This window comes from Leptolyngbya sp. GB1-A1, from assembly GCF_039962475.1.
In the GTDB taxonomy this organism is placed as follows: Bacteria; Cyanobacteriota; Cyanobacteriia; order Elainellales; family Elainellaceae; genus Leptolyngbya_A.
The window spans coordinates 1-52,430 of the sequence record NZ_JAMPLI010000034.1 but is presented as its reverse complement, the minus strand read 5'-3'; the positions used below and the strand labels follow the sequence as shown (position 1 = coordinate 52,430).

General features: G+C 51.1%; 49 protein-coding genes and 1 other RNA gene. 23 read left to right on the top strand and 27 right to left on the bottom strand.

The window, feature by feature from the left end; genetic code table 11:
- Positions 1 to 125 precede the first annotated feature (125 nt).
- The 6 genes from NDI45_RS22925 to NDI45_RS22900 form a co-directional block, all read right to left on the bottom strand.
- Positions 126 to 1,424, bottom strand: a complete 1,299-nt coding sequence (locus NDI45_RS22925; RefSeq protein WP_348248958.1) for an ABC transporter substrate-binding protein — start codon at positions 1,422 to 1,424, stop codon at positions 126 to 128.
- A gap of 307 nt (positions 1,425 to 1,731) precedes the next feature.
- Positions 1,732 to 2,034, bottom strand: a complete 303-nt coding sequence (locus NDI45_RS22920; protein ID WP_190792204.1) for a hypothetical protein — start codon at positions 2,032 to 2,034, stop codon at positions 1,732 to 1,734.
- Positions 2,035 to 2,063: 29 nt separating this feature from the next.
- Positions 2,064 to 2,450, bottom strand: a complete 387-nt coding sequence (locus tag NDI45_RS22915; RefSeq protein WP_348248956.1) for a hypothetical protein — start codon at positions 2,448 to 2,450, stop codon at positions 2,064 to 2,066.
- Between the two features lie 228 nt (positions 2,451 to 2,678).
- Entirely contained in the window at positions 2,679 to 3,644 is a 966-nt protein-coding gene (locus tag NDI45_RS22910; RefSeq protein ID WP_348248954.1) for a hypothetical protein, read from the bottom strand.
- A 152-nt stretch (positions 3,645 to 3,796) separates the two neighbouring features.
- Entirely contained in the window at positions 3,797 to 4,093 is a 297-nt protein-coding gene (locus tag NDI45_RS22905) for a Mo-dependent nitrogenase C-terminal domain-containing protein (RefSeq protein WP_348248952.1), read from the bottom strand.
- 51 nt (positions 4,094 to 4,144) lie between these two features.
- Complete coding sequence (locus NDI45_RS22900; RefSeq protein ID WP_348248950.1) at positions 4,145 to 4,393, bottom strand: hypothetical protein; 249 nt, start codon at positions 4,391 to 4,393, stop codon at positions 4,145 to 4,147.
- A gap of 410 nt (positions 4,394 to 4,803) precedes the next feature.
- Here NDI45_RS22900 and NDI45_RS22895 point away from each other — a divergent pair, with 410 nt between their 5' ends.
- Positions 4,804 to 5,001: a hypothetical protein gene (locus tag NDI45_RS22895; RefSeq protein ID WP_190794179.1), complete on the top strand. Its 198-nt coding sequence runs from the start codon at positions 4,804 to 4,806 to the stop codon at positions 4,999 to 5,001.
- A gap of 329 nt (positions 5,002 to 5,330) precedes the next feature.
- Here the strand turns inward: NDI45_RS22895 and NDI45_RS22890 are convergent, their stop codons facing one another.
- Positions 5,331 to 5,729: a response regulator gene (locus tag NDI45_RS22890; protein WP_348248948.1), complete on the bottom strand. Its 399-nt coding sequence runs from the start codon at positions 5,727 to 5,729 to the stop codon at positions 5,331 to 5,333.
- Between the two features lie 533 nt (positions 5,730 to 6,262).
- Here NDI45_RS22890 and NDI45_RS22885 point away from each other — a divergent pair.
- Positions 6,263 to 6,763: an orange carotenoid protein N-terminal domain-containing protein gene (locus tag NDI45_RS22885; protein WP_190794181.1), complete on the top strand. Its 501-nt coding sequence runs from the start codon at positions 6,263 to 6,265 to the stop codon at positions 6,761 to 6,763.
- A 353-nt stretch (positions 6,764 to 7,116) separates the two neighbouring features.
- Here the strand turns inward: NDI45_RS22885 and NDI45_RS22880 are convergent, their stop codons facing one another.
- Positions 7,117 to 8,829 carry a mechanosensitive ion channel gene (locus tag NDI45_RS22880; RefSeq protein ID WP_348248946.1) on the bottom strand — a complete coding sequence of 571 codons (1,713 nt, stop codon included), beginning with the start codon at positions 8,827 to 8,829 and terminating at the stop codon, positions 7,117 to 7,119.
- Positions 8,830 to 9,494: 665 nt separating this feature from the next.
- Between NDI45_RS22880 and NDI45_RS22875 the strand changes: the two genes are divergently transcribed.
- From NDI45_RS22875 to NDI45_RS22855, 5 genes are all read left to right on the top strand, one after another.
- On the top strand, positions 9,495 to 9,953 hold the full coding sequence (locus NDI45_RS22875) for an SRPBCC family protein (protein ID WP_348248944.1): 459 nt from the start codon (positions 9,495 to 9,497) through the stop codon (positions 9,951 to 9,953).
- A gap of 217 nt (positions 9,954 to 10,170) precedes the next feature.
- Positions 10,171 to 11,022 (top strand): hypothetical protein, encoded by an 852-nt coding sequence (locus NDI45_RS22870; protein ID WP_348248942.1) that lies wholly within the window; start codon positions 10,171 to 10,173, stop codon positions 11,020 to 11,022.
- Positions 11,023 to 11,097: 75 nt separating this feature from the next.
- On the top strand, positions 11,098 to 11,229 hold the full coding sequence (locus NDI45_RS22865; protein ID WP_277879036.1) for a hypothetical protein: 132 nt from the start codon (positions 11,098 to 11,100) through the stop codon (positions 11,227 to 11,229).
- On the top strand, positions 11,213 to 12,604 hold the full coding sequence (locus NDI45_RS22860) for a mechanosensitive ion channel family protein (RefSeq protein WP_190790397.1): 1,392 nt from the start codon (positions 11,213 to 11,215) through the stop codon (positions 12,602 to 12,604). Before NDI45_RS22865 ends, NDI45_RS22860 begins: the two co-directional genes overlap by 17 nt.
- Before the next feature lie 116 nt (positions 12,605 to 12,720).
- Entirely contained in the window at positions 12,721 to 13,530 is an 810-nt protein-coding gene (locus tag NDI45_RS22855; protein ID WP_190790398.1) for a glucose 1-dehydrogenase, read from the top strand.
- Here the strand turns inward: NDI45_RS22855 and NDI45_RS22850 are convergent.
- The 3 genes from NDI45_RS22850 to NDI45_RS22840 form a co-directional block, all read right to left on the bottom strand.
- On the bottom strand, positions 13,497 to 14,414 hold the full coding sequence (locus NDI45_RS22850) for an alpha/beta fold hydrolase (RefSeq protein ID WP_190790399.1): 918 nt from the start codon (positions 14,412 to 14,414) through the stop codon (positions 13,497 to 13,499). The two genes, NDI45_RS22855 and NDI45_RS22850, sit on opposite strands and share 34 nt — an antisense overlap.
- Before the next feature lie 261 nt (positions 14,415 to 14,675).
- Complete coding sequence (locus NDI45_RS22845; protein WP_348248939.1) at positions 14,676 to 15,029, bottom strand: helix-turn-helix domain-containing protein; 354 nt, start codon at positions 15,027 to 15,029, stop codon at positions 14,676 to 14,678.
- On the bottom strand, positions 15,019 to 15,804 hold the full coding sequence (locus NDI45_RS22840; RefSeq protein WP_190790401.1) for a MinD/ParA family protein: 786 nt from the start codon (positions 15,802 to 15,804) through the stop codon (positions 15,019 to 15,021). Before NDI45_RS22840 ends, NDI45_RS22845 begins: the two co-directional genes overlap by 11 nt.
- A 102-nt stretch (positions 15,805 to 15,906) precedes the next feature.
- On the opposite strand from NDI45_RS22840, the gene NDI45_RS22835 reads away from it, so the two are divergent.
- The 5 genes from NDI45_RS22835 to NDI45_RS22815 are packed head-to-tail and all read left to right on the top strand — an operon-like array spanning position 15,907 to position 21,124.
- A complete protein-coding gene (locus NDI45_RS22835; protein ID WP_190790413.1) occupies positions 15,907 to 16,419 on the top strand; it encodes a cyclic nucleotide-binding domain-containing protein in 513 nt (170 codons plus the stop codon).
- 34 nt (positions 16,420 to 16,453) lie between these two features.
- Positions 16,454 to 17,239, top strand: coding sequence for an amino acid racemase (locus tag NDI45_RS22830; RefSeq protein ID WP_348248936.1), 786 nt, complete (start codon positions 16,454 to 16,456; stop codon positions 17,237 to 17,239).
- Positions 17,240 to 17,269: 30 nt separating this feature from the next.
- Positions 17,270 to 18,253: an ABC transporter substrate-binding protein gene (locus NDI45_RS22825; RefSeq protein WP_348248934.1), complete on the top strand. Its 984-nt coding sequence runs from the start codon at positions 17,270 to 17,272 to the stop codon at positions 18,251 to 18,253.
- 7 nt (positions 18,254 to 18,260) lie between these two features.
- A complete protein-coding gene (locus tag NDI45_RS22820) occupies positions 18,261 to 19,634 on the top strand; it encodes a cation:dicarboxylase symporter family transporter (protein ID WP_348248932.1) in 1,374 nt (457 codons plus the stop codon).
- A gap of 11 nt (positions 19,635 to 19,645) precedes the next feature.
- On the top strand, positions 19,646 to 21,124 hold the full coding sequence (locus tag NDI45_RS22815) for a cache domain-containing protein (protein WP_348248930.1): 1,479 nt from the start codon (positions 19,646 to 19,648) through the stop codon (positions 21,122 to 21,124).
- Between the two features lie 60 nt (positions 21,125 to 21,184).
- Here the strand turns inward: NDI45_RS22815 and NDI45_RS22810 are convergent, their stop codons facing one another.
- A complete protein-coding gene (locus NDI45_RS22810; RefSeq protein ID WP_348248962.1) occupies positions 21,185 to 22,207 on the bottom strand; it encodes a spore photoproduct lyase family protein in 1,023 nt (340 codons plus the stop codon).
- A gap of 478 nt (positions 22,208 to 22,685) precedes the next feature.
- On the opposite strand from NDI45_RS22810, the gene NDI45_RS22805 reads away from it, so the two are divergent.
- A complete protein-coding gene (locus tag NDI45_RS22805) occupies positions 22,686 to 23,750 on the top strand; it encodes a spore photoproduct lyase family protein (RefSeq protein ID WP_190790415.1) in 1,065 nt (354 codons plus the stop codon).
- A 73-nt stretch (positions 23,751 to 23,823) separates the two neighbouring features.
- On the opposite strand, the gene ssrA is transcribed toward NDI45_RS22805, so the two are convergent.
- Positions 23,824 to 24,209: a transfer-messenger RNA gene (gene ssrA, locus NDI45_RS22800) on the bottom strand.
- A gap of 219 nt (positions 24,210 to 24,428) precedes the next feature.
- The gene (locus tag NDI45_RS22795) at positions 24,429 to 25,004 is read right to left on the bottom strand and encodes a L,D-transpeptidase (RefSeq protein ID WP_347277822.1); all 576 of its coding nucleotides are present in this window, start codon (positions 25,002 to 25,004) and stop codon (positions 24,429 to 24,431) included.
- A gap of 99 nt (positions 25,005 to 25,103) precedes the next feature.
- Between NDI45_RS22795 and NDI45_RS22790 the strand changes: the two genes are divergently transcribed.
- Positions 25,104 to 25,700, top strand: coding sequence for a hypothetical protein (locus NDI45_RS22790; protein WP_348248928.1), 597 nt, complete (start codon positions 25,104 to 25,106; stop codon positions 25,698 to 25,700).
- 85 nt (positions 25,701 to 25,785) lie between these two features.
- Here the strand turns inward: NDI45_RS22790 and NDI45_RS22785 are convergent, their stop codons facing one another.
- Positions 25,786 to 27,615 (bottom strand): protein kinase, encoded by a 1,830-nt coding sequence (locus NDI45_RS22785; RefSeq protein WP_190790406.1) that lies wholly within the window; start codon positions 27,613 to 27,615, stop codon positions 25,786 to 25,788.
- A gap of 416 nt (positions 27,616 to 28,031) precedes the next feature.
- Complete coding sequence (locus NDI45_RS22780) at positions 28,032 to 29,099, bottom strand: SGNH/GDSL hydrolase family protein (protein WP_348248926.1); 1,068 nt, start codon at positions 29,097 to 29,099, stop codon at positions 28,032 to 28,034.
- A 293-nt stretch (positions 29,100 to 29,392) separates the two neighbouring features.
- On the opposite strand from NDI45_RS22780, the gene NDI45_RS22775 reads away from it, so the two are divergent.
- Positions 29,393 to 30,754 (top strand): DUF3370 domain-containing protein, encoded by a 1,362-nt coding sequence (locus NDI45_RS22775; RefSeq protein WP_348248960.1) that lies wholly within the window; start codon positions 29,393 to 29,395, stop codon positions 30,752 to 30,754.
- A gap of 41 nt (positions 30,755 to 30,795) precedes the next feature.
- Here the strand turns inward: NDI45_RS22775 and NDI45_RS22770 are convergent, their stop codons facing one another.
- Positions 30,796 to 31,386: a hypothetical protein gene (locus tag NDI45_RS22770; RefSeq protein WP_348248924.1), complete on the bottom strand. Its 591-nt coding sequence runs from the start codon at positions 31,384 to 31,386 to the stop codon at positions 30,796 to 30,798.
- Positions 31,387 to 31,475: 89 nt separating this feature from the next.
- Between NDI45_RS22770 and NDI45_RS22765 the strand changes: the two genes are divergently transcribed.
- Positions 31,476 to 32,426, top strand: a complete 951-nt coding sequence (locus NDI45_RS22765) for an aldo/keto reductase family protein (protein ID WP_348248922.1) — start codon at positions 31,476 to 31,478, stop codon at positions 32,424 to 32,426.
- Between the two features lie 87 nt (positions 32,427 to 32,513).
- On the opposite strand, the gene NDI45_RS22760 is transcribed toward NDI45_RS22765, so the two are convergent.
- A complete protein-coding gene (locus tag NDI45_RS22760) occupies positions 32,514 to 34,307 on the bottom strand; it encodes an alpha/beta hydrolase (protein WP_348248920.1) in 1,794 nt (597 codons plus the stop codon).
- 268 nt (positions 34,308 to 34,575) lie between these two features.
- Positions 34,576 to 35,250, bottom strand: coding sequence for a cadmium resistance transporter (locus tag NDI45_RS22755; RefSeq protein ID WP_348248918.1), 675 nt, complete (start codon positions 35,248 to 35,250; stop codon positions 34,576 to 34,578).
- Positions 35,251 to 35,424: 174 nt separating this feature from the next.
- Here NDI45_RS22755 and NDI45_RS22750 point away from each other — a divergent pair, with 174 nt between their 5' ends.
- From NDI45_RS22750 to NDI45_RS22730, 5 genes are all read left to right on the top strand, one after another.
- Entirely contained in the window at positions 35,425 to 36,639 is a 1,215-nt protein-coding gene (locus NDI45_RS22750; protein ID WP_348248916.1) for a class I SAM-dependent rRNA methyltransferase, read from the top strand.
- A gap of 862 nt (positions 36,640 to 37,501) precedes the next feature.
- Positions 37,502 to 38,662 (top strand): Re/Si-specific NAD(P)(+) transhydrogenase subunit alpha, encoded by a 1,161-nt coding sequence (locus NDI45_RS22745; protein ID WP_348248914.1) that lies wholly within the window; start codon positions 37,502 to 37,504, stop codon positions 38,660 to 38,662.
- Between the two features lie 32 nt (positions 38,663 to 38,694).
- Entirely contained in the window at positions 38,695 to 38,988 is a 294-nt protein-coding gene (locus NDI45_RS22740; protein ID WP_190789878.1) for an NAD(P) transhydrogenase subunit alpha, read from the top strand.
- Positions 38,985 to 40,388: an NAD(P)(+) transhydrogenase (Re/Si-specific) subunit beta gene (locus NDI45_RS22735; RefSeq protein ID WP_190789879.1), complete on the top strand. Its 1,404-nt coding sequence runs from the start codon at positions 38,985 to 38,987 to the stop codon at positions 40,386 to 40,388. The genes NDI45_RS22740 and NDI45_RS22735 overlap by 4 nt, the downstream gene beginning before the upstream one ends.
- 429 nt (positions 40,389 to 40,817) lie before the next feature.
- Entirely contained in the window at positions 40,818 to 41,423 is a 606-nt protein-coding gene (locus NDI45_RS22730; RefSeq protein WP_190789880.1) for a pseudouridine synthase, read from the top strand.
- Here the strand turns inward: NDI45_RS22730 and NDI45_RS22725 are convergent.
- Positions 41,406 to 42,506 (bottom strand): EI24 domain-containing protein, encoded by a 1,101-nt coding sequence (locus tag NDI45_RS22725; protein ID WP_348248911.1) that lies wholly within the window; start codon positions 42,504 to 42,506, stop codon positions 41,406 to 41,408. The genes NDI45_RS22730 and NDI45_RS22725 overlap by 18 nt on opposite strands.
- Before the next feature lie 288 nt (positions 42,507 to 42,794).
- On the opposite strand from NDI45_RS22725, the gene trpS reads away from it, so the two are divergent.
- On the top strand, positions 42,795 to 43,805 hold the full coding sequence (trpS, locus tag NDI45_RS22720; RefSeq protein WP_190789882.1) for a tryptophan--tRNA ligase: 1,011 nt from the start codon (positions 42,795 to 42,797) through the stop codon (positions 43,803 to 43,805).
- Positions 43,806 to 44,122: 317 nt separating this feature from the next.
- Here the strand turns inward: trpS and NDI45_RS22715 are convergent, their stop codons facing one another.
- From NDI45_RS22715 to patD, 3 genes are all read right to left on the bottom strand, one after another.
- Positions 44,123 to 44,965 (bottom strand): cobyrinic acid a,c-diamide synthase, encoded by an 843-nt coding sequence (locus NDI45_RS22715; RefSeq protein WP_348248909.1) that lies wholly within the window; start codon positions 44,963 to 44,965, stop codon positions 44,123 to 44,125.
- 119 nt (positions 44,966 to 45,084) lie between these two features.
- Positions 45,085 to 45,705, bottom strand: a complete 621-nt coding sequence (pyrE, locus tag NDI45_RS22710; protein ID WP_190791156.1) for an orotate phosphoribosyltransferase — start codon at positions 45,703 to 45,705, stop codon at positions 45,085 to 45,087.
- A gap of 202 nt (positions 45,706 to 45,907) precedes the next feature.
- On the bottom strand, positions 45,908 to 46,273 hold the full coding sequence (patD, locus tag NDI45_RS22705) for a heterocyst frequency control protein PatD (RefSeq protein WP_190791155.1): 366 nt from the start codon (positions 46,271 to 46,273) through the stop codon (positions 45,908 to 45,910).
- Positions 46,274 to 46,792: 519 nt separating this feature from the next.
- Here patD and NDI45_RS22700 point away from each other — a divergent pair.
- Complete coding sequence (locus tag NDI45_RS22700; protein ID WP_348248907.1) at positions 46,793 to 49,063, top strand: bifunctional (p)ppGpp synthetase/guanosine-3',5'-bis(diphosphate) 3'-pyrophosphohydrolase; 2,271 nt, start codon at positions 46,793 to 46,795, stop codon at positions 49,061 to 49,063.
- A gap of 5 nt (positions 49,064 to 49,068) precedes the next feature.
- Here NDI45_RS22700 and NDI45_RS22695 read toward each other — a convergent pair whose 3' ends face one another.
- From NDI45_RS22695 to NDI45_RS22680, 4 genes are all read right to left on the bottom strand, one after another.
- Positions 49,069 to 49,953: an HpsJ family protein gene (locus NDI45_RS22695; RefSeq protein WP_348248905.1), complete on the bottom strand. Its 885-nt coding sequence runs from the start codon at positions 49,951 to 49,953 to the stop codon at positions 49,069 to 49,071.
- Between the two features lie 78 nt (positions 49,954 to 50,031).
- A complete protein-coding gene (locus NDI45_RS22690; protein ID WP_348248903.1) occupies positions 50,032 to 51,558 on the bottom strand; it encodes a family 10 glycosylhydrolase in 1,527 nt (508 codons plus the stop codon).
- 88 nt (positions 51,559 to 51,646) lie between these two features.
- Positions 51,647 to 52,033, bottom strand: a complete 387-nt coding sequence (locus NDI45_RS22685) for a hypothetical protein (RefSeq protein ID WP_348248901.1) — start codon at positions 52,031 to 52,033, stop codon at positions 51,647 to 51,649.
- A complete protein-coding gene (locus NDI45_RS22680; protein ID WP_348248899.1) occupies positions 52,027 to 52,305 on the bottom strand; it encodes a hypothetical protein in 279 nt (92 codons plus the stop codon). The genes NDI45_RS22685 and NDI45_RS22680 overlap by 7 nt, the downstream gene beginning before the upstream one ends.
- Positions 52,306 to 52,430: the final 125 nt, after the last annotated feature.

Below are 52,430 nucleotides of genomic sequence, written 5' to 3'. Positions count from 1 at the left end.
AAGCCAGGGTCAATTGGAGATTTTCCAGTGCAGGTGCGCGCATTCGGTTAGGGCATCTCTATCCTAAATTAAAGCATGCTAACTAGGCAAAGTTTATTTGGTGAACTACTAGGTCTTGAGCAATTCTAGGTCTTGAGCAATGTACGGGTTTCCTGAGCCGCTGCCTGGAGTGCAGCTTCAATCGACATCCGATCGGTGAGGGCAGCACTAAGATAACGCTGGAGAATATCGGAAGCCTGGGCATATTGGGCGATCGGCGGACGCAAAACTGCCTGTTCTACCACCTGCTGCATTGGCGAGAAATAGGGGTATTTTGCCAGCACTTCGGGATCAGCATAAACCGATCGGCGCGTGGGCAGATAGCCATTTTCGAGGGCAGCCATTTTTTGAGCAGCAGCACTGGCATAAAATTGAGCCACTCGCCAGGCAGCTTCAGGATGACGCGAGCTTTTTGCAACGCCAATTCCCCAGCCGCCGAGACAGGCTCCGCTCTGGAACCCTTCTGCATGAACCATCGGCATCACCGCAAACTTTCCTCTGACTAAAGAATCATCTGCGCTCGCCAGCGGATACACATAGGGCCAGTTTCGCAAGAATGCTACCTCCCCACTCTGAAATAGCCGCCGCGTTTCTTCTTCCTGGAAGGTTGTCACTCCGGGAGGCGCAATGCCAGATGCAATCGTGTCTTTCAAAAAGCGAAGTGCCTGGACTGCCTGAGGGCGATCAATTCCGACTTCCTGCGTTTTGGGATCGACCCAGAAGCCGCCAAACCCCGCCAGCACTTCGATAAACATAGCAGGAAGCCCTTCGTACTGTCGCCCCTGCCAGACGTAGCCCCACTTTGCCGCGCCAGACTGCTGAAGCTGTTTTGCCGTGCTGATCAGATCATTAAAGGTGGTGGGGGGCTGAATGCCTGCCTGTTCTAGCAGATCTTTGCGGTAGTAGATCATGCCGCCATCCGACCGAATGGGCAGTCGATACAGCCGCTCTTGATAGCGTCCGCCTGCCAGATCGCCCGGCATCAAGTCAGCAACATCTTCGGGAGTGAGGCGATCGGTTAAATCCAGTAGCCATCCGGCGGCAGCAAACTTGGGCAGCCAGACGATGTCCATCATCACCAAGTCATAGGGCGAATCTCCCAGCAAAAAGGATGAGGTGTAGAGGTCTTCGACCAGGTTTGAGGCGTTTGGTCCTTCAACAACATCAATTTTGATATCTGGATTTTCGGCTTCAAACGCTTTGACTAGGTGTTCTCCCTGCGCTGCATCGAGGGCAGAAGTCAACAAGCTGACGTGAACTGGTTCTTGAGTTCGGGCAGGGGGAGCTACCCAGATAATGAACAACGCAAACAAAATTGCCAGCCCAAACCAGATTACAGGTTTAGCAAGCCAGCGTGAACCTGTGCGGAAAAGGGTTTTGGGCATTGTGACTCCACCCGGATCAGCGCAAAAGGGTTTGTCTCATTAGACTGTAAACGTCTCAAGAGATATGTCTAGCTTACGCATCTGGTGGATTTAGGGAAAGAGGAGCAAGAGAAGTGACAGGAAAATTTAAGGGAACCTCTGGGAAGAAATTAAGCCAAACGGCTCGAAATTCCTCCTGTGAAGGGAGATTTAGGGAGATCTCAAGCCCTGGAAGACCAATCCGAAGTTCTTCTCAAACCTCCTTGTAATTGATTGATCGTTTTTATAAAAGCTTGTAATAATCTGTCGGATGAATCATTCTGCTCAGTTATTTTGCCAAATCTTGAAGCAGTGCCCCAGCAATTTGTCGCCATTCTGCATCCAGTTCTGAGGTGCATTCTGGCTGCCTTGCGCGATCGTACCAGTAGCGGGCGTTGCTCATATCTCCTTCTCTGCGATGCAGATAGGCATGTACCCAGGCACTCTCTGGATCAGTTCCATCGCCCAAAAACTCATGGGCCTGTTGCCAGCCGTTGCGCTTGTCGTACCAGAGTGCCTGCAATGCAAGGGGTAAATTGAATGGAGGACGATCAGCTACCTGAGTAGAGTGAAAAAATTCGTCGAATGTCATGGTTTGAACTGCTTGCGCTCCCCTGCTGGCTAACGTCGCGTCTGCGAAGAGCCGACCTTATTTTCGGGCTGTAACCGAGCCTGGAAATCGCTACAGTCCAGAGCACTTTCGGTCAAGACGGTTTCTGGACGAACCGCACAGCGCAGATAGGGATTGTTGGTAAAAAACTGGCACTGATAGCAAGGAATTTTTTGGGCAACTTTGACTTTGCGGTTGCCGCTATAAACCAGCTTGGGCAGTCCCAGAAAAACGGCAGTGGCGATCGACCAGAGGAGAACAAAGCTAATCGGAATAAAGAATAAAAGGCTATCCGGGGGCTGTGTTTGTTCTTGTTGAGGAACGTTTGAGGAGACAGCCTGCTGCGAAGCAATCAGCATAGCTTCAGTCTGGTCAGGTGCGATGTCATTGCCGTTCATTGCCGTTCACGATGGTTAGGTAACTGTTGTCTAGTAAGTAACTGTATTAAGTAACTGTTGTCAGGATCAGTTTTTCAGAATTGGCAGGCGGGGAATAGGTTTAAGGCACAGCGATCGCTTGTGAAACCTCTAATTGTTTCAGGAAGAACCTGACAAGTCCAAGCTCCTCCCGCTCGTTCGATCGCCGCAGCTTTTCAGATTCTGATACGGCAAATTTTCAGATTCCGATTAAGAGACGGTTTCCTCTGCTGCCGGAAGCTGGGCTATAGGCTTCATGTCAGAGCCGTAGAGCTCAACGAACCGCTTGTAGAGCCACATCGTATCCCGTTCAGAAGTTCGATTACTGGGATTCAGCAGACGGTTGAGATTGCGCTCAGCCAGCTTTTGCAGGTAAGGCAGATCTTCAAACAGTGTGAGACAAGCTGAGAAGTGCAAAATTGCTTGCAGAATCGGACGGGGCCACTTAAGGTCGCTGTAAATGTCGATCAGAAACTTATGGCGATTTTCGTCGATTGGCACAACGTTAAATAGAACCGTGATGCGCTTGCCGTTATAGGCTGGGATGCTCAGCTCAACGGTGTAGGGAGTCAGCAGCGTCAAATCTACTTCCACAATTGGCTGCCGCCAGATGCGGAGCGCGTTCATGGGCGAATCGAGCGTGGTTTGAAACTTCACTTTGCCGCCGATCGCCGTAGGCTCTACATCGCTTACCTGAATCACTCTCAAGTTACCCAAACTAAAGTTGTGAATGCTTTCCAAGTGTTTCAGGTTCAGCAGGTGGTAAATCTGGCAAACGTAGGGGAATGGCAGAATGTATCCCTGGCTGATCACATGATTCTCGCGCATCTCGTGCATTCTTGCTTGAGTGCGATGGGCAAAGCTTTCAAACGAATGGCTGAGCTGGGATGCAGCCTGGAGTGCCCTGGTTCCTCCATCTTCTTCTTGCTGGTTGGGCTTGAGATAAAGCCAGGTCAAAAAGAAGAATGAAGCCATGATCAGCTGCAAGACTTCACCGGGCGAGGGCGCACCGTGGGCGAAAGCAGCAATCCCACGATCGGCAATGCCAAAGAGCCAGGAAGGAATTCCAATCATCCAAATGCCGTTTTTAATTTGGGCAATGGACATGGGAATATCAACAGAAGACTGACGCTGAATTGCAGCTTGTTGAGTTTTAGGTTCGATCGAAGTAGACATGGTTAATTCCGGCAGAACGGTAAGTCAGGTGAAACGGGAATCCAATCGATAGGGCCTGAAAACAAGATCTGAAATCAAGCTGGGAACACAAACGAGAAAAGCGATTGGATTAGAGCGGAAACCATCAAAGTGACAGAAGGATTAAACAAACCTTAATGCAACTCTGCAGGGCTCGCAGCCGACTCTAAACAAACCATTGATCGAAACCGAAGTCCGACAAACTGCTCATACAGAGGATTGAGCTTACAAAGGGGCGGGATCACAAATAGAACGCGATCGCCGACCTTAACAGTGCGGGCAAAAGGACAGCTCGCCGGAATAACATGACAGATAACCTGTGCAACCTTCGGGTTTTGAATCTCCACCGAATCGAGCCATTTGCGGATGGGATTCAAGACGTTTAAGCGGGAGGATGTCAAATGAGAGAAGAACTGCACGAGGTTAAACATCTGTCCAAGTCCTGAACGAATAAAGAATGAATCGTTTCGATCGTTCGCGAATTAAGCCGTTTTCAAGCTATGTGAAACTGCGGTTGCTTGCCCTTCGGCACTAGAGATAAGCTGCCATCCTTCACGCAAGAGCTTCTGGTAAGTTGCCCAGCCTTTTGAGCCACCCGGAATCTCATAATCTGGCACTGCGCCTCGGAAGGTTTTGTACGACTGCCAGGGTTGACTCGGGGAAGTTCTAATGTGCAGAATCTTAGTTCCGTCGTGACCGAAGCTCGAAAGCCAGCACATTTGTCCAGTCATAAAGCAAACTCCTTGATTTTTTCCCAGCTTCGTTGTCGAAGAATGCGCGCTGGGCGCAGGTGATCACGCACTGAGCGGATAGAGAAGAACGCATCGAAGAGCTGAAATGACAGCTAACTTTTGGTTGCGAACCTTGATAGTTCCAGGATGCTGCGGGACACTCAGAAAATCCTCTTTCTAGAGTGTTAAATATTTCTTTACGTTCCTGCGTCAGTCGATAGAGAACCAGAGCAAAAGGAGATATAGCCCCGAAAACGCCTGTAAATATGAACCTTTCAAGTTTTCAAGCAGTCTATCTACGTAAATACCCCTTGAGTTCTAACGGCTTCCTAAAACTCAAGTCTTGTGGTAGAGGAAAATCAGCGTTGTTCCCAGTAGAAATAAAAATGTGAGTGGGAGAAATATAGGCAATGAAAGAGTTTCCGCGCTTCAACTGTGAGCAAACGGTTCGGTTTATTGGAGGAAAAGGAAAAGTAAAGTCCTACCGGCCCGCTTCAGGCTCCTGGCAGTATTTGGTCGAGATGGAGATGGGACCAGAGCCGGATATGGGAAGAATTGGCTATGAGACCACAATTATGCTGCTGGAGTCCGATCTAGTTCCTTTGTAGGTCGATTGATTGCCAAACTTATCAGCGATCGCATCAACCGCTGCATTCGCCCCTGCTTTCATCGTTGTATTAACGCAACGCATTACGTTAATGCATTAGCGAAATACATTAACGTAATGCATTAACACAATTATTAAAGTTGCTATGGTCATTGCAGTCTTCTTAGGCTGCATTTTTTTACATAGCTTTTTTACATAGCACACTTCCCAAAACAGAGTTTTAGCCCAGGATAGTGAGTCATTCGGTTAAGTGAACTCGGTAGGTATCACTGCCCTTAATCCAACCTATACACATCTTAACATTTCTTCAAGCGATTGGCAGGCATTGGCTCATGCCTTCGGTAATAGCGATCGAACTTGATTGATGAGTTCTGTAAAATCGACAGGTTTTCGGATAAACCCGTTAATTCCTAATTCTTGCTCCTCGGCTTCTGAAGGCTGATCAAATCCGGTAATCAGCAGAATTGGAATATAGGGCAACGCTTTATTCTGGCGAATCCGACGGCTGACTTCAAAGCCATTCATCCCAGGCATCATCATATCGAGCAGGATGAGGGCAGGAGGTTCTGCTTCTATTTTTTCCAGAGCGGCATAACCGTTATCCGCGACATCAACCTGATATCCTTCGGTTTCCAAAAACGTTTGGAGTAAGAAAGAATTATCAGAAATGTCATCCACGATGAGAATTTTGGGAACCCCAACATCGGAATGAACCAGCGGTGGATTCATAAAAGCGTAGGTGCTAACTATTAAAAATATCAAAGAGAATTTTAGCGGATTCTTGCACCACTTTAGTAGGTAGACTCGCTATTGATATACATTTCTTGCTCAACACGTTGCTTCTTATCCCTATGCAGCAAGAGAAGGTTCAGCTTAACAATTATTTCTTAACTGAAAATAAAGAAATAAAAATGAGTCACTTCTGATGCTTTAGCTGCTTGTTTGAGAGCAAGTTTCTCAACGAGTATTTCAAAGAACGAAAATAGAATATGAAAAAGCAGCCCCCGAAGGAACTGCCGCAGTTTCTGGTCTCTCTTCCTTTCCATTTGCATAGTAGATGATTGAAAGAAGAGCGATCGTCTGCCGTTAGACGGAGTTGTCTACGAAACTTTTGGCTTTTTGGTTTCTCTCAATTTCTACGGGAAAACTTCTCCCTGTAGCATAGCCTCTATCCCTGTTAGGATACTGATTTATATCTTGAGCGGGTTAGGTGAGCGAAAAGCGACTGGTAAAGTTTCAGTCGATGAGTTAATTAACGATTTATGACATATACCACGTCGAATTCTTCCACTGAGCTAGTACAAGCTTTTCAGAGCCTGGATGTTGATCAGCAGCTTGCACTCTTTTATTTCATTTATAAGGAAATGGGCGACTCTGTGACTCCGGCTGCCCCCGCTGCCAGCACCGTTTCTCCAGAGATTGCAGAAGGATTGTTCAATCAGGTTAAAGAACTCTCTCATGAAGAGCAGCTTCAGCTTCAGCGCGACTTAGTTATGCGGAAAAACAGCTTTATTGCGCGAGAATATGGGGCACTGAGCGACACGACAAAACTTCTGTTCTGGTACTACCTGTCTCAGGGAATGGATCAGGGAACGATTATTCCCATGCCTGCAAACTATGAGCTTTCTGAGCAAGCAAATCAACTCTTTGAGCAAATCAAGGGGCTTGATTTTGGTCAGCAAATTACCCTGTTCCGTGACATTGTTGCACCAATGGGCGTTGACCCGACCACGGCTGAACACAACGAAGAAACCGGACTGTAGAACCGTCTGATCATTGGCTTTCCAGGGTGGGCACTGCTCACCCTAACCAAGATTGAGGGATGAAAACAGCAAAACGGCAAATAGCCCCTAGATGCTTAGTTTTCTGCGGCAGCTTGCCAAATTAGGTTGGCTCCCGCTGCAGTAGCGGTCATTCCTCCCTCAAGCCTTGCTTGCGTTCAGTGCAAAAGTTCCTGTCTGCTCCACGATACGCATTGCCAACTCATACAATTTCCATAAATCCAATTTTTATATAAATCCAATTTCCACATTTCCATATAAATTCAATTTCTATAAATTCAAAAAAAAGGCGGCAGAGCCGCCCTAAGGTTTATCTATAAAACACGATCGAATTTCTATCGCGGGCTATTCTGCCGGAACGACGACACCCATTCGCGCAGTTGGTCGGCCGCCACATCTCGACCCCCTAAACCAAAGGCAAGGGCGATCGCCACGGCAATGGCTCCCACAATAAGACCAAATGCCAGATTCACAATGCTACTGGCAATACCCATTTGCTGAAGTGCCATCGCAGCGACCAGCGCAATAATGGCAATCCGGGCGGTTTGTGCCAGAACTCGGGCTTGGCGTCCGCCGGAACTGCTAATTAGATTAAACGCTAGATTTGCCAGGTACAGACCCACACCAAATACGGCGAGTCCAATCAGCACCCGTGCCGAGATTGCCAACAAACCGTAGACAACTGCTGTGAGAGACTCAAAGCCCAGCACTTCGGTTGCCGCAACTGCGCCCAGCAGCATTATGCCGACCAGCACCACAATCCCAGCAATTTCAGAAGGCGATCGAGCCCCAGACTGCACCACGGTTTTCGCGCCTGGCGCAGGCTTTCCGGGCGGAACCGTTCCCGGAGCAGTTCCAATGGTGGTGGAGGGCGGAGCAGGCGGCGGGGTGCGTCCGGTAGTTGCTGCAGACGGGGGGAATCCGAGAACTCTAAAGATATTGTTGAAGCCGATGCTGGTCAGAATACTGGCGACCAGATCTGCCACAAATCGCCCAATCACATAGAAGATTGCCAGAATCAGACCCGCCGTGAAAATCAGCGGCAGAGCAGTCAGGATTTGCTCGAGCATTTGCACTGCCGGGGCAGAAATAGCTTCGATTTGCAGCGCATTGAGGGCAGCGATCGCCGTCGGGATCAAAATCAGCACATACACGATCGTGCCGATCAATGCCGCCAGGGATAGCCCGCCCGCTGTCTGGGTCAAGCCGATTCTTGCGCCGATCTGGTTGGTTCCCACTGCGCTAAGCAGGTTCGTGACAATGCCGCGCACAACTCGCGCAATCAGCCAGCCGACCGCCGCAATCAATATCGCTGTCAAAATTCTGGGCAGCGCAGAGAGAATCTGATCGAGCAAATTCTGCACAGGCTGAAGCGGACCCTGAAGATTTAAAACATCCAGAACCAGGGGCAGGAAAAACAGCAGCACAAACCAGTACAGCGCGTTGCCGAGGGTTTCGTTCAGCAAAAACGGGCTGCCTGCATCAGTTCCGCCTGTTTGCGCCGCTAGCCGATCGTCTAGATTAAACCGCGATAATCCACGGGTAACAACCAGCTTGGTGATCGTTGCCAACAACCACGCCACCAGCAAAAGCACAACGGCTCCACCCAGGCGCGGCAAATAGGCAAAAATTTGGTTCAGCAGACTAGTCAGCGGCGCGGAGACTGCCGGAAGCTGAAGCGCGTTCAGGAATGCCACGATCGCAAACAACATGATCAGCCAGAATACCCCGGCTGAGATCCATCGCTCCACCCGCAGTGAATCGCCCTGCGTCGTTGGGTGTCCAGTAATGGCGTGGGCAATGCGATCGTCTAGATTCGTTTTACTCAAAATGCCTCGAACAACCGAAGCGACCAGCAGCGCGATCAGCCAGCCAATGATCAAAACGGCGATCGCCGCAATCAAACGAGGCAGATAGGCTGTAATTCCCTGAAGCCAGTTGGTTGCTACCGCTGTACTTTCTGTAAGCGGATTGGCTTGGGCAAGCCAGGGAAGCCAGCCCAGCGGCTCAGGCAAATGAAGGGACGCGACGCACCAAATCTCACTCATAGGGTTTTGATACCAGAAACATCACTAAGGACTGAAAAACAAGCGTATTCGTTTTCCTAGGAAAAAATCAGGAGAAACTGTAAAACAACGGAACGGTTTTCAGGAGTCGATCGCCAATTGATCGCCTCGATCAACAGTGCGGGTTTATCTGCTCGCTAAAATTTTGCAGTCACACTAAATACCGATAAGATTATGTCGGAAGCCTTAGAGTCGCCTCTCTCTTTATGAAGAAATAACGAGCGGGATTTAGACAAAACGGTAATGGCGGGCGATCGGAACTGGCAGATCAAAAAATAGAATTGCGATGGAGAATTGCCTTAATACTGATGTAGATTCGTTAAGTTCAGTAAGTTCAATTAATAGCCTGCGGCGAAGTTATCCGAGGCCTGCGCCGTCATAATTTCATGTTGTATTTCAGAAGTCGTATTCTGGAAAATAATTAAACAGTCATGCTGTTTGTCGGATTGCGTGCTCCTCGATTTTGGGCAATCCTGTACCTTTAAGTCGCCTGTACCTCTAAGTTGCCTATGCCTCTAAGTTGAAGGTTTACTTTATTCCGTCTCCAGTAAACTGCCAGACGCTAGCCCATCAGACGTTAGATTATCTAATGTATTACAGTGATCTTTGGGAACTCTCCTTAGTAACTCTCTCCGACTCCTGCCAGAATGCCGCTGCAAGTCTTTGAGCAATCGATTCAAATCAAGGCTAGCGCAACCGCTGTCGAGCAATGCCTGACGGACTTAGAGCTAATGCACCGATGGCTCAATCCTGCTTTGCGCTGTGAGCCGATTAGCGAGTGGAGTACCGAGTTAGGTAGCCGCAGCCGCTTTGTGATTCAGGTTCCTCTGTTGAAGCCCAAGCTGAGAGTTACAGTGGGCGAGCGGGAACCGGGGCTGATTGTGTGGGAGTTTCAAGGCTTTTTCAAAGGGCGCGATCGCTGGGAATGCCAGCCCAATGAGCGGGGCACACGATTAATTAATCGCTTTGAGTTTTCGATCCCGAATGCGATCGTTCGCTACGGCTTTAATCAGTTTGCCTATGACTGGACAAAGCAAGATATGCAGGCACAGCTTCGCCGCCTTAAGCGAGTGGCGGAGGAAGTGTATCAGCTCTCTGCGGTTTAGGCACTGTGCGTCGTTGACCCTGGCTTCTGTCCAGCCCACTGCCCAGGGTATCCCTCAGCGTATTGTTCAGCGTATTGCCAGGGTTGAACTGTTACCAGTCTGACTTTAGATATATTTTCGCCAAAATTGCCTGATTGGTCGCGTTTATCGTCCTCCGAGTTGGGTTTGGGTGTTTACCCTGAAAGTATGGCTTTGAAAATTATTGTGGGTGAGTGGAATGAATACCTTACGTTTTAAGCAACTATTTTTTATCTCTAGCCTGGCAGGAATTTTGGTGGCGATGGGCAGTCGATCGGCTCAAGCCGAAACTTTTCAGGCAATGCCACAAGCGAATCAAACTCCTGACACTGCGGTCATCCGATCGGATGCCCCACTAAACGCGCAACCTGACGCAGCCAATTCGTTAACCGTTCAAGAAGAACCGCTTCATAGCGAACCGACTCCTGTAATCAACGCAGAAGCAGTTCCTCCGCTTGATTCCGCCGAAGTTTCAGCAGACAGTTTGCAGGGGGAAACGCAGCGCGGAACTGAGACAGCTCAAATGATTACTCCGCAGGACGACCAATCTGGTATTAATACCGAGATTAATGCGAATATTGATGCACAAGGCTCCAATTCGATCATTACTGCTCAAGAAGTCGATCCGGGTCGAGCCACGCGATCGGGTTCAAGCTACATTGGCATTGGCGGCAATATTGGCTTCGGCGGCGATAGCGGACTGGGCACAGGCAATTTTGCCATTTTGAGCAAAGTGGGCATTACGGAAAATATTTCGCTTCGTCCGGCTGCTTTGGTGGGGGATGGTGTCACGTTCCTCTTTCCAGCAACGGTTGATTTTCCGATCGCCGTTTCGACCACGGTAGATGACGAACGCATCGGGCTGGCTCCGTTTATTGGGGGCGGTATTGCAATTGGCGCAGACGACGATAGCGAAATTCAGCCCCTAGTGACGGTAGGTGTGGATGTGCCAATTACCAACGAGTTCACCGCAAACGCAAGTGCCAACGTCAGCTTTCCTGATGATGTGGAAGTGGGCGTGATTTTGGGAATTGGCTACAACTTCCGTTAAAGAATCTGCGGGGCAGTGCCATTTAATTCATGCATACCCTGCGGCAGGTGACAAGCCCTGAATGAATCTGCCAGCATGGCACGCGACGGCATGGTTGATCTGACGGTTTATCTGACTGAAGCAGGTCTTTGCTTGCTTGTAGCCGTTTTGTATCGATCGTGCCGTCGATGTGATGTTTGCGATACTCGCCATGCCACGGCTGATTAAATTTCAACGGTTTTGGGCGATCGCCCTGATTACGGCATTTGCAGTTTTGAGTGGTCTGCCCGGATGGGCACAGACTGCTCCAGCGAGTTCGCCAGCCGCTTCAACGCCCGTGCCGGAAGCTTCATCCGAAGGGCTATTCTTTGCTGATGTGGTGGTGCGAGGACAGCCCATTTTTCAGATTGGCGGACTGACGAATTTAACCGCGGCAGAGCGGGCACGAATCATTAACCGCCGCATTGGCAGCATTTTGGCACAGTCCGAAATAGAGCGCTCGGTCAGGGTGCGGGTAAATTCCACCCGATCGGTTGCCACGCTGCAAGTTAACAATCGCGTTTTGATGACCATCACCCAGCAGGATGCTCAGGACTTTAATCTGCCTGTCGAAATCTTGGCACAGCAGTGGGCAGACGAGTTGACCGAAGCATTTGATCAGCCACCTTTAGCGATCGACGTGGGACAACGGTTATATTCCACGATGCGGCAGTTTTTGCGAGATGCGATCGATCAGTTGCCTGCTCTGATTGGTGCGTTGCTGGTAATAGCACTCACTTGGGCGTTTGCAGCGAGTATGCGGCGAGTCGTGCTGGCAGGGGCAGGACGTTGGGAGATTGATCACAACTCAAAAGTGCTGGTGAGCCGTCTGGGATACGGAGCCGTCTGGGTGCTGGGGACGATCGTGGCACTGGGCGTTTTAGGACTGGATTTTGCGGCCCTGTTTGGCACGCTGGGACTCACGAGTGTGGCAATTGGCTTTAGCTTGCGGGATGTGTTGAGCAACTATTTTTCGGGAATTATCTTGCTGGCATCGCGTCCGTTTCGGCTGGGTGATCAGATTGTGATTAAAGAATACGAAGGAACCGTTACCCAGATCCAGCTCCGGGCAACCCGAATCAAAACCTACGACGGACGCACAGTTTATATTCCCAACCAGGAAGTTTTTAACGCCAGCATTGTGAATAACACGATGGTCAAAATTCGCCGTAGCGAGATCACGATCGGCATTGACTATGAAGCCGACATTCAAACTGCTCAGCGAATTATTGAAGACGTGCTGCGGCACACCGAAGGCGTCGAGGCAGACCCATTGCCCGAAGTTCTAGTTTGGGAGCTGGGAGCCAACGCCGTGAAGCTTCAGGTGCGAATCTGGGTCAGTTCCCGTCGTCAGTTGTTTTTAGAAAGCACCTCACGAGCCGCGATCGCGATTAAAGAAGCCTTGCAGGCAGCCGGAATTCCGATGCTGACCGAGATTTATACCATCAGGCTTCAGGATCAGCCCTCGGATTTGCCGCATCGCCACTTAGTGGACTCGAAGGACTCGAAGTCCTTTGCCCAAAGTGATGCCACCCATTCTTCTAACGGAATCTCGATCGATTAAAAGCTGCGGGTTAAAAAGCCGATCGCCGATTTCTTCCTTTGGAGAGGTGGAGCGAAAGCAGAGCTGTGGGTGAAACTGGGAAGCGTTCTGGCATATTGCAAGCTTCTGAGAAAACGATGAAAGGATTAAAGGGAAAAACCGCACTGATTACGGGCGCAAGTTCGGGAATTGGACAGGCGATCGCCGTTCGTTTGGCGCAAGAAGGCTGCAACATTGCGATCAACTACCGTAAAAATCCTGAAGGCGCAGAAGATACCGAAGAGCAGGCAATGCAAAAAGCCTGTGGACAGGCAGAAGAATGCGGCGTGCAGTCCCTATTAGTTCAGGGCGATGTATCCCAAGAAGAAGACATCGTAAACGTGATCAGTGCGACTGTTGACAAGTTTGGCGGTCTAGATATTTTGATCAACAATGCTGGAATTCAGACCGAGCAAGCCTCCCACGAAGTATCAACCGACGAGTTCGATCGTGTAATCAACGTTAACTTGCGTGGAGCCTATCTCTGTGCGCGAGAAACAATTAAACATTTCCTGGCTCAGAACCGCCCCGGTGTCATTATTAATGTCTCTAGCGTTCACGAAGTCATTCCCCGCCCTTCCTACATCAGCTACTCGATCAGCAAAGGCGGCATGGGAAATATGACTAAAACCCTAGCTCTGGAATACGCCAATCGCGGTATTCGGATCAATGCGATTGCCCCCGGAGCCACCATTACGCCCATTAACGACGCCTGGACCCATGATCCAGAACAAAAGGCGATCGTCGAAAGCCACATTCCAATGGGTCGTGCTGGAACGTCTGAAGAAATGGCAGCCGCCGTTGCCTTCCTGGTTTCGGATGAAGCGACCTACATCACCGGGCAAACGCTATTTATCGATGGTGGACTCACGCTCTACGCCGATTTCCGGGAAGCCTGGTCAGCCTGAGCTGCAAACCACTCAATCAATAACGGATTGACGATCTCAGGAGCTTCGTCCTGGGGACAGTGACCAATTCCAGGTAACGGCACAAATTGCTTGACCGCCGGAAATTCCGCCAGGGCTTTCCCCTTCTCAAACGGCTCCCACGGGTCATCGATTCCCCAAGCAATCAGGACTGGAACCTGAACTTGTGGCAGGAGATCCTCTGGTAAAACGCCTTTGGAATAAGTGATGAACGACAGAAACACATCGGCTGCGCCCTCGTCCTGGGCAGGCTTGAGCAAAATTTCGACCAGCTCATCGGTAACGGCTTCTTTGCGGCTATATGCCTTCAGTAGTGCTTTGCGAATCACTTGCGGCTGAGCCAGCTTTGAGAAAAAGAAGTGCCCGATCGCCGGATGCGTCAACAGCTTTTGCACCCGCGGAAAAACAATTCGTCGATACCAGTTCAGCTTTCGCTCATGCTGGAGCCGCAATGCACAATCTAACAGGGCTAGCGACTTTATTTGCTCAGGCTGATTCACTGCTGCCTGTAATCCCACCAAACAGCCGATTGAATTTGCCGCAATATGGACAGGTTCGTCAATCACGTCTCGGCAAAAATCGTTAATTTGTTCGCCCCAGGTCTCAAATCGGTAGTGAATTGCTTCTCCCGGCTTGGGTTTCGCCGATTCGCCAAAGCCAATCAGATCGATCGCATACACCCGATGCTGCTGTGCTAACGCTTCAATATTCCTGCGCCAGTGCCGACAGGATGCCCCCAGCCCGTGAATCAGCAAAACTGCCGTTCCCGCCGTTCCTGCGGTTTGATAGGCGATCGAAAACCCGCGCCACTGCCAAAATTGAGTTGTGAGCTGAGAACCAGACGCGATCGATTGATTGATAATCATAGAAATGGGTTGAAGAAATTGTTGAAACGAAAAACTAGAAAGTTTGTCGATCGGTTCTGGATAAGGATAAAGGGGGTGCTGTCATGCTTTTGAAACAGTGAAAGCAATCCTTAGAGAGTCTTGAGAAGAAGATATATCCGAACTGCCCCCTTTCAGGCATCCCTTTTGTAATAGGCAGTTCTACCCGTCTCAAAGTCCCCCAGTGTTGAGGGTTATCAAGAGAAACAGCGGGGGCAATGCGAAAGTACCCGTCTCACCAACTTATTCCAGTGCGTCCCAGATATTTTTGGGAACACTGCTGCGTCCTTTACGAGATATGAGATTCGGCTGATAGTGGCAAGTATTGGCTTGCTCAACTTTCTGGATAAATCCTTGAGCAATTAGCTCGCTCAGCAAAGCTTCAATTGCGGACTCCGATTGATTCAAATGAACAGCAATCTCAGAGACCGTTGCCTGCTGGTGACGAACTAGCCAATTCATCAGCGATCGTTCCCTTTCCGCTAGAAACAGCAGATCTGCCATTGTTCGCGTGGATAAGCCTGCGCTGCGGCGGGACTGTTTTCTTGCAGGCTGCTCCGCCTGGGGTTCTAATTGCCATTCGGGATTATCCGACATACTCCAGTGCCAGTAATTTTTGCGCGACGGTATGCACTTCTTCGCTAAACGTATGGTGGGGATGATGCAGCCAAAACACGCCGCCGCTTGCCAGTTGCAGCATTTCCTCGTTTTCGTAGAACAAACCGCCCACCGGAACGCCGTAGCGCGTTTGCACTTGTTCCAGCACCGAAGCACGAGAGAAGGCTTGAGGCGTTTTGTTGACCAGCAGCATGATATTGGGCACGTCGAGCCGCTGCGCCACTTCTAAAGTCACTGCCGTACCCAGAAAATCTTGGCGATCGGGACGCAGAATAATCACCATCGCATCGGAAATTGCGATCGACAGCAGCGTTTCCTCGTTTAAGCCGGGGTGCGTGTCGATAAAAAGGTAGTCCAGGTCTAGCTGTTCGGTGAGTTCCTGAAAGCCTTCGTTCAGCAGACCAACATCAAAGCCTTCTCGCAGCACCTTGGCGATTTCTCCGGCTTTGAGGCTAGAGGGCACCAGATAAACCTTGCCTGCGAGATTAGCAGTTCCGGTGGCAGTTTGGAGCTGAGAAGTGACATCATAGGCAGTTTTTTCAATGGGGCACTGTCCCCATAAATAATCGTTCAGCGAGTAGTTAAAGGAATCTTCGTCCAGACCGAAAATGACGTGAATTCCGGGCGACTGAATATCAGTGTCTACAATGCCAACTCGCTTGCCCTGACTAGCGATCGCCACTGCCAAATTTGCCGTCAGGTTAGATTTCCCCGTGCCACCCCGGAAGGAGTGAATTGAAATGATTTGAGACATAAAGCGTCCCTCTAATAAAACCAGGATTTTGAGATAGGCGATAAACCTGAATACAGTATGGGAACAATGGGCGAGAAACTATCACACTTCAGTAACGACTTTATGGAAAAGCGAACTTATGCACCGGGGGACGTGGTGTATCAGGAAGGCGATGCCAGCGACAACGTTTATCTAATTAAAAGCGGACGGATTGAGCTAGTCGATCGCTATCCCGAAACAGGGGAAGTGGTGGCAAAAACGCTGGGTGTGGGCAAAGTCTTTGGTGAGATTGAGCTAATCGATCGCAAGTCGCGTTCCTCAACGGCAAAAGTGATGGAATCGACGAAAGTTATGATCTTCAGCCACGAAGAAATTCTAGACGTTTTGTTTAAACACCCGGAACAAAGCCTGGTTCTGGCACGGGATGTCTTCGATCGCCTCAGGCAGCTTTACAGCACCGATAGCCTGGACGCAGAAATGACCAAACTGCGCGAAGAAATGCACGAAACCATCAAGAAAGCGGTGATTAGTCATGAATCTCGCGTGGTCAAAAGCCATAATGGCATGGCGGCAATTGCAATTCCGATCGTGTTGCTGGTGGCGATCGTCATTGGCATTCGTGTCTATCTACATTAATTTCGCTAATTTATTCCCGTTGCGAGCTTTTGTCGTGCGACATTTACAACTTACGCCTCAGCAAATTGCAGTTCCCGGAATTATGGGCGGTATGGGTCCGCTTGCCCATCTTGAGTTTGAACAGCGGTTGATTCAAAAAAATCTAGAGCGAGGCAACAGCAGCGATCAAGATCATCCGGTCTGGTTGTTGGTGAACGCATCGAATATTCCCGATCGCACAAAAAGCATTGTCGGAGAAACCGCTGACTGCGTGCCCTGGCTGCTGCACTATGGGCATTTACTAGAACGGTCCGGCGTTGACTTTATTCTGGTGACTTGCAACACCGCCCATGCGTTTTACGATCGGGTTCAGCCTCAGCTCAATGTTCCCTGGATTCATTTAATGGAACAAACAGTACAGTTCATTCGAGTTGCTCATCCCCAGGTGCGGCGAGTGGGGGTTTTGGCAACAGACGGTACATTAAGAACTGAACTTTATACGCGTAGCCTGACGCAGACCGGGTTAATTCCAATCGTGCCCATGCTGGGATCGGGGGTACAACTCCAAATAATGCAGTCGATCTATCATCCCAATTGGGGAATCAAAAATGCAGGCATTTGGATTTCTGAGCAGGCAATACAAGCGCTTCAGCAGTCGATCGAATGGCTGCAACAGCAGGGCGCAGAGCTAGTGATTGCAGGATGTACCGAGCTTTCCGTCGCACTGACCCGCATAGAAACCCTTCCCCTGCCGTGGGTTGACCCGCTCGAAGTGGCAGCATCGCTAACGCTGGATCTGGCGTTTGGTCGGCGATCGCTGCAATCGATTTGGGCAGCCTGAATCAAATGCAACTCCCCCATGCAATCGACAATGCGGAAACCCCTGATCAAGCTCATCGGATGGACGACGCTGGTGCTGCTGCTCTGGCTGGCGGTTCCGATCACAATACCAGACGCAGTCGCAAGTCATAGTGCAGCTCAAAGTCCCCCTCAAAGTTCCTCATCAATCCAGGATAGAGGGGGCGAAAGAATCTCAAGGACAAAACAGACCCCGGATGAAGACTCCGCAGCCCTGCAAGAGAATCGATCACCTATGCCGCCAGACGTTCAGCGGATTTTGCGGCGCGGAAAGCTCGTGGTGGCAATGCTGAATCAAGACAATCCGCCTTTTTTTATAACTGCTGAAGGGACGCCAGAAGGCTCTGACGTTCAGGTTGCGCGATCGATTGCGGAGCAGCTTGGGGTTTCGGTAGAGTTTAATCGATCGGCAAAGACGTTTGATCAGGTGGTGCAGACGGTGTATCGTCTCGATGCGGATCTGGCAATCTCGAAGCTGAGCCGAACGCTGAGCCGTGCTAAATCTGTGCGTTTTAGTCAACCTTACGTCACCATGCGGCAGGGTTTGCTGGTGAACCGACTTCAGCTTGTACAGCAGGCAAACGGACGCAGCATTCCTGAAGTGATTCGGAATTTGGAAGGCAAGATCGGCGTGATCCAGGGATCTTCCTATGTCGGGTTTACTCAAAAGCGATTTCCCAAAGCAGAAGTAGTCGAGTTTCCGTCCTGGTCTGCCGCGGTGGATGCGGTGATTCGAGGTGAGGTGCTGGCAACCTATCGTGATGAACTGGAGGTTAAGAAAGTCGTACTCAGCAAACCCGATGCTGCCCTTCAGCTTCAGACGATTGCCCTGACTGACACCGAAGATGCGATCGCCATTGCCCTTCCCTGGGACAGCCAACATCTGCTGGCATTTGTGAATCAGGTGCTCGACACGATGAATATTAATGACACCGCAGATAGCCTGCTGCAAGCTTATTCCAATCGGCTTCAGACCAATTTTCAAGGAAACCGGTAGGAAAGCGATGTCAAAGTATTTCTCAAGATATTTCTCAAAGACCTCCTCAAACTATCCCAAGTTTTTCTCCGTTCCATTCCTGATTCGGTGGCTAAAAAGTCCCTGGACGATCGCCGTTAGCATTGGGCTGAGTATCTATCTGGGAACTTGCCAGCCTCAGATTGCCGCGTCGATCGCCCCCCTGGGACAGTTCTACTTAAGCTTGCTGAAGATGTGCGTTCTGCCGATTTTGCTTTCTGCGGTAACGGTCAGCACAGGGCGACTGATGATGACGGATAATGCCGCTCGGTCGATCCGGCGCATGGTTGCTGTGTTTCCGATCGGATTGCTGCTGGTGAGCAGTATTGCCGTTGCGATCGCCACCCTGGCTCAGCCGGGGAAAAATCTTTCGGCTTCAGCTCTGAAGAAATTAGGCATTTTAGTCAATCAGTCGGGAATCGATCTGGAAATTTCATTAAGCGGGGCAGAAATACAGCCTGAAGAATTTCCGCTGAATCAATTGCTGGTCAATCTGATTCCAGAAAATATCTTTAGTGCGCTGAGCGAAGGGCAAACGCTGAGAGTTTTAGTGTTTGCGCTCGTCTTTGGCATTTCGCTGGGACTCGTGCGAGAACCTGCCACGCAATCGTTGTTTGCAGCGTTAGAAAGTGTTTATCATGCCTGCAATCGGCTAATTCAAGGATTAACTGTTTTATTACCGCTTGGGTTATGCAGCTTATTGACGACCCAGTTTTCGCAGTTGGGCATTGATATTCTGTTTTCCATGATTCGGTTTGTGCTGATTGCCATTCTCACTTTTGTCATCATTTATATTCTCAGTACCATTATCATTTGGCGACAAACCAATCAATCATTTCTAACCGTCCTAGCACAGCTTAAAGAGTCAACCTTTCTGGCACTGGCAACGTCGAGCAGCCTTGCCTGCATTCCCTCAGCAATCTCCGCGCTGAGCAACGGTTTAGGCTTCGATCGCCAAACAACCCAGCTTTTGACGCCGCTTTCGATTACACTCTGCCGCTTTGGATCGGTGATTTACTTTGCCCTGGCTGCTCTGTTTGTCGCCCAGCTTTACAACAAAGATTTGAGCGGGGGACAGTTGGCACTCGTCGTGGTTCTCTCGATTCTAGCGGGCATGGCAACTTCGGGCGCAACGAGCGTGATCACGCTGACCATGCTCGACATTGTGCTGAATCCCCTGAAACTTCCCTTGGAAGCAGTGCTGGTGCTGTTTATTGCGATCGATCCCATTGTTGATCCCTTCCGCACCTTGGGAATTGTCCATACAGGGATTGCCGCAACTGCCCTAGTTGCTCAATCCGAAGCGGAACCAAGGATCGATATTTCAACCCTTCCGCCCTGTTTACCCGACTCTACGCTGTGAGGAGATTTTCCGTGACCCGACTTCGCTCGCTGCAAAACTATCTCCGGTCAAAAGCAGGTACGCCTGGTCTCAAAGTCAGCCTGGTAGGAGCGATACTAGCAACCGTAGGCGCAACGGCTGCGATCGTCTATATTCCCTGTGCAATGACTTCGCGACGCAACGTGAATACGCTGATGACTCAGGTCAATCAGGAAATTGCCAATGCCACCAGTCAGGAAGTCAAGCGGCTGTTTCTGAGTGCCCAATCCGCGCAGCAGCTTGTAGACAGCAGTTTTACGCAGGAACTGATTGACCTGAACAATTGGCAGGAGCAGGAAGCCTTTTTCCTGAGTACCCTTGCTGCCAATCCCGACTTTACCTGGATTCAGCTTGGCTTTGCAGACGGTGATTTTGTCGGCGTACAGCGCACTGCGGATGATTTGCTGCACTTTCACGTTCGCGATTGGGATGGCAGGACTCGCACTACCCACAGCACCATTCGCACCTATCAGGTAGAAAATCAGGAATTCAAGCAAATTGATCAGCACTCCGCCCCGATGGAGCCTGCGTTTTATGCGCCTGATCGCCCCTGGTATAAAAGTGCAATTCGTACTGACGGAAAGCCTGCCTGGACGGTTTATATTTATCGATCGACCAACGCGCCAGGAATGGATACAACGATTCGTCTACAGCAAGATCAAAAGACGATCGGAGTGATTGGAATTGGAATCGAGTTGGCTCAGCTTTCACGATATCTCGAACGCATGAAAGGCGATCGATCGGGAGAAGCCTTTATTCTCAATCCTGAACAGGAATTAATTGCTTCAACCGATCCGCAGGAAGTTTTTTCAGAGGCAAAACGTCAAACCCAGCTTCAGCAATTGAGCCAGGCGCAGAACCCGCTGCTTCAATTAGCAAATCAGACGATTCAAGCCCAAAAGATAAACCTTAGTACAATTCAAAATCAGCAGGAATACGTTTACGTCGATCCCAAAACCGGAGAGAGCTATCGCATCTCGCTATCGCCCGTGGGCTATCTGGATTGGGTCGTGGGTGCGATTATTCCTGAGGCTGGCTACCTGGTTGAAATTAACCGCAGCAGGCAGGTTCTATTGATTGTGATTAGCGTGTTTGTCTTGATAGCCGCGGGTCTGGCAATTATTGCAGTCGATCGGATTGTGGCACGTCCGATTCTTCGCATTGCCCACGTTGCCGCAGACATTGAAGCCGAAACCTTTGAGCTAGATCACCTTTCCCCGGTCGCACGTCGTACCGATGAACTGGGACAACTCGCCCGCATTTTTAAAAAAATGGCACAGCAAGTTTATCTACGCGAACAGCGACTCAAGCAGCAGGTTCAGGAATTAAAAATTGAGATTGACGAAGCCAAGCGACAAAAGCAAGTTAAAGAAATTGTCGAAACCGACTTCTTCCAGGATCTTGTCGGCAAAGCACAAACGATGCGCCGGCGAAAACAGTCTCGATCGGCTCACGGAGCTTCTCAATTGTAAAAACTTGATTGCAAAAAAGGGGCAGATGCCCCCAAATTGTCGTCAAAGTCATAAAGTCGCCTATGTCCAGTACAGCACCTGCGCCTGCGGAAACCGCTTATTGATCTCCCCTTCAAAGAACTGGCGAAGCTGCCTCATCGTATTGCCGTCGTACACATACTTCGTGCCGCCAAACTTGTTGCGCTTGATAATGCGATTCTGCTCGTCCATATCTAGCTTGCTGTTGGGATACCAGGCTTGCAGCACTTCCTTAGAGCCGGGCGTAAAGCGGTGCGAAATCAGCTCAAACGTGAGGACACAGGGGAAGTCGATCGCCTGCTCGATCTGATCGAACAAATCGCTGTAGTGCTGCTCCCAGTCCTCGATCGGCATAATCGGCGCGATCACTAAACCGATCGGATAGCCACCGCCGCCCTGCTCACGCGGAAGTCCGAGCTTGCGGAGTGCCTGAAGCCGCTGAGGAACAGTCGCCGTACCGCCTTCGAGCTTCTGGGAAACCCAGGCAGCATTGACGCTAACTCGACAGCGCGTATGCCCGTTATGCGGCAAATCCAGCAGCCCGTCTACGTTGTCAAACTTGGACACCCAGCGCAAATAGCCGTCCTCGCGTGTGCCAAAATAGCGAATCGCTTCTGCCAAGCTGCCCGTTAAATGCTCAATACCAAGCGGGTCGGTGTAGCAACTCACCTCAAAGCTAGTCGCCTTGCCCGGCTGCTCATACTTGCCTAGGTTGGCGAGAATCTGCGGCAGGTTAGCAAACACGCGAATCAGAGGTGGACCCTGCAAACTGCCTGCTAGATAGCAATATTGACAGTGACCCGGACAACCTTCAGCAATGTGAAACTGCCAGTCTGCGGAAGGTGGAATCGGGCTGAGCTTAAAGCTGCTGGGCGGAGCCGTCACCACTGCCAGCGTCCGCTTTGCTCTGGCATAAGTCTCGCGCTCGGTCTCACCCTTAACGCCTGTGATGCGATTGCGGCCTAACTCCTCGATCGGCAAATCGAGTGACTGCGCCCGTCGATAAAGCTCCTGTCCCCATGGCTCTTCGAGTGCCATCGGCGTAAACAAAACGCGCTCAGGCAACCACAGCCGCGATGAACGAAACGCACTCAGCTCGGGATGAATCGGTGCGGTAATATCAGTCGTTGGCTCAGGGGTTGTAGCGGGATCAAACGGACTAGTCTTAACAGTTTTAGCGTCTAAACCCGTAGTCTCTGCGGTCTCAAGGGGAAGCGTGAGTTGAGTAGGTGTAGCGATCAAAATCCAGCTCCATGAATGACCTACTTTTAGTATGACGCACTCTCAAGGAGCATGAAATCTAGAAACAGCGCGGATCCCACCACTTTCAAGGACGGTCTTCCCCGGTCAGTTAACCTGCTTTCTAAAGGCGGATATCGCGCCTGTTCGATCGCCCCTCAACCTCATTACGATCAAGACAGATCACAACCAGGAGTTTGCTTTGCATACTGCCCCAACTGCAACTGATCTTCAGATCAATGCTGAGATCAACGCTCCGATCGCTGCTCCCGCTTCATCTGGCGGCAATTCCACTCCAGAAGACATTTCGCTAAACCGTCTGCTGCAAGTCAAAGAGATTTACTATGAGCCTGCTGTATTAGAGTATGGGCGCGGACAGGAGATCCTCTCGCGTTATCCCAATGCGCGTCAGGTTGAGGTCGCTTCGCACTGGAAAATCCCCGATCTGCACGCCAACGAAGATTCAGTTGAGCATTGGAACCTGATCAAGCGCACGGTGCTGGTGCTGGGCGTGAAGAAATCGATCCAGGTGCGTCCAAACGATCGCAGCGCAGACTTTATTGCCCCGTCCCATTCAAACGGGTGCGCGATGGCTTGCTCCTATTGCTTTGTTGCTCGCCGCAAGGGTTTCGCCAATCCAATTACGACGTTTGTGAATATCGAGCAGATTCAAAAATATCTTAAGCGACACGCTGCACGACAGGGCGAAAAGACGATTTCTTCTCAAACTGATCCCCAAAACTGGGTATATGAGATCGGAGAGAACAGCGATTGCTCGGTGGATGCTGCGATCTGCGATAACGTAAAGGATTTGATTACGCTCTTTCGTGATATTCCAAATGCCAAAGCGACCTTTGCGACGAAGCGAGTGAATCGTGATTTGCTCAATTACGATCCACAGGGCAAGACTCGAATTCGCTTTAGCGTCATGCCTCAATCGATTGCTCAGGTGGTAGATATTAGAACGTCCAGCATTGACGATCGCATTAATGCCGTGAATGATTTTGTGAGCGCAGGCTATGAAGTGCATCTCAATTTCGCGCCCGTCATCTATCACGAGAACTGGAAAGAAAACTACACCGCTCTGTTTCAGCAAATCGACGACACTCTATCCCCTACAGCGAAGGCACAGCTTCAGAGCGAGGTGATTTTCCTGACGCACAACGAAGGGCTACATAGCGTGAATATGGGCTGGCATCCGCAGGGCGAGAACCTGCTGTGGCGACCCGATTTGCAGGAGCCGAAGTATTCCCAGAATGGCGATGTTAACGTGCGATATAAGCGCGGCTTTAAGGGACAGCTCGTGTCGAGCTTCTGCGATTTGCTTAAGCAGCATTTGCCCTACTGCAATATTCGCTATGCGTTCTAATCTAGCTCGATAGAAACAAAAGAAATAAAAAAAAGGGGGCTGAGTTGCCCCTCATTTATTTAGTGTTGATTTTAAGTGGAGCCGACGGGAGTCGAACCCGTGTCCAAATTGGGTATTTGCATGCCGATCGTTCACAGGTTTAGCTTCTCTGATCCTCGAAGCGGGAACCGTCACTTATCCCGGACGATGGGATTCTCTGGTAAAGTCTTAACTAGATCGTTGACCAGAGGCAATAATCTAGAGCATCCGTTGAGGTTTGTCTGTAACTCTTAACGGAGTCAAATCACAGACGCTCGAACCAGTTTTTGGTGTTAGGCAGCAGCTAGTGCTTGCTTACGAGCAAAGGGCTTAATTTCATTTGCACCTATTGTGTTGAGCCATTGATTTTCGAGAGGTAGCTCGCTCTCGACCTGCATCACGACATAACGTTCGCCAACCTGTCGAAACCGTTACAGCCCCGTGCGTATATTTATTATAGCATCAGAATTTTGCTGTGGATGTAAAGCTACGGGAAGAGCCTTTATTGATGGGTCAGCGTTAACAGGATTACACCTCTCCGATCAGTTGCTGCATGGGGGCTAACAAGGAATGGCTTTGCCAGTCAATTGCTCCAGCATCGCCATCCCCTCGCTTGATAAACCCGACCGATCAGTTTGCAGTTAGTGGAGTCAGGTGGTTTTATGGTTCCACCGTAACCGGAGTTCCCACTTCAACCAGCTCATAGAGCTTACGAACATCTTCGTTATACATCCGCACGCAGCCGTGGGAAGCAGCCCTTCCGATCGACTCTCGATTAGGTGTTCCGTGGAAGCCAATCCAATTGAGTCCATCGGTCCAAAACCCAATCCATCGATCGCCGAGCGGATTATCGTTACCGGGCGGCATCTGTTCTCCAGTTAACGGGTTCGTCCAGCCTGGATGCTCCAGCTTTTGCATGACCGTAAAACTGCCCGTTGGCGTTTCCCAACCGGGTCTGCCGATCGCCACCGAATATCTGGCTTTCACTTCGTTGCCTTCATAGACATATACACGTCGCTCACCCAGCTTTAGCACCAGCCGTACAGTTAAACTTTCGGGCAAAACTGGCTTGATCGGCGGCAGTTCGGGAGGAAAAAAAGGCAGCGCACTACTGCGAACAGACACAGAGGATTCTGCTGGAACGGCAGGAGCAGTTTGTGCAGTTACGGGCAGAGTCACCATCAGGAGGCTAACCCCCAGAGGAATTTGAAGAAGGCGAGTAAAAAGAGACACGATCGCAGTTGGGTAGGAGAATGACTGAGTTCGATTTACAAAACTTCCTGCTTCGGTTTTAACCGATTCGCAACCGAGGTTTACCACAGAGCGCGAGGGCTAGTGTTATTAGCTCCTGTTGGCGGTGTTGTTCTGGGTGAGGTTGGGCTGGGCGAAGGAGTGGTGCGCGGCGTGATGCCTGACGGAGCAGGTGAAGGCGTCGGAGTGGTGCGGGGTGTAGGCAACCCAGGCGAAGGAGAAGGCGTGAACGTTGGAGCAGGACTCGGCGTGGGGCTTGGTGTAGATAGTCCAGGTGAGGGAGAAGGGGTGAACGTTGGAGCAGGACTCGGCGTGGGGCTTGGTGTAGATAGTCCAGGTGAGGGAGAAGGGGTAAACGTTGGAGCAGGACTCGGCGTAGGGTTTGGTGTAGATAGTCCAGGCGAAGGGGTGGGTGTTGGAGTAGGACTCGGCGTAGATAGTCCAGGAGAAGGGGTGGGTGTTGGAGTAGGACTCGGCGTGAGAGGTGCTGGCGAGGGAGAAGGAGTGGGCGTTGGAGCGATCGGCGAAGGCGTGGGTTGGGGGACATCTTGGGCTAGCCCCTTTTGCATATCACCAATTCCTGCCGTTAGCAGCAGAACGGTCAGGGGCAACGAAATCTTGAGAAAAGCAGATGACTGCTTAGCCATAATCACTCCTTACTTCACTTCAGTATTTCAGTAACGTTATCACTTCAAAGCGGTTCCCTGCCCTGGCACAATGTTGACTTTAGCCCACACCTTGCCCAGCTTCGAGGGGGGTGGCTCTTTTAGCGATCGCACGACAAATTGCCATTGACCAGTTTGCCGGTTTGCCAGGTGCCGCGCTGTGATCGTCCATCATTGAACAGAAAAATTCCGTCTCCATGACAGCGATTGTTCTGAAATGCACCCACATAGCGGTTGCCATCGCCCAAAAGCCAGATGCCCAGCCCCTCAAAGCGATCGGCTTTGAACTGTCCGATATAGCGTTTGCCGTTCGAGAAGCTGTAGGTGCCGCATCCTTCACGCTTGCCATTGCGGAATTCTCCGTCATAGCGATTGCCTGTAGGAAACACCATAATTCCTCGTCCGTCAGCAGGGCGATGAATCGCAGTTTCCCCTTTGAGGGAATTGGCATCTAGGGAGCCGTAATAACGAGTGCCATCAGCATACTCATAGCTGGGCTTGCTAGACGACGGTAAGGAGGGGGGTGGAGGTTCCCGACAGGGTAAATTAGGCAGAACAGGAGCCTGGTCAGAAGGTTGCTGTCCGGGCAGAGTAGCAGATGGCACACTGGATGTTGGCACAGTAGAAGCTGGCACAGTGGACTGGAGGCGAGAGGGTATCAGGTGGCTGGATAGCGCAATTGCCGCTGCAACGAAACCACCGATCGCCAACCGCAGTTTCCAGGGCGAAGTCTGAAATCCAGCTAGGGTAATTGTTTTGGGAGTGGTTGCCGAGGCAGGGAGAACGGGGAACGGGCTAGGAGCAAGGGTGGGAGCAACCTCTGAGGGTGAGGACTCTTTGGGGAGGAATGTTCCCTCTAAGTTTCCGTCAGCAGGAAAGCTTTTTTCAAAGGCTGGACTTACTGGGTCTGCGGCATCTTCTGCGGCAGTGACAAACGGCTCAGCGACTGAAACAAAGGGTACTATTCCTCCAAAGGAAGAATCTTGACCCATCGCCTCTGCGGCCTCGTCGGATTCCTCAAATGCCATGAGCGTGGTGAAATCCCCGATTTCCTCAGGTTCGTCATCCGGGCATTCGCCTTGCTCAGCAATCAGTTGCTCGATCGCCTGCAAGGGTTCTTCAACCGTTTGATAGCGGTCTTTGAAGTGGTAACGCACCATGCGATCGAGGATTTCGGCAAATGCCTCGCTCACGGGTGGATCAAGCGCTTGCCAGAGGAGTTCGCCGGTCTGGAAATCGCGCTGAAGCTGACTGGGGCGCACTCCCGTCAACGCTTGAATCCCAATCATGCCGACAGCATAAAGGTCACTGCTGTAGCGTGGACTGCCGCTAACCTGCTCAGGCGGCATATAGCCCTGTGTGCCAATCGAGATGGTGAGGGGTTGCTCCAAGGGCGAATCGTCCAGTAGAGTGCTGACTTGCTTCACGGCCCCAAAGTCGATCAAGACGAGCTTGCCATCTTTATGACGGCGGATTAGATTCGAGGGTTTAATATCCCGATGAATGACTTGCTGCTGATGGACAAAAGACAAAATCCCTAAAATGTCGTGCAGCCGTCGCAGCGTTTGCCCTTCCGTCCATTGCAGCACGCGGTTGTCGAGCGGTTGACCTTCAATAAATTCTTGAACCAGGAAAAATTCCTGGTTGTCTTCAAAGTGAGCGAGCAAACGCGGAATCTGATCATGATTGCCCAGGCGGTAAAGCACGGCTGCCTCTGTGTCAAACAACCGCTTTGCGACCTGCCATCGCGTCATGTTTTTGCTGTGAGGATGAAGCTGCTTGACCACGCAAAGGGGATACCCCGGCAACTGCGTATCCTTTGCCAGGAAGGTCTGGCTAAATCCACCCGATCCCAGTTGCCGAATTACGCAATAGCGTCCGCTAAGGAGCCGATCGGGAAGCAGCTTTTGAAATCGCTTAATGGAGTCCAAGGTTCTCTAGTCTCTGAAGAAGATTCCATAAACTGAAGCTCAAAGTTAAGCTCAGAGGACGTAGATGCACTCTACAACAATAATTATGTCCAATTGGTGATTGCAATGTTCACTTAGGCAGAGAAATTCGTCAGACTTTAGTACAGGATTCCCTCATCCGCCCTCATCTTCCCACCTCTTTTACCATTCCCATTATGGGAAAAAGGAGAGCTGGATCAGAAGTTTCTCCGTGTTTTCTACCTGTCTGCATGGGAGCGGGATTGAGGGTGCGGGCAAGCTTTCAGGCAGGAGGCTTCACTAACCGCTCGTCCGCAATCGCTCGTCTGCAATCAGGCGTCTGCAATCGGGAAAAACAATGGCGCAAAAATAGCAGGGCAGCAGGGTGCGTAAGCCAACCTCATCCCCCATCTACCTTCTTATCCCTCCTTCGCCCGATCGCGCCTTTGCCGCCAAACTGCCCCTGCCCCTGCGAGAACGCCCAGTGTGCCGATCGCCGACAGTCCGCCTAACGGAAAAGACGTGGGCTGGACAGCCGTGGGTCGATCGATCAGCGTGAGCGCATTATCGCTAATTTGTTGATGGGCAGCCGTGGTGGGGTGGAGGTTATCCCAGAATAAATGGCGATCGGGCTGGGCGCAAATGGTTCCGGTCGTGCGGCTGTAGCAGGGCGTGGTCAGGTCGCTGAAGTCGCGATTGTCTGTGGCTTGCACATAAAGTCTGCCGATATCAAGCCGCATTAAATCGACTTCAGGTAAGGCACGCTGCAACTCGTCGAGCTGTTGGCTGAGAAGCTGGTTGTGTCGATCGCTCAGGCGATTAAGGGTCTGAACGACGGTTTGACCTTGCTGCTTTGCCAGAGGCGTTTCACCCAGGGCGGGCAGATTGGCAACTAGAAAATGCCTTGCCCCCGACTGATAAAGGGACTCGATCGCTTTCACAATGTTTTGCACCGGGACGGACGGATTCGGTTCCTGCCCGTTTGGATTGGAACGGTTGATGCCCGACAGATAATCGTTTGCGCCCATCCAGATCACATAAAGCGCGTTGGGGTCAGCAGTTCGATCGGCAAGGAGCTGTTGGAATTCAACAATCTGGGTTTGCAGTCCCGGAATTGCGCCACTGATCGCGCTGCTGGTTCCCGTGGTGGCTCCGCCATAGGCAAAGTTCACGCTGTCTATGCCAGACGATTCGCTGCTTTGAGGATTGGGCAGGACGGCGATCGGAGTGGGGGTGAGGTTGAGCTTTTCTGCCAGATAGTCGATCCACACTGGACCATTGGAAAACCGTCCCTGGTAGTAGGGCGAAGGCGGCGCACCTGTACCTAGGAACTGTTTTGAGGCATTGAAGACGTTGCCTGTGTCGGAGAGGCTATCGCCAAACACATAGAGTTTCTGAAAGGGAGCGGCGATCGTTCTGCCAGGCAGCAAACCTGTGAATAGGGCAGCACTCGCCAGCAGCAGCGGCAGTTTTAGGCGGTATCGCATTGATGGTTAGCGTCCTGTATCAGAGGGTAGTAAGTCTTTTCTGGTGTAGCGAATCGATCGGGGTTTTGACAGTGCCTAGAAGAATAATTGTGGAATGGATGCGCTTGACGAGAAGCTTTGAGGAGTTGTAGGAATCTTGAGAACCGCTCTAAAAAACGCCGAAATCCAAAATTCAAAGCCCATGAATTGCCCTTAAATTCCGAGTGAAGAAGGTGACCAAAACGTACTACAATCCGTCCGATCGCTTCAAGGAGAAAAGGGCAATGCTGAGCGGAATCCTGGCAATGGCAGTTATGGCGCAAACTCCCCCCCAACCCGCACCACAAACTCCGGCAACTCCCCCCCAACCCGCGCCGCAGGAGATTGTGCAGCCGCAGGAAGTTCGATCGCTTTCCGGCAGTCTTGATCGAGTTCCGGTGTTTAACAGCAACAGCCCTGAACTGGTGAAAGAAGAAGGCATTTTGCTCTCGACCTTTTCGCCGGAGGGCAAAGCCGATCGATCAGCGCATCTCAACTTTCCGTTTAATGGACGGTTTGATATGTTTGCTCATCACGTTTACCGCGCCGATAACCCGGAAGATTTGCGGAGTCTGTATCTGGGCGTTTTGGTGTACAATCCGGGCGATCGTCCAGTGAGGGTGGAAGTGCTGCAAGGCGCAAGCTATCTGAGCCAGCCCGATGCCCCCTTTATCACGCTGCCGCCCGTGGTGGATAATCCGCAGGGAACGGTGTTTGCAGGTCCCGGCAGTCGGGTGATGAGCGATGTGCTGCGCGGCGATCGAGAAGCGATTTTTCCGGCACAAATTGAGATTCCGCCCCGCTCTTATCAGCTTTTAATGAATCTGCCGATTCCGGTTGCCACGCTGACTCCGCCCCTAAACGGACGATCAACCCTGATGCGGCTCCGCAGTAATGGATCAGTGTATCTGGCAAGCCTGGCACTCAGGGCAAGGCAAAATCCAGACGGCTCCGAGCTTGCCCCCACCCTAACCGAATGGACGAGCCTGCTGGAAACCGGAAAGCTGGCTTCCTCTCGCGATCGAACTCCCACTCCCCCTGATCAAACGAGCGGTCAGGTTATCTACGGTCGAGTTGCCGGGGTCGCAGAAGGATCACGCTGGGAAGCTCAGCTCACCGATTCAGGCACAACCGATCTGGCAATTCCGGCGCCCGGTGCGGCGTTTTCCTACGGACTCGCAACGCTGCTGGGCGGCAGACTCGGAACCGAACAAAATCAGTCGGCTCGAATGCTGGTGCGCTATCCTGACACGGCATACCAGGCACACGGCAATTACGGCATTGAGTACGATCTGACGCTGCCTTTGCACAATCCTGGCAGTCAGCCGCAGACGGTGACGATCGCTCTAGAAACCCCCATTAAAGAAGACACCCTGAGCCAAAACGGGCTACGCTTTTTCGAGCCATTGCCCACCCAGACTTTCTTTCGGGGAACGGTGCGGGTGCGCTACACCGACGATCGGGGCTTACCTCAAACGCGCTATGTGCATCTGGTGCAGCGACGAGGGCAGCAGGGTGAACCGATCGTGACACTCAATTTGCCTGCGGGAGGTCGACGACTGGTGCAGTTCAGCTTTTTGTATCCGCCGGATTCAACCCCACCGCAGGTTTTAACGGTGAGGACGACGCAGCCTTGACCCGACCTTGATCCGGCCTTGATCTGCCAATGTGCGATCCGCTAGCTCTGGGTCGGGAAACAGCGCAACGATCCACTTGCCACCCGGTTTACCGCTTCGTATGCCCAGTCATTGGGGGTGACGTCGGGAAACTTAGAGGCAAACTGACCCGCCGGACAGGAAATGGTCGGCTCCTCGGTCAGGGGGCGTGGATCGGGGCGGCTGTCTTCCTGAGTAAATCCGGGTGTGTCGGTCGATCGATTCGGAATGGGCGAAGTCGGTGAAACTGGGCTGGGCTGGGTTTCGATCGTTGGAGCCGGAGCAGGAACGGGAATCGTTTGAGCCGAAGCCCCACTGAAACCCGGAAGCACGGCGACAGATGCCAGCGCGATCATGCCAGGAAGCGTGCGAAAAAGGGTACGAAGCGTTAAGCGATTCATAAAGCGATTTATGGAGATAGTTCGAGATAAATCTGGATAAACAGCGATGCAAGGCAGTTCCCCGAATGGGGTCATCGATTGAAGGGGCGATCGCAGTGCATTCCATTCTAAAAGGTTTCGATTCTGGACAGTGTTTGAACAGATATTGCGCTTGCTCAATCGATCGCCCGATCGCCCCCGTCCCAGGAAAAATCCCTGCTTATCAAGATCCACCTTAAGTAAGGGTTTCTCGCTTGACCAAATTGCTAGAGTTGCCAGTGCAGCTTTGACGGAAAACGGGCAAAAGCGACAAGGAGGCAGCGTTGCAGTATCGGCACTTAGGAAAATACGGGGTTCGCGTTTCTGAAATTTGCCTTGGTTCGTGGCTGACCTACGGCAATGCCAAAGACGAGAGTGTTGCCCGCGACTGCATTCATACTGCTTATGATCTGGGCATTAACTTTTTTGATACGGCGAATGTCTACGCCCGCGGCGAAACCGAGAAAGTTGTGGGCAAGGTGCTCAAAGACTTTCCACGCGAATCCTTTGTGCTGGCAACCAAGGTTTATTTCCCGATGGGGCCAGGACCAAACGATCGCGGACTGTCGCGCAAACATATTATCGAGCAGTGCAACGCCAGCCTGAAGCGATTAGGCGTAGATTACATTGACCTTTATCAGGCACACCGTTACGACCCAAATGTGCCGCTCTCGGAAACCCTGATGGCATTTGATCACCTGGTGCAGCAGGGCAAAATTCTGTATTACGGCGTGTCAGAATGGAGTGCCTCGCAGATTGCTCACGCGACCGATATTGTGCGGCTGGGGGGACTCGCGCCGATCGCCTCAGACCAGCCTTATTACAACCTGCTCGATCGCGACATTGAGCAGGAAGTTTTGCCGCTCTGTCAGCGAGAAGGCATTGGCATTATCAATTTTTCGCCTCTGGCTCAGGGCATTCTCACCGGCAAATACAAACCGGGTGAACCGTTGCCCCAGGGGTCCCGCGCCACTGACCCGAAGCAAAACGCTTTTCTCAGCGAAGAACATCTGGGTGAGGATGTGCTGACGCGAGTGCAAAACCTAAAAACGATCGCTGAACAAGAAGGACTGACGCCGAGTCAGCTTGCGCTCGCTTGGTGTCTGCGCCACGAAATTCTGAGCAGCGTGATTATTGGTGCAACACGAGCAGAGCAAGTGAAAGAAAATGCGGAAGCAGCGGGTAAAAAACTGTCGGCTCAAACGCTAGAGGCGATCGATAAGCTGTTTAGCTAATATTTATGTTTAGATGATATTTGAATGCCATTGGATTCAGATTCTGGATAAATCTGTTCGATTCACCAAGGGCACTGGTGCGGCGAGCTAATTCGCGCCCGGACAGGAACTACCCAGCGTTTCAGCCAGCGGACGCGCATTTCCCCCGTTCATCAAAGTCAGATCCAGGGGCGATCGACTAATTGATTTGGCATAAGAAGCTTGGAGGTAATCGCGGTAGTCGGGCTGCGCGGCGACATGGACTTTGGCAAAGGCAAGACTGAGGGCTTCGAGGTATCGCTGTGCCTGTCCGGAGCTTGGATTCTGGGTTTCTCCGGGAAAAAGCGATCGGCTACTCGAATGGCTACTATAAACGTGCGTTCCTTTTTTGATCACAGCCAGGTATTTGTCGGGCATCGTTAGCCAGGTAAACGGACAAACCTGTTCCAGCAGCACGGGCGAAATCAAATCATCACTGCCGCCGATCATCATGACCGGAATCTGGATTTGCTGAAGTCCTGCCTGCCCAAAAATGCCGTTGCTGGCAGAATTCATGGCAATCACAGCTTTGACGCGATCGTCTTTAAGCTGCAGGGAAGTGGGCTGAGTCGTGTGCAGGGCTTCGCACTGAAGCAACATCGAGAGATTGGTGATATTGAGGTGAGTTAAATCGGGCTGACACTGCTGTTTGAGCAGGTTGAAATTCAGGTTTGCCCCTGCCAGTGCAAGGGCAGTATAGCCGCCGAGCGAATGCCCAATCACACCAATTTGATCGAGATTTAAGCGGTCTTTGAAATTGCCCGATCGATTGAGTTGCTCTACCTGGTCGATTAAATAGCTGACATCCTGCGGACGATGCACAAATTCATCGGGAGCTGTCATTTCATCGGCTAAACCGCTTAACCAGTTGCGGAGCTGCTGCGTGTCACTACCCGGATGATCCAGTACGGCAACCGCAAATCCGTAGGAAACCAAATGCTGCGCCAGCTCTGAAAAATCACCGCGATCGGCAGCAATTCCGTGAGAAATAATCAGCACTGGGGCGGGTGTTTGAGCATTGGGTAAATAGAAATCGACGGCAAAGGCTCGATCGCGGCGGTGATCAGTCAGGGTCAGCGTTTGCTTTTGCCAGTTTGCAATTCCAACCTGCTGTAAATCAGTGCGGCGATCGAAACTTAAGGGCTGAGCGGCGGCATCGGCTGCGTTTTGCTGAGCGATAAATGCCGTAATGCGATCGGTTTGTTGGGCAAGCTGCGAAAATTCGTCTGCCACCTGCATTGCCCGATCCGCCCGCACTCGAATGCTGTGAGAAGGAAACTGTTTGATTAAGTTTAATAGCGACAATCCTTCGGCATCGGCTGCGGCTGCAATGGCTGCCGATCGCAATGCATAAAAGCCATTTTGTCGCGACTCAGTTTGAATCACCTCTCCCAAATGCTGAAGCGATGTTTCCCCCACCGAGGAATAAGTAACCTGCGAAATTTCGCCGACATCCAAATCAATTCGATCGCGCAAAACTTGACGAAATTGCTCTTTGTTTTCTGAAGGAATAAACCGGGTATAAAAGCGCAAACTGCGATCGACTTCACCTGTTTCAGCATAGGTTTCGAGTGCCTCGATCGGAACTGAAATTTCAAGCGGACCGTAGGAAATATTAACCTGCTGCGCGCTTAGTGCCGGAAGCGTGGTCAGGAACGAGGAAACACTGCCGAGTAAACCAATTTGACCGAAACGCTTTACCCGTTTTCCTAAATTTGAAAATCGTAAGTTTGAAAATCGGGTAATTTTATGGTTTTGTTGTTCTGATTTGCTGTGCCGTTTCTGATCGTTTTTACCCAACACAATTTGTCCTACCGATGACATAGCATCGATCGGAACCGCACTGTCTTGATCGCAGTTCATAGTTTCAGCCGCTTTTGAAATTGAGCCGTCTTGATCACACTTTGATCGAAAGCCAATGCAAAACAATCCGCCTTTTATAAGAATTATCTGGTTCAGGAAATCTACACCCTGATTGAAATTGCATCGCATTTGAAAAAGGACAGAGTTTGAAGCGTTTTGGTTTCCTTCAGAACCGATAAAAAATTAAAGCCTGAAAAGCTCACAGATGCAGAATTCGGAAATAATAGCGCAGCTTCTCCAGGATGACACGCTAAATGTAGAGCAATTTCTAAAATCCTGCACCCTGTAGTAGCAAATAAGAGTGGCTTGCAATCAGAATATAAATCCCTAATCCAATCAGGACGATCGGCACAATCCAATGACTGTAGCGCGCTAGCAAAGGTGCAACGGTCGGATGCTGACTCAAATAATTTGCCACAGCACACCAGACCGCAATCATTAGCCCAAATATAATCAGAATCACCAGCAGTGATGGGAGATTGCTGGCAGCAAATAAAGGCACATAAGTGGCAATATTATCGCCGCCATTTGCGATCGTCACCGCAGCAATTTGCAGCGTTTGGGGATGGAGCAACTGAGCCAGCTTGGCCCGCAGCAAATTTTTATGAGCTGAATTCGTGACATCAGAGACAAGCTGAATCTCTGCCTCGTCTGATTCAGGACGAATTAACTGCTGAATCCCAATCGCGATCGGCAAAAACCCCAGTAACCCAATCCACGGATCAGGAATCAGCATCCCGCCGACAAAACCGGGAATCGCAGTGATGATCAGCACCAGAAAGCCCAAATACTGCCCCACCACAATTTGCCAGGGACGCAGAGAACTGGGCTGTGCCGGATTGTTTGCCTGAGCAAAAAAGAGCGTCAGCATCACGATATCATCAATATTCGTCGCGACAAAGGCAAAAACGCCCGATACGATCGCGCTGATCACCCAATTCATTTTGTTTTTTTGATTGATGTAGATTAGTTCACGATCGCCAAACTTATATTATGCACTGGAGTTGTTACCCTGGAGATTGCTCTGTTAATGAAGGGGGAATGGAAGATCCTTTACGCTCTTCAGACCATTCTGAACAGAAGCAAACCTACAAAAGCAACAAAGAAGCGTATTGCAATGGCAAAACTTGCCACCGTTCAACTTCCTGCCAACCTGAAAGAACGCCTGATGCAGGGACATCCGTGGGTGTATCGCAATCACGTTCCGCCGAATCTGCATTTGTCCTCTGGAAGCTGGGTCCGGGTGCAGTGCGGCAACTGGAAAGGGTTTGGACTTTGGGATAATCAAAGCCCGATCGCCATTCGGCTCTTTTCTCGTCAGGAACCTCCCACTCCCAAATGGACTCGCGAACAGGTACAGTCTGCCTGGGATCTGCGATCGAGTTTGCGTCAGCAAAACTGTACTGCCTATCGCTGGCTGTTTGGCGAAGGCGACGGGTTACCCGGAATTACGGTCGATTTATACGATCGATTTGCCGTGGTGCAAACTTACATGGAAAGTGCAGCGGTGCTGCTGAATTGGTTAGTTGATGCGCTTCAGGCAACTGCTTCCCTGGAAGGAATTTATCTCAAGACCCAGCATCGCTCTCTGGAAATGAACGACCGGGATGATGAGTCTGCGAACGCTCCATCCGATAGCAAAGTAAAGCTGATTTGGGGACAACCTGCACCCAAAGCGTTAATTGTAGAAGAACACGGTTTGAAATTTCAGGTAGACCTTCATGCAGGACAAAAAACAGGCTTATTTTTGGACCATCGCGAGAATCGCAAATACGTTGAAGGCTTGAGCAAAGGACGAACCGTATTAAACTGCTTTGCCTACACGGGAGCTTTTTCGCTCTACGCGCTGCGCGGTCAGGCAAGTTATGTCACTAGCGTTGACATCGGGAAAGGGCTGGCAGAAGCCGCATCGACAAATATTAAGCTCAATGGGTTGGACGATCGCCGCCACACCTTTATCACACAGGACTGCTTCACGCTGCTCAATGATTCTATTCAGCAGGGCAAACAGTTCGATCTGATTATCCTTGATCCGCCCAGCTTTGCCAAAACCAAGCAAAATCGCCATGCTGCTCAGCGAGCCTACAGCAAAATTAATACACTTGCGCTTCGCTGTCTTGCCCCAGATGGCTTACTGGTGAGCGCAAGCTGTACGAGTCAAGTCAGCCCGGAAGCCTTTAAAGAAGCGATCGCCGCCAGCGGAGCCACCACTGGTCACCAGATTCAAATCATTCACGAAATAGGTCAGCCGATCGATCATCCGGTTCCCGCTCAGTTTCCTGAAGGACGTTATCTGAAATTTGTGGTGGGGCGGGTAAGGCGATCGAACTGACCAAAAGGGGATTCGGCAATGCCAGATCCCCCAGGGATTTCATTGACTTATAGCAGTTCGGCTTTAAAGTGAAATTTAGAGAGGTTTGAGCAGGATTCGGGTGCTACATTGCCCCCTAAATTCCTCAAAAATTCCTCGAAATTGAGGGACTTTGAAATCAGGATTTTGAGATCACGATTTTGAAATCAGGATAAAGCGCAGTTTTTACGAGGATGAGCGACTGGGTCTCTATACTACTAGGTCTCTATAAAGTTCAGCAGCAGGATGTGAAGAAAAACAATAGACCGATCGCGTCCTAACAGCATCAACAAATTCTTTTTGAATGAAAGAGAATAGCTTTACAATCTGTATTTCTTTTTCTCAGAGAAGCAGGTCATTCTTTAATTGGGATTCTACTAATTGAGACTCCACTAATTGAGATTCCACAAATTCTTAATCATCTTTCGATTAAAACGAGCAAAAACAGTTCAGCTTTTGCTAAATCCCAATCGGGTTTCACAGCACAATTTTTGGAAGACATCTAAATTCTTGTAACGATTCGATCGCGGAACTGATAAATTACCTTGATCCCCAAAAGCGATCGCTTCCAAACAATGTTAATTGATTTAGCGTTTGTTCAATGTTTGTGAATAACCCTTCGCAAGGACGATCGATTTGCGTTACACGAGAGTAAATCAGACTCAATCGGATTCAAGATAATGGGGGTGGGCAGCCGTCCACCCTTCACCTGTAACAGGGGCAACTTCAAACGGCACTACCCATTACAAATAAACGTCATTGGTTGAAGTGCTTCACATTAAGCGTTTCAAGAAACTTGAGCAAACCGACGAGAGACAAAACCAAGCTGAGGAAGGAAGAATTCATGAGGATTGCAGTTCCAAGAGAGATTGAAATGGGAGAGCGGCGGGTTGCCCTGATCCCGGATACCGTGAGTCGTTTAACCAAGCAGGGGATCGAAGTCTGGATCGAAGCCGGAGCGGGAGAAGCCGCCTATTTCTCAAATGCGGACTATGAAAAAGCCGGAGCCACGATCGTCTTTGATCTAGAGGCACTCTGGGGGTCGTGCGATGTGCTGCTCAAGGTCAAACCGCCCCAGCGTCGAGAAGACGGACGGCATGAGGTGGATTTGCTGCAATCGGGTGTAACGCTCATTAGCTTTCTCGATCCGCTTGGCAATCCAGAACTGGCAGGACGGCTTGCCGATCGCCATATCTCTGCCCTCAGCATGGAGCTAATTCCGCGTATCAGTCGGGCGCAGAGTATGGACGCGCTTTCGTCTCAGGCATCGGTTTCAGGCTATCAAGCGGTTTTGATTGCAGCAGCAGCTTCGCCCAAGTTCTTTCCAATGTTGACGACGGCGGCAGGCACAATTCCCCCTGCCAAAGTGTTTGTGATCGGGGCAGGAGTGGCTGGTTTGCAGGCAATTGCAACTGCGCGTCGGTTGGGAGCGGTGGTCGAGGCGTTTGATATTCGTCCTGCCGTGAAAGAGGAAGTCCAGAGTTTGGGCGCGAAGTTTGTTGAGGTGAACCTGGAAGAAGACACTGTTGCCGCAGGCGGATATGCCAGAGAAGTGTCTGAGGTGGCGAAGCAGAAGACCCAGCAGGCGATCGCCGACCATGTGAAGTTATCAGATGTAGTCATTACGACGGCGCAGGTTCCCGGCAAACGCGCTCCGCTCCTGGTAACGGCTGACATGGTGGCGCAAATGAAACCGGGGGCGATCGTGGTCGATATGGCAGCCGAGCAGGGCGGCAACTGTGAGGGCACAAAGGCAGGCCGCGATGTGGTCAAGAATGGCGTGACGCTGATTGGTCCCACGAATTTGCCTTCGTCGATGCCCGTTCACGCGAGTCAGATGTATGCGAAAAATTTGCTGACGCTGGTGCAGCATCTAGTGAAGAACGGTGAACTGCTGCTCAACTTTGAAGATGAAATTACTCGCGAAGCTTGTGTGACGCATGCAGGCGAAGTGCGCCATCCGCGAGTGCGCGAACTGTTGAATCAAATGGCGACGGTGGGTTAGCAAAAAGGATTCACGAAAAGGATTCACAAAACATGACAGAAGCATTAGTTACAGGCTTAGTCGTCTTTACGCTAGCCGCCTTTATCGGGTTTGAAGTCATTAATAAAATCCCGCCAACGCTCCACACGCCGCTGATGTCTGGCTCCAATGCAATTTCTGGAATTGCGGTCGTGGGTGCGGTGCTGGTGGCAGGCGAACGTCACTGGAATCTAACGGTGATTTTGGGATTGATTGCGGTCATTCTCGCAACCATTAACGTCGTGGGTGGATTTCTCGTCACCGATCGCATGCTGCAAATGTTTAAGAAGAAGGAAGGCAACGCATGAACGAATTTCTCCCCTCAGCAATTCAGTTGAGCTATCTGGCTGCGTCTGCCCTGTTCATTATTGGCTTAAAACAGCTTGGTTCTCCGGCAACAGCTCGTCGGGGAAATGGGATTGCGGCGATCGGAATGCTGATTGCCGTCGTGGCAACTTTGCTGGATCGGCAAATTTTGAACTATGAAATGATTGCGGTGGCGATCGCGATCGGTTCCATCATCGGCATCGTCATGGCGCAGCGCGTTGAAATGACCGCAATGCCACAAATGGTGGGTTTACTAAACGGATTTGGTGGCGCAGCGTCCGCACTTGTTGCCGTGGGCGAATTTTGGAAATATCTGAATGGATTGGAACTCGTTCCCCTCAGCGAAACGATTACGATCGTCCTCAGTGTTTTAATCGGCGGCATTACCTTCACCGGAAGCTTGCTCGCCTTTGTCAAACTGGAAGGCTGGATCAGCGGTTCACCTATTACTTTTCCCTTTCAGCAGCCATTTAACCTGACGTTGCTGGCATTGTTCCTGGGTGCAAGCGGTTTATTGCTGTTTAATCCACACGATACCGTCACCTTTCTCATTCTCGTTGCCATCTCTCTTGTACTGGGAATTCTGTTCGTTTTACCGATCGGCGGTGCAGATACACCCGTGGTCATTTCCTTGCTCAACTCCTTCTCTGGGCTTGCTGCAAGTGCTGCCGGATTTGTGTTAACGAACAATATGCTGATTATTGCCGGAGCATTGGTCGGCGCATCGGGCATTATCCTGACGCAAATCATGTGTAAGGCAATGAATCGATCGTTGGCAAACGTCCTATTTACTGCCTTCGGTTCCGCAAAAACGGCTTCTGGCGGAAGTTCAGACGCATCAGGGGATCGAACGATTCACAAGATCGATCCCGAAGAAGGCGCGATGATGCTGGGCTATGCGCGATCGGTGGTAATTGTCCCCGGCTATGGCATGGCAGTGGCTCAGGCACAGCACACGGTACGCGAACTCGCAGACCAGCTTGAGCGACTGGGCGTAGACGTAAAATACGCGATCCATCCCGTCGCAGGCAGAATGCCCGGACACATGAATGTGCTGCTAGCAGAGGCAAATGTGCCCTACCCCAAGCTGCACGACATGGACGACATCAACCCAGAGTTTGAGCGAACCGATGTGGCTCTGGTAATTGGCGCAAACGATGTGGTCAACCCCGCCGCCCGTCACGATACCGCTAGCCCGATCTATGGAATGCCCATTCTCGAAGTTGATCGCGCTCACCATACGATCGTGATCAAACGCGGCATGAATGCAGGCTTCTCCGGTGTGGAGAATGAGCTTTTCTACAAAGACAAAACCATGATGCTGTTTGGTGGCGCAAAGGATGTGGTCGAACAGCTTGTCTCCAGCGTCAAGGACCTCTAGATCGAGCGTTAATCGACTTAAATTAATGCAACGGGGGTGCGATCGTCGTGCCCTCTTTTTTACTGTATTCTCTAGAAACAGTATTCTCTAGAAACTGTAGACAAATTGGCTCACGTAATTTTGACTCAAGTAATTCGACTCAAACAATGGATACGTCTTCCACAGTTCTCGATTGGCTAGCGGTGGCTTTTTACATCGGCTTCGCTGGCTTCATCATCTGGCAAGTTCTAACCAGAACAAACCGATAGCAGTGCTCTGCCTTTTCTGATTCTTAAACATACTCATTCTTCAACACACCCTGATCCAAACCCTTCGATCGCCTTCCCGATCATCGCTTTTATATTTGCCAAGATCAGAAAAGCTCTAGCAACCTATCACCAAACCGATAACTGATTCGTATATTCGATCGCTCACGTTCCATTCAATTCCATGCCTCAAATCAAGCCCCCTTTTTCCGGGGAGAACCGCTACCTTGTCTTCTTCAAACCGTTCGACGTTCTTTCACAATTTACAGACGAAACTGCCGTCGATCGTCTGACGCTCAAAGCTTTTATCCCAGTTCCCGATGTTTATCCGGTTGGACGGCTCGATCGCGATAGTGAAGGACTGCTGCTGTTAACCAGCGATGGCGGCTTTCAGCATCGCCTGACCGACCCAAAGTTTTCCCATCCGCGCACTTATTGGGTGCAGGTGGAGCGAATTCCCGACGAGGTAGCCCTGCAAAAACTGCGATCGGGCGTGAAAATTCAGGACTACAAAACTCGTCCGGCTCAAGTGCGTCTGCTGGACACCGAACCCGATCTGCCGCCTCGCGATCCACCCATTCGCTTTCGCAAAACGATTCCCACAGCCTGGATCGAAATGACGCTGACCGAAGGCAAAAACCGCCAGGTGCGACGCATGACCGCTGCCGTTGGTTTTCCCACGCTGCGATTGGTGCGAGTAGCAATCGGTCAACTCCGCCTCCAGGGACTCCAACCCGGAGAATGGCGCGATTTAACTCCAGAGGAACGAGAACTAGCCTTCCGCCGATAGCTTGCGCTCCTCAGTTTTTTCAGAACGATACCAGGGCAAAATCCGATCGCAAAAGAATAGGGTTCCTGCCGCCACGCAAACCGGAATCGCCAGCAAATTCACAAACGGAATGCTCACCAACACCAGACAGACGATCGCAAACCCTGCGCTACCGGGTAAACTCCGCCCAACAATTCCCAATTTCTGACGAAACGAAGGACGACGCCGCTCCACCGCAGAATCCAGAAAATCAAGACAGACGATCGTATCCGCCAAGATAATACCGCCGATCGTTGCAATTACTGTACCGATGCCGGGAAAGAAATTGAGCAAAAAGAGCGGTAGACCAAAGACGATCGTGAGAATTAGCTTGTTGAGTTCGTAGGTGATTGCCCGCCCGATTTCTGTCAAGAAACTAACGTTCACCGTTCGGAGTTGTCCAGTTTTGAGAATTTCAATTTCTTCTGACAGCTTGCCGTACCAGGGCGCACCCAGCAGCACCCCAAACTGAAGCAGCACAAAGCCCGTCAGCAGCAGCAGAATTACCGTCAGCAGCCCCCGCAGCAAAAACACAAATAGCCGCAGCGTTTCTCCCGGCACGGCATTGAGCCACTGAAGTAGCCAGTCGGGAAGGCGTACAGCAGGTAAATTAATTTGCCATTGGGGAAACTGCCACTGCGGAAACTGCCACTGGGGAAGTCGCCAGTCAGGAAGCTGAATTGCCGGCAAAGCAATCTGCGGTAAAGGAATATGAGGCAAATACGCGGTCAAATCAGGCAATTGAATCGGGGGCAAATGGACTGAAGGCAGATCAACCTGGGCGATCGATCCCCCCACCTGAGACAACTGCGCTAGCCATCCGGGAATCCCTGCAATCAGCGCATCAATTGCCCAATATCCTGCCGAGAGCAGCGCAGCATACAGCGTCACGCCCAGCACCAGATTGATCACGATCGGAATCAAGATAAATTTCCGCAGTTGGGGCAATTTGGCAAATAGCCAGACAGCTCGAAGCGGATAGGATGCACCTGTGATCATGCTACCGGGTCCGCGATCGATGGGCGGCACAGCGGAGATAGGTTGGGAGTTTGGCTGCTGAGTCATCGTTATACGGTTTTCTGCCTATATCACTATCAATCACTACCAATTCGACTATGACCTGGAAGCAATGTGCCCTGGAAGACCGACGATCGCTTCCCAGCCTGATATCTTGAGCTTAAATCAGGTGAAAGATTGTTAATGCAGCCTTCGGGCTGCTTTTTTTTGGGCAATCAGCTCTCTTTTGCAAAAGAATTCACTCAAAATCTAGCTCATAACGTTCCACCGAAACCACTGCATCTGGTCGCGATCGGGCAGAATAAATAGAGTATGTAAGGGGAATTGGGAAACGTTATGGGTAAGCCGCGTGTGCTTTCAGGAATTCAGCCGACGGGTGAACTGCATCTAGGCAACTATCTGGGGGCAATTCGTAACTGGGTTGAGATTCAGCAGGACTATGACAGTTTCCTGTTTATGGCTGACCTCCACGCGATCACCGTGCCCCACGACCCCACTCAGCTTGCCACAACGACTTACAAAGTGGCAGCGATGTATATGGCTTGCGGCATTAGCCTGGAGCACGCCACCATCTTTGTTCAGTCCCACGTTCCTGCCCATACGGAACTGGCATGGCTGTTTAACTGCATCACGCCCTTAAACTGGCTCGATGACATGGTGCAGTTTAAAGAGAAAGCGATTAAGCAGGGAGAAAACGTCAGTGCTGGGCTGCTGACCTATCCTGTTTTGCAGGCATCAGACATTTTGCTGTACGAGCCGGACAAAGTACCCGTTGGCGAAGACCAGAAGCAGCACCTGGAGCTAACTCGCGACATTGCCGCCCGACTGAACTACCTCTACGGCAAAGAAGACCAACCGATTCTCAAACTGCCCGATCCAATGATCCGCCGCGAAGGGGCACGGGTGATGAGCCTTACTGATGGCACGAAGAAAATGTCCAAGTCCGATCCTTCGGATGCCAGCCGCATCAATCTGCTCGACCCCCCCGACGAGATTCAGCGCAAAGTTAAACGCTGCAAAACTGACTCGGTACGCGGACTTACCTTTGATGATGCTGATCGCCCCGAATGCCACAACCTGCTGTCGCTCTACATGATCCTGTCAGGACAAACCAAAGAAGCCGTCGCCGCTGAATGTACTGATATGGGCTGGGGACAGTTCAAGCCCCTGCTGACCGACACCTTGATCAACGCACTCCAACCTATCCAGGAGAAATATCACGCCATTATGAACGACAAGGGCTATCTAGAATCGGTGCTGCAGCAGGGACGAGAAAAGGCAGAGTCGATCGCCAATGTCACTTTGTCAAAAGTCAAAGACGCGCTGGGATATTCTAAACCCCTTTAAGGAATGGTTTGAGGAATCTTAGAGATTTTGATTGCCCCCTAGATCCCCTATTCATAGGGACTTTGAAATTTGTAGAAAGCTCAGTTTCTCCCAGCATGGAATGACGGTGAGCAAACTGGCGATCGACATACCCAAGCTTCTCAGTCCCAAGCTTCTGAGTGAACTGCCCCCAGCCTCAAATTCTAAGGAAACTCAAAGTCCCCACCGATGGGAGATTTAGGGGGTCGCAATGCCTAAAACGAAGCTTATTTCGCTGTAGGGATACGATCGCCACAATTGGACACTAGGAAGTTTGGGTAACAGCCTCAACCCTCCTCCTACAGCAAAAGACTATCTCCTTCCGGCTCAAAAATCAGCTCATAGTCAAACGCAAGCGAATTGGGATGGCGAATTACCCCAAATCCAAATTGAGAAGTGCGATCGGCAGTAAAAGTCGCAATCACCAGTGCCAGCAGCTTCTTTTCAGGAATGTTGGGCTGCTGCACAAAGTAACTGCGTTTCGCAAAAAATACGCCCTCGTCCTTGGGGACAATAATGCCGTTAATCCGGTGGGCGTGCTGAATCGGCTTGATGAGATTCTGAATAAATTCTTCCTGGTTGCGCTGGAGGCGATAAAGCCGCTCATGCTGACACCAGCTCATTTGAAACATCATCTTCAGCAATTCAAATCCCAGGATGTAGTTAAAGACGTGATTGCCTTCCTCGCTACTGAGGACAAGCTTCAGCGCGGATTGAAGATATAGATCGGGCTGCCTGCGCGTATCCTGTGCTGAATGAACATAGAACTGACGAATGTAGGTGCGTAATACGGCTTCTGACAGGTCAGTCTCAATCCGAAAGTCGCGCAAGTATTGCTTGACGCGCTGCCTCATTTCCTGATCTTCTAACTTTTTAGACACCACGCCATCTGCAGTGTAGTCATCCAAAAATTCTGCCTGTGCTTCGGAAGATGCCGCGCAAATTAAATGACAGAGCGAAAGCACGTAGCGTCGCTGTTGCCAGGGCAAACTCTCCACCCAGTTTCGAGCCGGGGTCGGCAGCTTGCTGAGGATCGCATCATGAAAGCCATTGTTCAGGGTCGGTAAACCTGCCTGGTGAACAAACTTCGGCCCATCTGATTGCGGTAGATCGGGGGTGAATGGGGGGGGGAACGAGTTCATGAACACTCAGTGCGGGCAGGGTTGGTATGCCTGCTAGAATGCCCGATCGAATTTTGAAGTTCCCTCCGCAAATTCACTAGTTTTTGTGGCCTGAAATCTGCCCTGAGAATCAACCTGAATCAGGCTTGTCGCTTTGCCCAGTGCTGCTTGATGTCCTGAATGGAGAAGATGGTTTGAAAGTCGAGCTGCTGCTGCTGATAAAGTTCCGCGCCACCCTGATGCCGATCGACCAACGAAATTACCTGCGTGACCTGATAGCTCGCTTGCCGAAGCCGATCGACTGCTTTCAGTGCCGATTGTCCAGTTGTGACCACATCTTCTAACACCACAACCGGGCTTCCTTCTGGCAGGGGCAATCCTTCAATGTATGCCTGGGTCCCGTGTCCTTTAGCTTCCTTGCGAACAATGAGTGGCGCGATCGATCGTCCGGCATAGGCGGCTGCTACACTCGTTGCCGACACGATCGGATCAGCTCCCAGGGTCAGTCCGGCTACGGCGATCGTTTCCGGCGGCAGCATCGACAGCACGACCCGACCCACTGCCACGCCCCCCAGCGGATGCAGCGTCACCTGCTTGCCGTTGATGTAATACTCGCTGCGCTGCCCGGAAGACAGCACAAAGTCGCCTTCACGATAAGCAAAGTCACAGAACAAATCCAGCAAATATTGCTTGAGTTCGGGCAGGTCTGCTTGCGTGACCAGGGTAATGGCTTCGGAAGAGGCGATCGTCGATTCGCTCATTGATAGATTTAACGTGACTGGTTGAGAGATTGCTTATTTACTGTCCCACACATTTGCCTCGTACAGCATTGCTTAATCCCAGTCTGAACTCGCCCCCAATCTTTCACAGCTTAGAAATTCCCAAATCTCAAAGTTCCCTAGAGAATTGGCCTCCTGAGGGGGCACCAACGCTATCAAACTCATCCCTTCATGTCCGTTCCATTCAACCGTCCGTTCCAGTGGATTGTCCCAGCACGACCTCGCAGTATTGCCTCAAGAGTGTCAACCGATCGCCAATCTGCTTCTGTCGCTGGCTTGCGGTCGAAGGCTGTCGAGCCGCCTTCAGAAACAAAACATCCGTTGAGAGCAGGCGAAACTGCTTGGCAATCTCGGTTTGGATTGACTGAAGCTTAGTGGCGATCGGCGGGTTGAGGGCATCCAGATCCAGGGGCAAGATCTGTTGATGAAAGATTTGCTGTGCAGCTTCGACTTCGGCAGTGGTGAGTTCTCCCTCATTAGTTAGGTCGATCAAGCGATCGATTGATGCCTGTAAAGCGAGAAAAGGTTGACGGTATTGTTCAGTTAACATTCGGTTTTGTCGTTTCGGTGAGGATGCCCTTCTTTGGATAGAAGTAAAATGTGTCGCAGTATGCACCTTAATAGGTTAAAGTAGTGTTAAGCTTCCTGGTCGCTTCTTTATCAATTTCCTCTTATCCTTAAGAGTAAGAGATAGACTCCTTTCCCGTTTCCACCTGCCGTACTGGTTTAGCAATCTGTATCAGCGGCTTGTTGCAGTCCATGATCAAGTCTTTGATCAAGTCATTGCTTTAAGTCATTAGCTGTAGCCCCGATTACAGCGATTTGTAAACTTGGGGTGGGCAGTTTAATATTTTTCCTTAACAATCTTTTGACAGACCTCAAAACAAATTGTCGATCGCTGGTCGTTTCATTAGCGACTTGCCACGATCGGTCAGTTTCTCAGTTTGAGCAAGCACATTGGAGCAATATTCTGCTTCAGCAACCCACCTTATTTCAAATTGGGTACGATGGCGTAAAATTACGCAATCATCCACCCTTAGCCCCTTTACCCGCACTCAGGGCTTAACCTATGAATGTAGCCATCGCCACGCTTCCCACTGATATTGCTTTACCCAACTGGCTTGAGGATTGTTTGACCGAGCATCAATCGCCCCTTGCCTGTGCTGAACCCACTCCCACGCCCAATGATATTTCGCTTGTTTGTCAGGCATTTGAGTTTGCCTACTGTCTACATCAGGGGCAAAAGCGGGCTTCGGGAGAACCTTACATTGCCCATCCGGTTGCCGTTGCGGGATTACTGCGTGATCTGGGGGGCAGTGCGCCGATGATAGCGGCAGGGTTTCTGCATGACATTATCGAGGATACGGATGTCACGGGCGAAGAGCTAGAGCGGCGATTTGGCGCAGAAGTGCGGCGGCTCGTGGAAGGCGTCACCAAGCTTTCTAAGTTTAATTTCTCCAGTAAGACGGAGCGGCAGGCAGAAAACTTCCGGCGGATGTTCCTGGCGATGGCGCAGGATATTCGCGTGATCGTGGTCAAGCTTGCCGATCGCCTGCACAACATGAGAACGCTAGAACACTTGACTGACGATAAGCGGAGGCGCATTGCCCTGGAAACACGAGAAATTTTTGCGCCGTTAGCGAACCGCTTGGGGATTGGACGGTTTAAGTGGGAATTGGAGGATCTGTCGTTTAAATATCTGGAGCCGGAGGCATACCAGCAGATCAAGCAATTGATTTCTGATAAACGAACTGATCGCGAAGCCCGACTGGAAAAAGTGGCAGAAACCCTGCGGGAGCGGCTTGATCAGCTTGGAATTCACTGCTATGACATCAGCGGTCGCCCAAAGCACCTGTACGGCATTTATCAAAAGATGCAGCGACAGCAAAAAAGCTTTGAGGAAATCTACGATATCGCGGCAGTGCGGGTAATCGTGGGAACCAACGATGAATGCTATCGTGCCTTGGCAGTAGTGCATGATGCCTTTTGTCCGATTCCCGGTCGCTTCAAGGACTATATTGGTTTGCCTAAGCCCAACCGCTACCAGTCGCTGCACACGGTGGTGATCGGCACAACGGGTAGACCGATCGAAGTTCAGATTCGCACGCTGGAAATGCATCACGTTGCCGAGTACGGAATTGCCGCCCACTGGAAATACAAGGAATCTGGCAATAGCCACACGCGCCTTTCAACTGACGACGAGAAATTCACCTGGCTGCGGCAGTTGCTCGACTGGCAAAACGATCTAAAAGATGCCCAGGAATACCTGGAAAGCGTCAAAGATAATTTGTTTGCGGACGATGTTTATGTGTTTACGCCGAGCGGAGACGTGGTCGCGCTGGGGCAGGGCGCAACGCCTGTGGATTTTGCCTACCGAATTCATACCGAAGTGGGCAATCACTGTGCGGGGGCAAAGGTGAACGAGCGAATGGTAACGCTGGATACTGTTCTGAAAAACGGCGACATCGTAGAGATCATCACCCAGAAAAACTCCCACCCCAGCCTCGACTGGCTCAACTTTGTCGTCACGCCGGGGGCACGTAACCGCATTCTTCAGTGGTATAAGCGATCGCACCGCGACGAAAACCTTCAGCGCGGACGCGAAATGCTGGAGAAAGAAATGGGCAAGCGCGGCTTTGAAGCTCTGCTCAAGTCCAGCCCGATGCAAGCAGCAGCAGAACGCTGTAATTACCAATCCGCAGAAGATTTGCTAGCGGCTCTAGGCTACGGAGAAGTCACGCTGAATCTAGTTCTGAACCGTTTGCGTGAGGCAATCAAAGCCACCCAGCCGATCGCCCCCGCTGCCCCCACCGAAGAAGTCAAAACCCTGCTGCTGCCGTCCAATTCAACCAGTGCCCCTGCTCAGCCACGTGGCAAAGAATCGCCGATCGCTGGAGTCGAAGGATTGCTGCACTCGCTTGCTAAGTGCTGTAACCCCGTTCCGGGCGAACCCATTATCGGTGTGGTGACACTGGGCAGTCGCGGCATTTCGATTCACCGTCAGGGCTGTAGCAATACCGAATCGGTTCCGGGCGATCGCTTGATTCCGGTAAGCTGGAACCCAATAGACGATCACCATGCCCGTCCGCAAACTTATCCAGTCGAGATTGAGATTGACGTGATCGATCGCGTGGGTGTGCTGAAGGACATTCTCTCCCGCCTCAGCGACTACCGCATCAACGTTCGCAGTGCCCAAGTGAAAACGATTCCCGGACAAACTGCGAAGATTAATCTGGGAATTGATATTGTGGATCACTCGCAGCTAGAGCGAACCTTCACCCAAATTCGCAAAATGAGCGATGTGATCAAACTGCGCCGAATTAGCGAGGTTGCTGAGTAGCCTGCTCAACTTCCTGGTTTAGGCTTGGGCTGCACTCGCGATCTTGCCTGCCGCTTCTTCTGATTCTTCTGAGGCGCGCCCATACCCGTCCAAGCAATGACCCCATAGCCGCTTGCCAGCGTCAGTGCAGTCAAAATCGTATGAATTCGCAGCTTGCGGGTTTCTGTTGTGATGCGATCGCGCTCCTGCTGCTGCTGGGTTTTGATTTGTTCAATTCCAGTCTGTTTTGCCTTGGCTAGCTCTTGCTCTAGCAATTGGGGCTTGTCCTGCACGCGCTCGGTAAGCTCGAGGAGCTGCTGGAGTTCGGTTTGCTGTCCTGGCAACAACTGGCTCCGTAAGGGGTTATCTGCGTTGTCGGTATCTTCAAGCTGTGCCTGAATTTCCCGCCGTCGAGCAGCGTCAGACAGCAAAAGATTAATCTGCTCTCGTCTTTCGCTCAGGCGATCGCTCAACTCCTGTTCTGCCTGTTTTGCCTGTTCGTTAAGCTGGCGGGTAGTGGCAGCACTGGCAATTCGACTGCTGTTGAAATAGAGGGGAGCCAGTAGCGCAAACAGCACACTATAGCAGCAGGAAAGAAAAACGACTCCAGAGAACCATCGTGGCTTGGCAGGCTTCCTTTTTTTGCCAGCAGGACGACCGGAAGGCATACCGCCCGCCGAAACATCAATCCACGCGCCGAGCAGCAGCAGGGCAAATCCTATAAGTGGAATTGTGCCGCGCAAAACCCAGTCTCGAATCAGCATTGTCAGCCACACCTGATCGAGAAAATTGGGCGGAACGACCAGGATCAGGCAATCAACGATCGACCCAATCACCATTAGTCCTCCCACCAGTTTCAAGATCAGCGCAGCATAGGCAGGAGGAGATAAAGGGGATAAAGCAGCTTTCATAGGGGGTTTGGTGGATGGATAAGCATCCTTTAACGTTCCCGGAAGCAGCTTAGAGTCACCAGGCGATTGGGGATTAGATTAGCGCAACTGACAAAATTTTCGATCGCGATCGTACTGGGGTTCCTGCCAGGAAAAAGCAAAATGGCTGATTTCGTTAATTTGGGGTGTGGCAGCACGGATTGCCTGCATTTGCGCTTCTAAAGAAGGACGACCGTTAATCGACTGTCCCCAGGTTCCCGCCAGTGCAGGCTGAATTCTGGCTTCCGATGGGGCGGATGACAGCACCCGCTGAACTTGCTGCACGATACAGTCCACTGTGCCGCAGGTTGCGTAGGACATGGGGTGCCATTCGATCGAATTGGGAAAGCGATCCCAGGGTTGCAGGCGCGAGTCGTAGCCCTGTGTGCCCACCGTTTGATTGCCGTCCGGGAAGAAAACAGCTCCGGCGGGGATTTGCCGCTGCTGCACAGGCTGAATTGCCGCCGTCAAGAAGTCCAGCACACCCTGCATCGCATGGGCAACACTCAGCCGCCAAAGCTCAGACTGTAGACTGGCGATCGGTGTTGCCTGAGCCGAAGTGCGACCCTGCCAGAGGGGAATCGGTTCCTGGGGATAAAGGGAATTGACTGCATTCAAATCGCCTGTGGTAACAGAACCTTGCGCTAGAAAGCGACGAATCAATTCCTGCCCTTTTCGGTTCTGGGCACGTTGCAGAAGAGCAGTTTGGGCAGCGGGTCCATAAATCCACAAATCCTGAACGCGACTCGCCACCGAGGCAGCACCCGATCCTCTGGGGTAACGAACATAGTCAAACAGCACCCCATCGGGACGACGTTGCAGCACTGCTTGAAGCAAAGCGGCGTATTCTTGCTTTGCCTCTGGACTGTAGGGATCGATAAAGGCTTCGTTGGAGCTGGATGACCCGATCGCATTGGCAGCTCGCTGCATAATGCTCGTTTCACCACGCCCGTTGAGGGCAAGAACCTGCTGTGCCTGAGGACGCTGCGTGTATCGATAGCCGAAATTGAGTGTAAACATCCAGGCATACACTTTTAGCCCGCGCTGCCGCCCTTTGACGATCGCCTCTGCTAGCAAATCTCGATTTTCATAGCCGGGGGTGCGAATCACCGAATTCCAAACTGTACGATTCTGTGCCGCAGGCAGCAGCACCTGACCGTCATAAAACACCTCGACGTAAACCTTGTTGTAGCCGCGAGCGACAATGCGGTCGAGCACTTCCTCCAGAACGCCGTTCATCGCATCACAGGGATAGAGCCGCAGCCAGATTGCCTGAGTTTTGAGCCAGCTTTGACTGCGACAGCGAATGAGCTGCTCCGCGTGCTGCTGAATCCGATTCTGGTAGGCTTGCTCTGCGGCTTTGTCGCCCCGCAGTCCTGCTTGGTGAAGCTGCGTGGTTTCGCCAATCTCCGTCGGGGTGAGCTGACAGTAGGGATCGCTCTGCGCCTGAGCAGCGATTCCACCGAAGGACTGGAGTCCAATTCCGGTAAGGCAGGCGAGCAGGAACAAAGGCAATTGGCGCGAGGCGAAGCGGCTCCCTTTCCGATAGGGGAATCGTAATCGGGTGAAAGCAGGGAAATGGTGCATGGGACAGATACGTTCAACAAGGCGATATCAACAAACAGGCAAAGCTTAACTCAGATCTGCGACGCCTGCTGCTGCCTTGCCCTATTCTCTAAACAAACACAAATCCTCGTTCGAATCCGGTAATGTTGTCCCCCTGCACGATCGCGATAAGCCCAGGCTGGATTTGCCCTGCGGTTAGAAAAATTGCCCTTCCTAAAGCGATTGGGGTGGGGTCGAACCAATAGTCTGCTGCCCTGCCTTTAAGCTGGATGACATCATTTTGGGCGAAGCTGAAGTCTCTAATCAGGGCATAGTCCGCGATTCCGTCACTGTTTGCCTGTCGATCGTTATAAAACACTTGGTTGGAATTGCCTAGAACGAAGCGATCGGCCCCCTGGTTGATCAAAGGACTGAAGTTGGGGCTTTGATCTCCGATCAGTTCATCGACTTCCTCCATTCCTGGAAAAGGACAATCGGGATTGCCTCCCGTCAGCATATCGCTGCTATCGTTGCTATAAAGCTGGTCGTTTCCGGCGTCGCCTTGAATGCGGTCGTCTCCCGTACCCCCTGCACAACATCGTTGCCTGCTCCGGCAGTAATTTCATCGTTGCCTGCTTCGACATTGAAGTAAGGAGGCATAATTTCGCGAATGCCGATCCGATCATCACCTGCCCCACCCGAAAGCAAGTCGTCTCCGGGTCCGCCAAAGATTTGATCATTCCCAGCATCACCATACATGCGGTCATTGCCGATCGCCTCAAAGCTCATCCGCAATTGAAATAGACTTGTCGGGAAATAAGCAAGAATAGAAGGCAGAAATGGGATAAGCAAATGCTGGATATTGAACGGGTGCTGACACAAGACCGCTTGCTGCGCGCTTTAACTGGCTTGAA

What these genes read in the sequence shown, in the direction of transcription:
- NDI45_RS22780 (WP_348248926.1), bottom strand. Translation starts at nt 29,099, where the DNA reads ATGCGATACCGCCTAAAACTGCCGCTGCTGCTGGCGAGTGCTGCCCTA.
- NDI45_RS22885 (WP_190794181.1), top strand. Translation starts at nt 6,263, where the DNA reads ATGACATATACCACGTCGAATTCTTCCACTGAGCTAGTACAAGCTTTT.
- NDI45_RS22915 (WP_348248956.1), bottom strand. Translation starts at nt 2,450, where the DNA reads ATGAACGGCAATGACATCGCACCTGACCAGACTGAAGCTATGCTGATT.
- NDI45_RS22910 (WP_348248954.1), bottom strand. Translation starts at nt 3,644, where the DNA reads ATGTCTACTTCGATCGAACCTAAAACTCAACAAGCTGCAATTCAGCGT.
- NDI45_RS22735 (WP_190789879.1), top strand. Translation starts at nt 38,985, where the DNA reads ATGAACGAATTTCTCCCCTCAGCAATTCAGTTGAGCTATCTGGCTGCG.
- NDI45_RS22680 (WP_348248899.1), bottom strand. Translation starts at nt 52,305, where the DNA reads ATGAGCTTTGAGGCGATCGGCAATGACCGCATGTATGGTGATGCTGGG.
- NDI45_RS22740 (WP_190789878.1), top strand. Translation starts at nt 38,695, where the DNA reads ATGACAGAAGCATTAGTTACAGGCTTAGTCGTCTTTACGCTAGCCGCC.
- NDI45_RS22860 (WP_190790397.1), top strand. Translation starts at nt 11,213, where the DNA reads ATGCCACGGCTGATTAAATTTCAACGGTTTTGGGCGATCGCCCTGATT.
- trpS (WP_190789882.1), top strand. Translation starts at nt 42,795, where the DNA reads ATGGGTAAGCCGCGTGTGCTTTCAGGAATTCAGCCGACGGGTGAACTG.
- NDI45_RS22855 (WP_190790398.1), top strand. Translation starts at nt 12,721, where the DNA reads ATGAAAGGATTAAAGGGAAAAACCGCACTGATTACGGGCGCAAGTTCG.
- NDI45_RS22715 (WP_348248909.1), bottom strand. Translation starts at nt 44,965, where the DNA reads ATGAACTCGTTCCCCCCCCCATTCACCCCCGATCTACCGCAATCAGAT.
- patD (WP_190791155.1), bottom strand. Translation starts at nt 46,273, where the DNA reads ATGTTAACTGAACAATACCGTCAACCTTTTCTCGCTTTACAGGCATCA.
- NDI45_RS22920 (WP_190792204.1), bottom strand. Translation starts at nt 2,034, where the DNA reads ATGACATTCGACGAATTTTTTCACTCTACTCAGGTAGCTGATCGTCCT.
- NDI45_RS22745 (WP_348248914.1), top strand. Translation starts at nt 37,502, where the DNA reads ATGAGGATTGCAGTTCCAAGAGAGATTGAAATGGGAGAGCGGCGGGTT.
- NDI45_RS22730 (WP_190789880.1), top strand. Translation starts at nt 40,818, where the DNA reads ATGCCTCAAATCAAGCCCCCTTTTTCCGGGGAGAACCGCTACCTTGTC.
- NDI45_RS22840 (WP_190790401.1), bottom strand. Translation starts at nt 15,804, where the DNA reads ATGTCTCAAATCATTTCAATTCACTCCTTCCGGGGTGGCACGGGGAAA.
- NDI45_RS22870 (WP_348248942.1), top strand. Translation starts at nt 10,171, where the DNA reads ATGAATACCTTACGTTTTAAGCAACTATTTTTTATCTCTAGCCTGGCA.
- pyrE (WP_190791156.1), bottom strand. Translation starts at nt 45,705, where the DNA reads ATGAGCGAATCGACGATCGCCTCTTCCGAAGCCATTACCCTGGTCACG.
- NDI45_RS22775 (WP_348248960.1), top strand. Translation starts at nt 29,393, where the DNA reads ATGGCGCAAACTCCCCCCCAACCCGCACCACAAACTCCGGCAACTCCC.
- NDI45_RS22755 (WP_348248918.1), bottom strand. Translation starts at nt 35,250, where the DNA reads ATGAATTGGGTGATCAGCGCGATCGTATCGGGCGTTTTTGCCTTTGTC.
- NDI45_RS22875 (WP_348248944.1), top strand. Translation starts at nt 9,495, where the DNA reads ATGCCGCTGCAAGTCTTTGAGCAATCGATTCAAATCAAGGCTAGCGCA.
- NDI45_RS22700 (WP_348248907.1), top strand. Translation starts at nt 46,793, where the DNA reads ATGAATGTAGCCATCGCCACGCTTCCCACTGATATTGCTTTACCCAAC.
- NDI45_RS22890 (WP_348248948.1), bottom strand. Translation starts at nt 5,729, where the DNA reads ATGAATCCACCGCTGGTTCATTCCGATGTTGGGGTTCCCAAAATTCTC.
- NDI45_RS22695 (WP_348248905.1), bottom strand. Translation starts at nt 49,953, where the DNA reads ATGAAAGCTGCTTTATCCCCTTTATCTCCTCCTGCCTATGCTGCGCTG.
- NDI45_RS22835 (WP_190790413.1), top strand. Translation starts at nt 15,907, where the DNA reads ATGGAAAAGCGAACTTATGCACCGGGGGACGTGGTGTATCAGGAAGGC.
- NDI45_RS22685 (WP_348248901.1), bottom strand. Translation starts at nt 52,033, where the DNA reads ATGCTGACGGGAGGCAATCCCGATTGTCCTTTTCCAGGAATGGAGGAA.
- NDI45_RS22865 (WP_277879036.1), top strand. Translation starts at nt 11,098, where the DNA reads ATGGCACGCGACGGCATGGTTGATCTGACGGTTTATCTGACTGAAGCA.
- NDI45_RS22690 (WP_348248903.1), bottom strand. Translation starts at nt 51,558, where the DNA reads ATGCACCATTTCCCTGCTTTCACCCGATTACGATTCCCCTATCGGAAA.
- NDI45_RS22725 (WP_348248911.1), bottom strand. Translation starts at nt 42,506, where the DNA reads ATGACTCAGCAGCCAAACTCCCAACCTATCTCCGCTGTGCCGCCCATC.
- NDI45_RS22925 (WP_348248958.1), bottom strand. Translation starts at nt 1,424, where the DNA reads ATGCCCAAAACCCTTTTCCGCACAGGTTCACGCTGGCTTGCTAAACCT.
- NDI45_RS22845 (WP_348248939.1), bottom strand. Translation starts at nt 15,029, where the DNA reads ATGTCGGATAATCCCGAATGGCAATTAGAACCCCAGGCGGAGCAGCCT.
- NDI45_RS22825 (WP_348248934.1), top strand. Translation starts at nt 17,270, where the DNA reads ATGCGGAAACCCCTGATCAAGCTCATCGGATGGACGACGCTGGTGCTG.
- NDI45_RS22895 (WP_190794179.1), top strand. Translation starts at nt 4,804, where the DNA reads ATGAAAGAGTTTCCGCGCTTCAACTGTGAGCAAACGGTTCGGTTTATT.
- NDI45_RS22820 (WP_348248932.1), top strand. Translation starts at nt 18,261, where the DNA reads ATGTCAAAGTATTTCTCAAGATATTTCTCAAAGACCTCCTCAAACTAT.
- NDI45_RS22750 (WP_348248916.1), top strand. Translation starts at nt 35,425, where the DNA reads ATGGCAAAACTTGCCACCGTTCAACTTCCTGCCAACCTGAAAGAACGC.
- NDI45_RS22880 (WP_348248946.1), bottom strand. Translation starts at nt 8,829, where the DNA reads ATGAGTGAGATTTGGTGCGTCGCGTCCCTTCATTTGCCTGAGCCGCTG.
- NDI45_RS22760 (WP_348248920.1), bottom strand. Translation starts at nt 34,307, where the DNA reads ATGAACTGCGATCAAGACAGTGCGGTTCCGATCGATGCTATGTCATCG.
- NDI45_RS22850 (WP_190790399.1), bottom strand. Translation starts at nt 14,414, where the DNA reads ATGATTATCAATCAATCGATCGCGTCTGGTTCTCAGCTCACAACTCAA.
- NDI45_RS22900 (WP_348248950.1), bottom strand. Translation starts at nt 4,393, where the DNA reads ATGACTGGACAAATGTGCTGGCTTTCGAGCTTCGGTCACGACGGAACT.
- NDI45_RS22905 (WP_348248952.1), bottom strand. Translation starts at nt 4,093, where the DNA reads ATGTTTAACCTCGTGCAGTTCTTCTCTCATTTGACATCCTCCCGCTTA.